The sequence below is a fragment of the Mesorhizobium sp. M0938 genome (assembly GCF_040319125.1).
Taxonomy (GTDB): domain Bacteria; phylum Pseudomonadota; class Alphaproteobacteria; order Rhizobiales; family Rhizobiaceae; genus Mesorhizobium; species Mesorhizobium robiniae.
The window spans coordinates 1-54,421 of the sequence record NZ_JAMYNS010000020.1; the positions used below are offsets into that span (position 1 = coordinate 1).

Consider the following 54,421-nt stretch of genomic DNA (forward strand, 5'->3'; position numbering starts at 1 on the left):
TTTATAACACACAGCAAAAAAATTGGGGCGTATTTCAATGGCGTGTGCTGGCCAACCGCTTCTGGTTTGCGCCCCCCCCCGCCCTCACACGGCTTGGGCCCCCCGCCCCCACTTTGGGGGGGGCGAGGAACCCAAGCTGGGATGAAGCTGCGATCCTTCCCCTCCCGCTGCCAGCATCTCTCCCGCAACGGGAGCTCGGCAGTGCCTGATGACGGGTGCCGCGACCTACAGCGCCATCTTGTAGCCGAGATGGCTGGCGGTGAAGCCGAGGCGCTCATAGAAGCCGTGCGCTTCCCGTCGGCTCTTGTCCGTGGTGAGCTGGACAAAGCTGCAATTGCGCGAACGGCACGTTTCAATCGCCCATTCGATCATCTGCTTGCCGACGCCGCCGGACCGCCGGTGGCGGGCGACGCGAACGCCTTCGATCTGGCCGCGCCAGACGCCTTTCCTCGAAATGCCTGGGATGAAGCTGAGCTGCAGGGTTGCGATCACTTGCCCGGCTTCGACAGCTACGGCCAGCAGCTGGTTGGGATCGGCTTCGATTGCGCTGAAGGCTTCGAGATAGGACGGCGCGAGCGGCGTTGACGGGTCTTCACGGCCGGCGCCAAGCGCATCGTCGGCAAGCAGTGCGACAATCGTCGGCAGATCGGGCGCTTGCGCGCGACGGAACTCAATCTCGCTCATCGGGGAGAGATTTACGGCGCGGCGTCGGCGACGGCAAGTGCGGTCCAGCCATCCGCGGTGGATGGCGTCGACGACCGCCGGCTTACGCCGCCTGCTGTGCCCAGAGGCGGTGACCAAAACGGCGGAAGAAGCGCGCCAGGAGCCGCTGCTGCCTGGCACGGGCGAGATCGGCGCCGCGTCTTTCCTGGCGCCAGCGCGGCATGTTGCGATAACAGGCGATGAAGCGGGCGGCGTCCTCGATCGCCTCCTCGGCCGATTGCGCCGGGCGGATCGCTGCCAGGAACAAGGCCTCGCCGTGCTTCAGCCGGTCAACCACCGCCTTACGCTGGCCATGGCCTAGCCGCGCCTTGCCTATGCCGTCGAGGCGGATGGCCGCCAAGGCCGCCAGCATGGCCGGGCTGTCGCCGGTATAGCCGCAATCGCGGGCGAATTGAGCGGAGAGGGCGTCCATTCCGTTTCCTTGGCTGGCAGCGGCCGCGACGGCATTATTCGTCGACATCGATATGTAAGCATAACTCAAAAATTGATACAAGCTAAACTTTTTCATCGGTTTGAGCGGAACCGACTCGACTCCTTGGGAAAAACCCCTAAGAATGTGAACAAAACAGGAACGGAGGCACTAGGGGCGATGGCATTGCCGGGCAAGGAAGCGACGATCGCCGAGGTTGTCTCGATCGCGGTCGAGTGTATGGATTGCGGCCGCAACAGATGGTGGAAGCCAGCTGAGCTCAAGCGTTACGGCGTGAGCGCGCAGACGCCGCTGGCAGCCCTTTCGGGGCGCCTCATTTGCAAGGCCTGTCGCGCCGATGGCCTGCCGGGCACGGCGATCGCGGTCCAGGCGGCGTTCATCGACGAGCAGCAGCAGCGCCGTGCCGAGGCGCGGATGCTCAACGAGCGCGAGGTTCCCCTGGAGAGATCCAGGCGGGCTTGAGGGGAAACGCCATCTCCCCCGCAAGGGGGAGATAACACCCGCGCCGCCGCCCTCAATACCCCAGCAGTTCCTTAAGCGGGATGACGCGGAAGACGGCCTTGATCGCGTAGCGGTTGAAGGTCAGCGTCTTAGGCGGATTGTACTGCTCGACGACCAGCTCGGCGGCGGTGCGCTTGACCAGCTTCTTGATGAACGCCTTGCCGTTGCGCTCGTTTTCCTCGGGAAACATCTCGATCACCACGTGGTCGCCGGGCACGGCGTCGCGGCCGCCGCAATAGAGCATCTCGCCGGGCTCGTAGCGCGGCACCATCGAGTCGGAGAGCACATGCAGCGCGAACACCTTACGCAAATGGGCGATGCCGGGCGGGCGCTGGACATAGCCGGCGACCTCGCCGTTGAAGGTGAAGTCGCCGTCGTCGCCGCCGACTGCGGCGCCCAGAAGCTCGATGTCCATCGGGCCGGCGGGCAGGGGAGCGGCGTCGGTGACGATCTCCGCATCGGCGACATTGTCGGCGTCGTCGAGGAAGACGACCTCGCCCTTGCCGAGCGCCACGGGGTCGACGCGCAGGAAGGCGGCGGTCTTCAAAAGGTTCTCGGTCTTGGGCAGGTTGCGGCCGGTTTCCCAATTGCCGACGGCGGCGACATCGGTGTCGTTGTGCTCGGCAATGTGGCGCATCACCAGGCCACGCTGCTTGCGCGCCTTGCGGATCGCTGCCCCGACTTTGATCGACAATGCGGTTTTCGCCATGGCGCCATCTGAAACATAAGAATCGGTTACGTCCATAAAAGAAGAGCTTGCATTATTTTTCGAGTTATGCTTATATACAGCCCATGCACAAGCCATGTCGCCTCATCTCGTTTTCCCATCCGTCCCGGCTGTCCTCCTCCCCGGCCGGGACGAAGCCCGAGGCTCACGCCTCGGATCCGGTCGCCTTGCCGACACCGGCGGCGACCGGAACGGCCGGAGCCGTTCCCCTCACGGTTCCGGCCACGAATGTCGGCGCGTGTCATGCGGGCCTTTCGTGCATCCGCACCGAGGACGGCACGGTCATCGTCTTCGACCGGCAAACGGGCAGGGCGGTTTCAGGCGCCACCCGCGAGGCGGCCGAGGCGAAGCTTTGTCGCCGGAGGTGACCTTTCTTCTCCCGGCGAACGGGAGAGGGACGAGCTTGGGCACAACCCTTTTAAACGGATCAACACCATGCCCGCCTATAACGACACAGAATTGCAAAGCATCGCCCGCTGGCTAAAGGACGGATTGTCCGCCGCCAGGATCGCCGACCGGCTGAGCGCACTGCGCGGTGGCCCGGCCTCGCGCAACGCGGTCATCGGCGTCGTCCACCGCAACGCCGACTTGCGCGCGATCGGCTTTGCCAATCCTCAGGGCAGGTCCGGCGGCCGGCCCAGAAAAAACCCAGCGAAGCTCGTCAGCCCGAGCAGATCCGCGAGGCCGGCCGAGCCGCCGGAACAAGCAAAGCTGCCGAGACAAGCAAAGCTGCCGGGGCAAGCGAAGCTGCCCGTGCAAGCGAAGCCGGTAAAGCAAAGCGGGTCTGCAAGGCATGTCACGCCGGCCAGGCTGGCGCCGCCGGTCTGGCTGCCGCAGCGCCAGTTCGTGCATGAGATCCACGGGCCCGACAGCGAGGCGCTCAAAGCGCCGGTGCCGCGCCCCGTTGCAGCCGTCGGGCCCCAGCCGCATGTGGCGGCCATGCGCTTCATCGACTGCCTGTTCAACCGCTGCCGCGCGCCGCTCGATCTGACGCTGGAGGAAGACCCCGAAAACGACGCGCCCGGCAGCCGGCCGGGACTGGACATGCTGTGCTGCGGCCTGCGCACGCGGCCGCTGAAAAGCTACTGCGCCTATCACGCGGCGCGCTTCTGCGATCATCACCGTACGGCTCTGGCGGATGCGGGGTGAGCTGATTGCCAAACGGACGGCAATCTTGGGTTCTGCAAAGACAGCAAATAAAACGAGGAGACTGCGCATGAGCAAGAATACCGCCAAGCCCAAGATGCCAAAGCCGTCCAAGCTGGCCCGGCCGCCGAAGGCGCCTAGACTGGCAAAGGGCGAGGCCGAGCAGGTGCGCATTCGCAGGGAGATCGGCCATGATTTCGCGCTGAAGGACGACGCCTTCGGCCGCAAACGGCTGGCGGCGGGCACGCTGGAGGCTCGGCGCGTCTACGAGGTTTCCAATGGTGGCCACACCGCGACCGGTGGCGTCGTGCGGGTGCGCAATGTCGACCCGCTGAGTGGCATCACCTCGCTGTCGCGCCAGCAGCGCGAGGCGGGCATGCGCTACCGCGAGGATTTTCGGGTCTCGCAGCAGGACGGCGTCAAGCCGACGGCGCTGACCGAGCGGGTCGACGGCGGGCGCATCGGCGGCGGCGTTGCCGACCGCATCCTGTCCGCCGGCCGCGCCTATACCGACGCCACCAGGGCGCTTTCGCATTGGGAGATATCGGGCGTGGTGCAAAAAGTCTGCTGCCACGGCGAGACGGTGAAGAGCCTGGCCGAACAGACCGGCGAGCCGCGCGATGCTGTGTCTAAATTGCTCAAGATCGGGCTGGATCTGTTGGCGGTGCATTACGGGATGATGCTGATGCGGCGGCCGCGGTGAGGGCGACCTGCCGCATCGATGGGTGATCAGGCTGAGAGGCGAGCCTCGATCGGCCCAGGTCCTCCGCACGTCCTCCAATTGAAGGGCGCAGGTTTCCCCATGGCCTGTTACGGTGCGCCATTGCTGGTAGATCGCAATGTTAAAGCCGCAGCTAGACCCTCATTTCGCAGACGACGCGCCGACGTCTTCGGTGCTGACCGGCTATGACGAGGACCACATGCTTACTTATATCCGGCTGCTCGATGCGTCGGCGGACGGGGCCGATTGGCGTGAGGTCGCCCAAACCGTTCTGCACATCGACCCGGAACAGGAGCCAGAACGCGCATTCCGGGCCTGGGCGACGCATCTGGCACGTGCCCGCTGGATAACTCGCAATGCGGCTTCGCGCCGGTCGCCACGATAGCTTGGATGATGCCCGGACATTTTCCGTGGAACTGCCGTCCCGGTTTGCCCGTTTAGATAGGAAATCAACATGGGAAAGCGCTCGATGAACTCTTGGCAAATCAACACTTTGGAGGCGTGCTGCCTGCTTGCCGTTCCGCTGTCGCTTATCCTTACGGTTCTGGTGGCGAGTCTCATCCTTGGCTGAATCCCAGTATCTTGCAGCTGTTTATCCGATTTATTCCGGCCATTCCGCCGAGCGTCCAGGCAGATTAGCCCAGCTGTTGCGAAATCTACCTAGCGCTCCAAATCACAATTAGCACCCGCACAAGCTCTGGCTTCGGCCGAGCGTCTTCGCAGTCGCGTTTACACCCGCCTTGAATTTTGGCGGACTGCATAGTGCTTGGCAAAAACCTCGGCGGACAGGTCGAAGGCGGCGCGTTCCTTTTTGAGCTGCGCCAAGGGCCAGTTCCACCACTGGATTTCCAGCAGCGCAGCAATGGTTTCGTCGGAGAACCGGCGCTTGATCACCTTGGCTGGATTGCCGCCGACAAGCGTGTATGGCGCGACGTCCCTGGTCACGACGCTGCCGGCGGCGATAACTGCTCCGTCGCCGACGGTCACGCCTGAAAGGATGATTGCACGGGCTCCGACCCAGACATCATTGCCGACAAGGATCGGGCCTTTCGAAACGAGATACTCTAGGTTCTTTTTCTGCCGGAAAATCCGCGACTGAAAAGGAAAAGTTGAAGCCGTATCCGTTCGGTGATCAGTCTGACACAGAAAGAGTGTCCCTGGTCCGATAGAACAAAATGCGCCTATCTCGACTGGTGATTCTGCCGTGCAGTTGAGGAATGTCCTACCGTGGACACCATAGGTTTCGCGTCCGATTTTAGCGTGACGCGAGATCGCTGCGGGATCGTCTCTCAGTCCCAGCCAAATCCGCAGTTTCTTGAAAGCCATCCCGGTTTACCGCCTGGATACGGTGAACTTGCAAGCGACGCCACCGTGTCGATCTGCGCGACTGCCTTAAATGTCGTTCCTCAAGCCCCTGCTAAGGGGTGGAGCATTGCTCAAGAGAGGGCATTTCGCAAGGGCGCTTTGGCCGCGCGGCGGATCGGCACGCCCGCCAACGCGAGGATTTCCGCGTCTCGTAGCAGCACGGCGCCAGGTCGATGGCGCTGACCGAGCGCGTCGAGTACGATCTGTCCTTCACTTGTTGAAGCCGATGTGGGGTGCTGAGTGCCCCTCAATCCTTCGCCCGCTCCACATAAGCGCCATCCGCCGTCATCACCACAACGCGGGTGCCGGCGCTGATATGCGGCGGCACTAGCGTGCGCACGCCGTTGGACAGCGTTGCCGGCTTGTAGGACGAGGATGCCGTCTGGCCCTTGGTCACCGGCTCGGTCTCGACCACCTCGAAAGTGGCGCGCTGCGGCAGCACCAGCGAGATGGCGATGCCATTGTACTGCGATACCTGCACCGCCATGCCTTCCGTGAGATAGGGCGCCATCTCGCCGACCACGCTTTCCGACACCGCGACCTGGTCGTAGCTTTCCGGGTTCATGAAATGGAAGCCTTCGCCGTCACGATAGAGGAAGGTGTGCTCGCGCTCCTCGACATAGGCGCGCTCGACCTGCTCGGTGGTGCGGTAGCGCTCCGAGACTTTCACTCCGTCGGAGATGCGGCGCATGTCGAGCTGGGTCACCGGCGTGCCCTTGCCCGGATGGATGTTTTCAGCAAAGAGGATCACATAGAGCTTGTCGTCCTTTTCGACGACATTGCCTTTGCGTAGGGAACTGGCGATGACCTTCACGGGCTTTATTCCTAAGAGCGTTGACTGGCCTGGGAGCGCCGACTGGCGCAAATCGGCTGCGGGAGCCGTCTGGTGCGGCCTAGCGCATCTTGGCTGCAATCGCCAGTCCCCGATGCAAATCCTGTCGTCATGATCGCCGCCTCGCCTTGGTGGACGCCCGATGTTCATGCCGACCGCCGGCCGCGGCTGATCCTGCGCAATGCCATCACTGCGGCCCTGCGCGACTGGTTCGCCCGCCGCGATTTTGTCGAGGTCGAGACGGCCGCGCTGCAGATCTCGCCCGGCAATGAGGCGCATCTGTCGGCCTTCGCCACCGAGGCGATCGCGCCGGACGGACAGCGCCAGCCGCTCTATTTGCACACTTCGCCGGAATTCGCCTGCAAGAAGCTGCTCGCCGCCGGCGAGAAGCGCATCTTCAGCCTGAGCGCCGTCTACCGCAACCGCGAGCACGGCCCCTTGCACCATCCGTCCTTCACCATGCTCGAGTGGTACCGGGCTGATGAGACCTATGAGAGCCTGATGGAGGATTGTGCCGGGCTCGTCGCGCTGGCCGCCGAGCGGGCGGGCACAAAACGCTTCTCCTTTCGCGGCCGCGAGGCCGATCCGTTCGCCGAGCCCGAACGGTTGAGCGTCGCCGAGGCTTTTGCGCGCTATGCCGGCATCGACCTGCTGGCCACCGTCGCCGCCGACGGCAGCACCGATCGCGAGGCGCTGCACGCGGCGCTGGTTGCGGCGGGCTTACGCACCGCGTCCGACGACAATTGGGCCGATCTGTTCAGCCGGGTGATGGTGGAAAAGATCGAGCCGGCGCTGGGGCAGGGGCGCGCCACCATCCTCCATGGCTATCCGATTTCAGAGGCGGCACTTGCCCGGCCGAGCGCCGATGACCCGCGGGTCGCCGAGCGCTTCGAGCTTTATTGCTGCGGCGTCGAGCTGGCCAACGCGTTCGGCGAACTGACCGACGCCGCCGAGCAGCGCCGGCGCTTCATCCTCGAGATGGACGAGAAAGAGCGCGTCTATGGCGAGCGCTATCCGATCGACGAGGATTTTCTCTCCGCACTCGCCATCATGCCGCAGGCAAGCGGTGCCGCACTCGGCTTCGACCGGCTGGTGATGCTGGCAACCGGGGCGCTACGGGTCGAGGATGTGATGTGGACGCCGGTGGCGGGGTGAAAATCAGCGCCTGTCCAGCCCGGCCTCGATGATTATGTGCTGGCAGACATTGTCGATGTCGCGAATGACGTCGTCGTTCCAGAAGCGCAGGACGGTCCAGCCGTCTTGTTCTAGACGCTTTGTCCTCGCCTCGTCGTCCTCATTGGCATCGGCATGCTGCGAACCATCGACTTCGACGACAAGTTTCTTTTCCGGGCAAGCAAAGTCGACGATGTAACCAGCGATCGGAAATTGTCTCCGGAACCCAAGCCCCATCAGCCGATGCGCGCGAAGCTCATTCCAGAGCTTCAATTCGGCGTCAGTCATGGCTTTGCGCATCGACTTGGCGTTGGCGCGATTTCGTGGAGGCAATGGCGTGTGAGGCATTGTCAATGCTCGGTTGCTATTGAGGTCGGCGCTCTACGGCGCCCCCTCTGTCCTGCCGGACATCTCCCCCACAAGTGGGGAGATTGGCAGTTGCGCCGGCAGCGCCTCTTTTTCGAGGTTGGCGATTGGCGAAATCAAAGATGACGGCCGATCTCCCCCCCCAAGTGGGGAGATGTCCGGCAGGACAGAGGGGGGCGCTGTCCCGCCCAACTTGCCATGATTTCCAGCTCCACCTCACTGCTTCTCCTCCCGGTGGGATCTCACCGCCCCATCAGCAAAGCGACGATGAGCTGCTGCAGATTGCCGCGCGGGGCGAATTCTACCCGGTCGAAATCGCGGCTTGCCTGGCGCTGCGCCTGGGAGAGTTCGGCAAGCCGCCTGGTCATTTCGGTCCTGATCTTTTTGCAGCCGGGATCGTCGGGGACGGACAAGCCGATGGTGGCCGTCTCGATCTTGCGGACCATGTCGACGATGATGTCGCCATGCACCTTTTCGTGGGCGGCGAGGCCGGCGGCAAAAACCTCCCAACTTTTCTGCACGGCGGCCGGCAGCGGCCCGGAGGTTTTGGGTAAGGTGTAGGTTATGATGAGCTTCGGCCGAGCCGACACCAGCACGCAGGCATTGCCTTGTCGCTGATAATCCCTGACCCAGGTCAGCTTGAAATTGGTGTAGGCCATGGCGCGGACCTTGCTCTTGCCGATCGTCGGCCCCCGTTCGCCCATCGAGGCATGGAGCTGGGGACCGGTCTGCCCTGAAACGGCGTAGGTCTCGACCTTTTCGATCGGCTTCCATCCTGCCTGCGCCGGCGACGCCAGCAAACAGGCCAGGAGCAGAGACGTCAGAACGGCTGTTTTCATGCGAATCCCCCGGGGCCGATGCCTTTGGTGCGCTTGATCATCAACGCGTGGCCAGAATGCGGTCAAGGCGTCCTTGCCCTAAACCTTGGCGTTCGTATTGCGCGTCGAATGAACCAATCAACGGCGATGTGCCGCAAACTCAATCCGCTTGGCGGGCTCGTTTTGAAATCTTCTCGCTCATTTAATTCTCAGTAGAGTTAATGCGCACAAGCGTTTTGCGAGGAGACCGAAATGTCGAAGAAACTGGTGGTGGGGCTGTCGGGCAACCTGACCCGTCCGTCGAAGACCAAGGCATTCATCAGCCACATCGTTGCGGACGTGGCGAGCAGCACCGGTGCAGCTTCGGCCGTTTTCGACATCGAGGATCTCGGCCAATCCTTCCCGCTGGCAAGGCGCGTCGGCGACCTGGATCCGCTGGCCAGGAGCATCGTCGAGCGATTGCTGGGTGCCGATGTCCTGGTGGTTGGCTCGCCGACCTTCAAAGGCAGCTACACCGGGCTTTTCAAGCATTTCTTCGACCTGCTCGACCCGTCATCCCTGAGGGGAAAGCCGGTCATCCTCGCAGCAACCGGCGGCGGCGATCGTCATTCGCTGGTTGTCGAACATTAGCTGCGGCCGCTGTTCGGTTTCTTCGAGGCACTGACCCTGCCGACCGCGATCTGCGCCTCCGACAAGGACTTCGCCGACGGCGTGCTGGTCTCCGAAGCCATCCATTCTCGCGTCAGGCAAGCGGTCGCCGAAGCATGCCGGGTGGCCGGAACGCCACGCAGCGTCGGTCTTGCCGCCTAAACACCGGTCAGCCGATTCCCTTTCCGCACAGCACAGAAGGAACCCAGGGAGAAAGGCGGCAAAGCACGGCTGGTCGACGTTGAACCGCCGCGCCCGCGCGATCGCAGCGAAGCCGTTTCGTGCGCTATCGCGAAGAACTGCTGCGTGAGTTCGGCTTGCACTGAGACACAGCGGGCAGCGGGTGAAAAGCGCGTCTTGCGCCGCCCTTACTTCTCCGCCGCCACGTTCGAGAACAGCGCGCGCTCGACCGGTAGCTCCAGCGTTTGCGCAAAGGGCGTGGCCATGTGGTGGCGGTCGCGGTAGGCCAGCTTGCCGTCGATGAAGACATGGCAAGTCTTGGCGTCGCAGAACCGGTCGGTCATATCGATATAGGTCGCGTTGGGGACGGCGCGCACGATGTCGCGCTCCACCGCGGCCACCGCGTCGTTGGCGGCGTCGGTTCGCGGCGCGTCACATACCGAGGGCGTCTGTCCCCGCCACAGCGCGCGGGCCACGCAGGTGTCGACGAACATCCCGTTGAACGGCACGTCGCGGATGAAGGCGACTTTCAGCCCGGCCTGGCTGAACGCTTCCAGCGTTGCGCGCAGGCCGGCCCGCCAATCCTGATCCAGGCTGTCGGATTCCTGCGCCTCGGGCGACAGTTTGCGCGAGCTGGTCAGCGAGATCTCCGAGATCACCACCAGGCTCGGGCGGAGCGCGATGATCTCCTTGATCGATTGCTCGCGCCATTGATCGCACTCGGTGTAGTTGCGCTTCAGCTTCGAGCTCCAGACCGTCAGCCGCGAGGCCCGGCAGGCGGATTTGAGCCAGGTGACGACCTTGTAGTTGTTCTTCGTCGCCGCCTCGATCAGCGGCGTCGACCAGTGGTCGGCATGCGAATCGCCGAACAACGCGATCGACTGCTCGGCATTCTTGGCGCCGAACACGCAGGGCTTCGGCGTGACGGTCTCGTAATCGAGAACGCAGCCCGCCTTGGCGCGCGCTGTGGAGGGCTGTGCGGCCGTTTCGGCAATGATGCGTTGTGAGGGATCGAGGTCGTGCACGGCAAGGCGCGCATTGGCATAGGTCGCTACCACGCTGGCGCCGGTCAGCATTGCGGCGGGGACAAGCGCACGCGCCGCATTGGCCATCAGCCAGCCATTGCGGCGGATCGGGTTCTCGATGAAATTATAGGTGAAGATCGACAGCGCCAGCGTCAATGCCGCGCAGGCAAGCCGCCCGGGCCAGGCGAGGTCGGGAACCATCATCGTCGCATAGACGATGACAGGCCAGTGCCAGAGATAGAGCGAGTAGGAAAGTTTCCCCACCCATTGCAACGGCGGCAGCGCCAGCACGGCGCTGGGTCCTCTTTGAGCATTGCCGGAACCGCTGAGCAGCAGGAGCACGGTGCCGGCCACCGGCACCACCGCCGCGACGCCGGGGAAGGGCGTGTCCTGTTCGCTGAAGGTGAGATAGGCCGCGGCGATCAGCGCCAGGCCAAGCCATGCCAGTGCTGCGCCCAGTTGTGGGCGCTCCCGCCAGAATTTTGCCGGCGCCATCGCTGCCAGGCCGCCGGCGGCGAATTCCCAGGCCCTGAGCGGCGAGAAATAGAAGGCCCAGGGCTGCGCCACGGTGGTGAGCCAGGCGCAGACGGCGAACGACACCAAGCCGGCGAGGCCAATCACCAGGATTGCCGCGCGCTTGCCTGGGCGCAGCCATGCGGCCAACAGAAGCAGTCCCGGCCATACGAGATAGAATTGCTCCTCGACCGAGAGCGACCAGAAGTGGATGAAGGGGTTGTTCGCCGCATCAGGGGCGAAATAGTCGAACGACCAGCGGATCAGCCAGAAATTGATCGCATAGGCCGAGGCGTACATGGCGCCTTTCGAATAGAGCGACTGTTCGTCCGGCGACAGAATGAAGTAACCCGTTACCAGCGTAACGAGAATGACGAACAGCGAGGCCGGCAGCAGGCGCCGGGCGCGTCTCGCGTAGAAACGCCATAGGTCCAGCTTGCCGTCCTCGGCGATTTCCCGCAGCAATTGCCCGGTGATCAGATAGCCGGAGATGACGAAGAAGATGTCGACGCCGGTGAAGCCGCCCGGCAGGTCCGACAGACCGAAATGGAACGCGACGACGCCCGACACCGCCAGCGCACGCAGCCCTTCGATATCAGGCCGAAACGATGCTGACACGGCGAAACCTCGTGTAGGTCGTTGAAAAAGCTCACCCGTTGCGAAGACTCGACGCGATGCGCTGATATTGCAATGCAACAAATCTAACGCAGTGCAACATAAGTGGAGGTTCGCCAGGCCGGTATGCCGGTGAAAGGCAGCCCAGCAGCCCCATCCAGGTTCTGCTGCACTGCGGAACCTGGATGACAGATATTTGGTTCGGAAGATGCCACAGCGGTGCAAACGGAGAGCGGCGGCCGATTTTTGTGCACAAAGGGACAGTTGGCCCGGCTAGCGGGCCTGCGTATCGATCTCAGGCTTTAGCGGAGCCCGCCGCTCGCGCGCCGGGCTCCTCCCCTTGGACGTCACCGATCACGCATGTGCTGGCGGATGGTGACGGTAGTCCCAGACTGCCCAGGCGGATGCCGCGACCACCAGCACGCCGAGGACCACATGGGTCCCCATCGCGTTGAAGTTCGCCATAAAGCCGAGCAGCCAGGGCGAAACGATCAGCCAGAGCCCGATAACAAGGTTCACCCACTCTTCCCACTCGGCGAACACCGAAAGCGCCGCGAGAGCCAGGGCACCGAGCACGATTGCGGCAATCCAGGCGTTCCACGCAGGAGCGGTTTCAGCAGCGAAGCCGATGATCCAGGGTGAGACGAACAGGCATGCCGCAAGGATCAGATTGATCCAATCCTGAGCCTTCTTTCCTTCCATCAGATTGTTTGCCATGACAACCTCCACAGATGAAGTTTGACCAAAGCACTAGATCGCGTGCAACGCACGCTTAGTCATTGATATATCGCAGTTCTGAGGACCTTCAAGGAGTGGCCCGGCGCGACCACGGCGTTCGTTCCGCACCGCGGCGATGCAGTGTCTGCCGTCATCCGCGTGCGCAATTCCGGGCAGCCACGTTGCCCATATCAGGTGCTTCGGCTATTGACCGATAGCCAATGCTGGCACAAGTCCAACGGAGCCCGACCATGACAGAGAAGACCATCCTCAAATTCGGCGTGGTCGAAAACGCCGAGGCGGGCGATCTCGCGGGCTGGGTCGTGGTCGACGGCAACCCAACCATGAAGACCGCCGTCCAGCACACTACCGAGGACGGCAAGGTCATGTCGGGAACATGGCAGGCTACTCCCGGCACCTATCACGCGACCTACAGCGACTATGAATTCGTGCACATGATATCAGGCCGCATCATCATCACGCCCGACGGCGGCGCGCCCGTCGAAGTCGGTCCCGGCGATGCCTTCGTGGTCGAGGCCGATTTCAAGGGAACTTGGAAGATCATCGAACCGGTGACGAAGCATTTCGTCGTCAGGATCGCCTGAGGTCGAGAGCGAACGGAGCAATCCCATCACGGACTAACGCGCCGCCGCCAAGCAGTTTACCCCCGGGATCTGTCGATCCCGGGGCACCGCAAGCGTGGGACGGTCGAATAAAAAGATAGAGACCCATCCGATGGATGAGACTCTAAAAATTGAAATAGATCGCCGGCGGATACGGACTGGACACATCCTTGCCGGCCGGCGCTGCTATCGCGCTGGGCCATGCGGTGATCCCGCCGGTGGACTTGTTGTCGAGCAGCGGCCGGACTTTCTCGGCTGTGGCCGCTTTCGCATCGGTGGCAACGACTTTCGTTTTAGCCTCCACGGTTTGCGACAGTGGGAGCACGGCGAGAAGTGCAATAAGGGCAAGTTTCATGACAAGTCCCTCCATGGTTAACGTAAGGTTAACCCCGGCCGCCGGCTCGAACACGGCCGCTGTGTGGAAGGGCGTGGAATTCTGTGGAATTCCTGGAATATCGGCTTGTCGAAAAGTGCGGGCCGTGGAGAACGCAGCAGGTGCCGGCGCGTGTTAGGCTCGCAGCTGCATCGGGCAGCCGAAGCCCGGAACGGCGCGGCCGAACACGGACATCCAGTCGCGCTTGGCCGCTCAATGTCGCGGCCAGCGCCGGTGTGAGATCAATTCTTGAAGCCGGTGGAGTCGAGCAGGGCGACCTGCTTGCCGTCAATGTAAAAGCGTATCACGTGCGCGCCACCGTCGACTTCGATGCGCGTCGGCTCGATGGCAGGCTTGGCCTGCTTGCCATATGTCGCTGCAGCGCGCGAGCCGGCAGCAGCTCGCGACGGTCCGTCCGGGCCCAAGATCAGCAGCAGCAGTGCGGCGGATCCAGCCGCAACCGCAGTGAAGGAGATTTTGGGAGATGCAGTCCAGGACATCGAATTATTCCTTCCTTGTTGAGGCGGCATCTTGTGCTGGTTGCGAGAACTCAGCTTCGCCGTCGTTCAAATGACTGAGGAAGGGGGTTGGTGTTCCAGCCTACATAGCGTGAGTTTCATATGATTTGCCCTTGCCCTCCGCGACCTTAGCGCCGCTTGCCGGGGCGAAAAGGGCAGGCGCGTGGAACGGCATGGAATTCTGCGGATTTCCTGGAATATCGACTTTAGGAGAGGTCCGGCCCGCGATGAATGCGGTGGGAGCAAGTGCTGGCACATGTTATGCCTTGCGGTGGCATAAAGGGGCACGTGGGATGGCACAGCATATCGCGCAGAAGTTACGGCTGACTGTGGCTCTGCTGGGAACCGTCAGCCGCAAGGACCTTGCGGCGGCGTTCCGGGATGTCAACCCGAACACGGCGTTCGATCTCGGCCGTGCCGACAAATGGCTGCAGGGCCGCGCCCAGCCACGCCAGCTCAGCGTCTACGACGATTGGTCGAAGCTTCTCAAGCTGGAGCAGCCCGGTGCCTGGATTGCCCAAAGCGATCTGCCAAGCTTTACCGCCGCGATCTGCGCCCGACACGGCATCGACAAGACGGAACTAGAACGTCGTGCCGGCGCGCAGTTCGAGGCATCATATGGGCATGAGGAGCGAAGCCTCGGATTGGCCCTTGCCGGAGTCTATGCGTGCTATTCGCATGCTTTGTCGCCTTATTATCGCGGCCAGCTGATCAGGGGCAGCCTGTCGATAGAGACCGGGCCGGGGGCGCACGGGCTGACCGCCACCTATCGCGAGGTGTTGCCGACCGGACAACTGCTGGTCGGCGGTCCGGTGAGCCCGGCAAAACGCGGCCTTTATGCGCTTCTGAAGGAAACCGGCGGCGATGCCCATTTCTTCCTTTGCCTGTTCCCGCACTCGCGGCCGGGAAGCGTGCTTGGCGGCTATATGTGCGGCGGCGCCATCATCGGTCCGGAGCCGCAACCATCCCTGACCAGGATCCTGATCGTCCGCTTGCGCGATCCGACGCCCGAGGCCTGGGGCGGATATCTGCCGCCCGGCGGGTCGATCGCCAGGGATTTGGCGTCGCTCGGCGTGACCGTCGAGCAGCCGGAAGCGGTCGACCGGCAGCTGGCGCAATTCCTCGTGGCAGACAGCAAGGACGGCGGTGCCAGCCAGATCCCACCGGCCGAATTCCGCGCCATTCTCGACGTGTTCGACCGTCATTGGCTGAGCCATTCGGACTAAGCCTGATCTCGTCTTCTGTCTCCGCGGAACCGATCACTGCGTCAGCTGTTGTGTCCGGCGACCAAAGCGCCCGTCCGGCTGTCCAGTTGGGCTGCCAAGCGCCCGCCTTGCCGGTCGCGTCTTCGAACTCGCCGGCGCGAAGAGGCGAAAGTTGCACGCCGGCTCAACATGCCCGATCATGGCTGTGGCAGGGCGGAGGTATCAAGTGGCGGCCAATCCTCGAAACGGCATTCAACCCGCCGAGCCCGTGCTGATAGGCATGGTTTCCTCTGCCAGAACCCTTCCGCGCATGTCATTGCCCACCGTCGCGACTGTCGTGGCTACGGTTGCCGCCCTGTATTTCGGGCGCGAGGTTTTCCTGCCGATCGCAATCGCTCTGCTGCTTACCTTCGCGCTCGCGCCCATGGTTTCCGGACTCAAGCGAGTCGGCCTTCCGCGCCTCCCGGCCGTCATCGCCAGTGTGCTGAGTGCATTCACGGTCCTTGCGCTGTTCTCCTTCATTGTCGCCACTCAGGTCAGCGAACTGGCGCAGAACATCCCGCTTTACCAGTCGAATATCCTGACCAAGGTCAGGTCCCTGAAGGAAACCGGCGTCGGCGGCGGCATCATCGCCAGGCTGGGCGGGGTGATCGAACGCGTAGGCCAGGAACTCGACAGGCAGGAAGCCTCACCGCCTACCGCAGATGAACCAGAGCGCGAGCCGGTGCCTGTCGAGATCATCGCGCGCGAAAGGCCGCTCCAGGTTCTTCAGAACCTGATCGGCCCGCTGATCAGCCCGCTAGCATCGGCCGGCCTGATCATCGTCGTCGTCATCTTCATGCTGCTCGAGCGCGAGGACCTGCGCGATCGTTTCATACGCCTCGTCGGGTACGGCGATCTTCATCGGACCACCGAGGCGCTCCAGGAAGCGGGCAAGCGGGTCGGCCGATATCTACTCATGCAATTGGTGGTGAACATCATCTATGCCGTGCCGATTGCATTCGGGCTTTGGGTTCTGGGCATACCGAATGCGATGCTGTGGGGCCTGCTGGCGTTGGCGCTGCGCTTTGTTCCTTATATCGGCCCGATCGTTGGTGCGTTGCTGCCTTTGTTCCTAGCGCTTGCCGTGGCTCCCGGTTGGTCGCTCGTGCTGTGGACCGCCGGTCTGTTCGTGGCCATGGAAATGATAACCGGCAACGTCGTCGAACCGTGGCTCTACGGTTCACGCACCGGGCTTTCACCATTGGCCATTATCGTTGCGGCTATCTTCTGGACCTGGCTCTGGGGGCCGCTGGGCCTGGTTCTGTCGACGCCGCTCACTGTCTGTCTCGTCGTGCTCGGCAGGCACGTGCCGCAGTTCGAATTCCTCGACGTCCTGTTCGGCAACGAACCTGTGCTCGAACCCCATGCCCGGCTCTACCAACGGCTGTTGGCCAGCGATCCAGAGGAAGCCACAGATCACGCCGAGGAGATCCTGGAGGAAAAATATCTGTTCGAATTCTATGACAAGGTCGCCATTCCCGCACTTCTGCTCGGCGAACAGGATCGCGTGCGGGGCGTCATGGGCGATGAGCAAAGACGGCAGGTGGCGGCCAGTGCGCAGACGCTGGTGGCGAACCTCGACGACAGCGCACAGGAAGAAGCAGAGGAGGAGGAAGACCCAGCCGCCGCCGAGGAAACCGGCTCGCGCAAGGACAAGGAGAGTCAGGGGGAAGGCGAGGACGACATCGAGTTGCCTGATGGAACGGACAGGTCCGTCCTGTGTGCCGGCGGACGCGGCGAACTCGACGATGCCGCCGCCGCCATGCTGGCGCAGGTGCTCGAAGTCCAGGGGGCGACGGTATCGAAGGCGAGCTTTGCCGACATGGAACCGGCGAGCATTCGCCGGCTTAAGCTCGACGCTGTCGACACCGTTGTGGTCGGCTTTCTGAACCGCGACTCAGTCAAGCACGCCCGTTTCCTGGTTCGTCGGCTGAAACGTGTCAAAAGGGCGTTACGGGTGGGCATCGTGTTCTGGTCGAACGCCGGCGACGCCAGCGAGACAGCCGTCAAACTGGCCAATGACATCAACGCCGATTTTGTGGCCCATGGCATGGTCGATGCCGTGTTGGGCGCGTTGTCGAGCGATCCGCCCATCGCCCTGAAGGCCGCTGCCAGGCGCCGCATGCGCCGTCGGCCGCCGGCCGCCAAGAAAGCGCCACGTGCGGCTGCAAAATGAACGCGGGCGCCGAGAGCGCGGGCCTGCAATCATCTTTGGCGCGCCAAGTTGGGCGGATCGCCCTCCCAACCAGAAATATTCCAGGCGAAGGGAACCTCACGGTCGCAGGCAAGTTCGGTACGCGATGGGGGGGATTGAGCCATGGCAGTGTTGTTGATTTCAATGGCCGATCGCCTACCGGGAGCGGTGGCGCGAGCCTTGGCCGACGGGTCGCACGTATGAGCAACGAGCCGGCGCGTCCGCCAGGCGAACGCCTGTCCGCATTTGCCAGCTTCTTCATGGCCGGTTTCGAGTGTTCATCGCATCGGCGCGGCGACGGAGTGCGCCTCGATTTGATTCGCGCGACCGCACACGACAAACACGCTCTCGCCGATTATCGCAGTTGTGCTGTCCTAGGGCTTCGTACGATCCGCGACGGCTTGCGCTGGCACCTGATTGAAACTGCGCCCGGAGTCTTCGACTGGTCGGGTTGGATCTCAATGATCGAAGCAGCCGACGCGGCGGGGGTGCAGGTCGTCTGGGATATCTTCCACTATGGCTCACCAGATCACGTAGACCAAGGCGCCCCAGACTTTACAGAGGCCTATGTTCGTTTCGCCGCTGAAGCTGTCAGGGTCCACCGCTCCGTCACGGGAGTAGCTCCCTTGGTGTGCCCGATCAATGAGATCTCATTTTTCGCATGGGCGATTGAGGTCGGCTATTTCCCGCGCGTGGGGCCAAAGAAGCGGGGATGGTTCAAGCGACAGTTGGTGAGGGCAGCGGTTGCGGGCGTCAAGGCGATGCGCGATGCCGAACCTGATTGCCGGTTCATATGGGCTGAACCGCTAATCCATGTTGCGCCCCGTGACCGTAGTCGTGCCGAGCAGCGGCGTGCGGAAAATGTTCGTCAGGGCCAGTTTGAAGCCTACGACATGCTGACGGGCCGTGCCGAGCCCGAATTGGGCGGCAGCGAGGACTGCGTCGACGTCATCGGGCTTAATTTTTATCCGCACAACCAATGGTACTTTCAGGGGCCAACGATACCGATGGGCCACCACGAATATCGGGCGCTTTCCGACATGTTGGTCGAAGTCGCAGAGCGCTACAGAAAGCCCATGCTCATCGCCGAGACAGGCGCTGAAGGATCAGGCCGGCCGGCATGGCTCCATTATGTTTGCGATGAGGTCCGTAACGCAATGAGCCGTGGTGCCCCGGTTCAGGGTATATGTCTGTACCCGGTGACCGCGTATCCCGGCTGGGACAATTCGCGCCACGCGGAAGTCGGCTTGTTCTCTACCATTCACGCCGACGGTTCGCGCAGTCTTCGCCAGCCGGTTGCCGATGAATTGGATCGCCAGCGCACATTATTTGCGGCAGCTGTTTCGTAGCGATCTAAGAAGGAGCGGGCCACGTTAGTAGGTGGGGAACTGCTCCGAATGTTGGCCGAGCGTCGTCCGCTGCGTAAGCATCTGCACGGTGCCGTTTGCCGGAAGGCTCTGTTGGATGCGCGCGAACGTCGCCAAAGCCTGACCGACAACCTGATCCATATTGTAGTAACGGTACGTGGCCAGGCGCCCGACGAACCACACGTCGGGGCACGCCGCTGCCAGTGCTTCATAGCGTTTGTACAGAGCCTCGTTTTCCGCCCGCGGCACCGGGTAATAGGGATCGCCGATATCGGTTGGATATTCATAAGTCAGGCTGGTCTTAGGGCTCTGCTGACCGGTCAGATGCTTGTACTCGGTAATGCGGGTATAGTTTTCCGTCTGCGGATAATTGACGACGGCGACCGGCTGAAACTGCTCGCAATCAAGCGTCACGTGCTCGAACCGCAGTGACCGATAAGGCAGACGACCAAGGCTCCAGTCGAAATATTCATCAATCGGCCCGGTGTAGATCATCCGCTGAAAGGGGATGGTGTCGCGAATTTCGCGATAGTCGGTTTGCAGCATGATCTTGATCCTCGGGTTGTCCAGCATGCGATGGAACATGCGTGTATACCCGCCAGCCGGCATATTCTGGAAAGTGTCGCCGAAGTAGCGATCATCGCGGTTGATCCGCGTAGGGACCCTCGCAGTCACGGACTTGCTTAGTTGGGCCGGATCGACGCCCCACTGCTTCCTGGTGTAGCCGCGAAAGAATTTTTCGTAGAGTTCCCTGCCAACGGTGCTCACAACCACGTCTTCGGCGGTCCGGACCTCCTCGACCGTTTCTCGCCTGGATGCGAAGAACTCCTCCAACTGCTCAGGCGTCAATTCCAGACCGTACAGGCGATTGATCGTGTCGAGGTTGATCGGTATCGGCAGCAGTTTTCCGTCGACCGAAGACAGTACGCGATGTTCGTAAGGTCTCCATTCGGTGAACTGCGAGAGGTAGTCGATGATCGATCGGGCGTTGGTGTGGAATATATGCGGCCCATAGCGGTGGACCAGAATCCCCGCTTCATCGTAGCAGTCATAGGCGTTGCCGCCGACATGATTTCGCCTATCGATAAGCAGAACGCTTTCATGCCGTTGCGATGCGATGCGTTCGGCGAGCACGCTGCCGGCGAAGCCGGCGCCGACAATCAACCAATCGAACATGGTCAGGCTCTCCTGCGCAACGGCACAATGCTTTTCATTGAATACGCACGCTGGATATGTGCAGCCATTGCGTCCCACGTTCGTTCCCACGACATGTTTGCAAGGTAGGCATCGACTTCCTTCAGCAGGAAATCGCGTGGGCGGGACAGAACAGACCGAAGTTTGGTTTCGAGATCTTCGGCGTCGACGATGTCGACCAGGCCTTGCGAACCATAGGTGCGCACGACGTCGACGATCGCGGTGGAGATCACCGGCAGTCCGGCGGCCAGGAACTCAGGAGTTTTGGTCGGGCTGATATAACGTGTCGCCTCATTGAGCGCGAAGGGCATCCAGCCGGCGTTCCAATGCCTGAGATAGCGAGGCAGGTCGGCGTAGGACTTGGCACCCAGCCAATGCAAGTTGCTTGCTTGCGGCAGGCTGAGCGGATCGATCTTGACCACTGGCCCGAGCACAACGAAATGCACGTCGGGCATTGCCGCAGCCGCTCGCGCGATCATATCAATGTCGAGCCGTTCGTCGATCACACCGAAGAAGCCCACTCTCGGGTGAGGTATGCCTGCCTGGTCTACAGGGTCATCGCCGGGCTGTCTTGCCTTATGGAAATGCGCAACGTCGATGCTGCTGGGGAAGGGAAAAATTGACTTATGGAGGCATCGTTTGGCCTCGTACAAGCTCTGTCCGCCCGTGAAGACGACATCGGCGCGCTGCAACAGCGCCTTCTCCATCTGCGCCAACTCTGCCGGCGCGTTCTTGAAGGCGGAGAGTTCATCCATGCAGTCGTAGACGCACACGTCGCAGAGGAGATGGTCGCTGAAACGCAGCGCCATCGGCGTGTAGTACCATAAAGTCAGCCGGTCATGCGGGGTGGAGGTGATGATCTGGTCGACGAACCTGCGCTGGATCGCGTCCGCCTTTGTTGCTGAAATGCCGACCGGTAGAACCGGGGTGACGATTCTGATCGTCGGCGACTCATCTTTTATCCTGATAGAGGGGTAGTGTGTTTCTTCGAAGACCGGTTCCTCAAAGTAAATTAGCTGTTGCTGTTTTGACGCGAGCGTCAGAATGTGTTGTGGGCGTTGATGTACGAAATTCCATCTTAGGTGGGAAAAGCAAAGTATAATTGACAATTTTACGGGAGTGTCATGTGATATTTTCTTGCCACCCGCCATTTCCATCTAAGTTTTCCCTTAGCTACAGTTCAATATACTCTCGAAATAACATATGTTAATCGAGACGCGTTCGACTTTAGACCCGTAGGCATACATCTAACTTTCATTTAAGTAAGTTGTTCCACAGAGTTGAACTGCATGTGTGTCTAGCTCGCGGCGCCACACTTGCCCCAATCGATCTGCCAATAAACGACGGGCAGCCGAGGCGTCCGACCCCAGCCGGTCCACGCGAGCGCTTCGGCTGTCGGCAAGGTCCTGCGCCACGCGTGATCTCAACGAATGTGGCGCATTGCCACAGAACGGTTGAGAACGATCGATCATTCAACAAGCGTTAATCGGGGGAGCTATAAGTTAACGGTCTGTGAATCGATTCGGCCGAGTGGCACACGGGCCCGCGATCGTCGACGAACAACGCCGTGAGAGAAACTAAGAAATGAAATTCAACTTCGAAACCAATGTCTTTCCGTTGTTTCACCCGCAGGCCGTGGATGATCTGAAGGATCCCTGTCCGGTGTTCGACGGCACGCTTTGGCACGTCTTCGGCTCGAGCGGCACTGTCACGACCGAGAGCTGGAAAATACTACATGCCACGGCTCCGGACCTTTTGGGTCCCTGGACTGAGCATGAGGCGCTCGACTTGGCGGTAACCGGATCGGGCATTGCGGCGCCCGGCGTTATTCATGAATGCGGCGTCTTCCATATGTTTATTCAGACCGAGTTCATGAAGTCGGGCGGACGTTGCGAGCATGCTGTGTCCAATGATGGCTTTCATTGGGTGGTGCTGAATCCGGCGATATTGTCCCTGCCGGATACCGATGAGGACGGGATCTATGATCCCCATCCGGCGATTATCGGCGGCAAGCGCTACATCGTCTATTCAGGCATGCCTAAATTCACCAGAGTGCCGCAGCCTGACGTCTATCTGGCGCGCAGCCAATCCGATTCCTGGTTCGGGCCATGGAAACGTCTGGGCAAGATATTGGATCATCTTGACGTTCCCCATCACAATGCGCGTGAGCATCCCGACTACGAATGGGGAATCGAGGGCGCTCAACTGGTCGAATTGCCTGACGGTCGCGTGCTTCTCAACGCCACCTGCTTCCTTCCCGACGGTCCGCGCGGAAGTCGTCAGCGTGTATTCTTTGCCGTCGCCGACGACGTCAAGGGTCCTTACGTGTCGGTCGGCCCGGTGCTTGACCCTGGTGAGCCTGGGGAAAACGGCCATTCGACGGTGATGATCGAGGGCGGGAAACTGACCCTGTTCTACCAGAGCAGACGTGAGGCAACGAACCATCGCTGGCGTTTTGGACTGGCTAGGTGCGACCTGGATCAGCAAGTCCTTTCACGAGTCGCCTAACAGGGACGACCAGCACGAGCATCATGGCAGTGCCATGACTATTTTATCGGGTTCCTGCAATGGCTGCGACAGGGCCAACGGCCGCTCTGCATTACCAAGGGCCGCAAGCCAGAGCGCGACAACATCTCGCCTTATCCAGTTGCGCCCACTGCTTGAGAGGTTCAGGCGTCGTTCGCTGTTTGCAAGGGCCGAGCACCATCAGCTTCTCCCTACACCGACGTCCAGGCAGCCTTGTTGTTTTCGAGCTACATTCTTACCGATATGTGGGAACGCTCACGGGCGGCTCGCTGTTTCCGCTCGAAAGTTCTCATGGCCCGATGGATGTTGCGGAGAGCTTGGCTGGAATCGTGCCACCCTTCGAATTCGATCTGCTTGTCAGTGCCGGATACCGACGCGAGGAAAAACTGCTCGATCTCGGATCGCAAGCGATCCGGAACATTCTCGCCAAGGAGAGACTCACTATGAGCGTCTTGCTTGTGCGGGCAAAATACAAAGCGGTCGTTTCTCACGGTCTCGCCGTTCTCCGTTTGCAGGACACGAAGGGCCGCAAGCAAATCGCACTTGATGACAACGCCGGGAGCGCAGGTTGCCTCATGGATTACTAGACCGTCGAGGGCATCGCCATCGTCGCCCAGTGTAGATGGCAGAAAGCCCCAGTCATACGGGTAGGCCAGGCCGGCTGGAAGCGGCCGCGTATACTCGAAAAGCTTCTTCTTGGGCTTGTAAGTCAACTTTGCTTCGGCGCCACGCGGCGTTTCCACGACCACCCTGATCCGACCCTTCGATGTAGTCGTAGGCAGTGTCAGATAATTCGCCACGTTTTGGTCCTCGCCAGTCCATGCCCAATGGCACTAGGCTTTTCTAAGCGGCGGATGACGGATTTGTTCCGAACGTGCCTACGCTCGACGTCGAGCAGCATCTCGTCGAAACGGCGTCGGGCAAAGCTTCGTGCAGGCGGTTCCAAGCAACTGGTGGCGTTGTGTCGTCATGGACGCAAGGTCGCAGCAAACTACGGACCATGCTCGCGTCCTGGCTTGATCACCCCGGAGAGCGATACCGCGTAGTTGGGTAGACCAGACTGCGCCGGGCGGTCTCCTCTTCACTATCGCTATTATCGCGCCAGTTTCCCTGGCGAAGCATGCCTACGCCACAAAAATCGGCGTTGATGTCATTGGCCAGCCTGATGCACCCCTGCGCTCCTCGTCAGGATAGAGCGACCTGGATTACCTGGGGATCAACCCTGCCGAGGGAGCCGTTGAGCAATTCATGGCTTTCCAAGAAGAGCCTGAGTGGAAAGAAAGAGAAGGTCCATTGGCCTGCAAAGCCCGGCGAAACATTTTGCCACCATGACAGTTATAGCGCTCCGGGAACCAAATTCGGGGCATGCCTTTGAACGATATTAGATTGGCGATACCGCTGGTCGGGGGAGTGGAGGACTCTGCGCCGAGATCGGCTGCCGGCCTGCCTTGGATCAAGGTAGCCGGTTCCTATTTCGCCACCGAGGACGGCGAGGCATGGACGCCGATCGGGCAGAACGATGCGGTAAGCTGGCCCGAACTCAATGGCCTGTTCCGGCGCGCCGATATGGCCGGCGTGGAAAATCATCTCCGTTGGCTGAAGGAAAGCGGTGTCACCTGCCTCAGGCTGATGCTGGAATATGCCCAGGTTCGCCACCGCTACTTCGAGAAGCCGCAGGGCCGCGTCGTGCCGGCTATGGTTCAATTGTGGGACGACCTCTTTCGTCTTTGCGAAAGACAGGGCTTAAGAATCCTGCTCACCCCCTTTGATACGTTCTGGCAGTGGCTCCACTGGCGCCACCACCCTTACAACCGCGATAACGGAGGCGTGCTGGACCACCCGTCGCGATTCCTCGTCTGCGCCGAGACGCGCCGCGCAATCAAGGCAAGGCTGGAATTCGTGGTTCGCAGATGGAGCGGCAGCGGAGCCCTCTTCGCATGGGACCTCTGGAACGAGATCCATCCCGAGCAGGCTCAGGGCTCCGCAGATGGCTTCGGCGCCTTCATCCATGATCTCAGCGAATTTGTGCGTCGGCTGGAAACGTCACTTTACGGCCGCTCTCACCCGCAGACCGTCTCGCTGTTCGGACCTGAGCTTCGCTGGCGGCCCCACATGCCGTTGCCGGGGCCGATCTTCCGCCACTCAGACCTCGACTTCGCCTCCCTCCATCTCTACGAGGAGGGCACGATCGACGACCCGAGCGACACGGTAGCGCCGGCGCTCGGCATGGCGCGGATCGTCGGAGAGGCGCTCGGCGAAATCCATGATGGCCGCCCTTTTCTCGATTCCGAGCACGGCCCGATCCACTCGTTCAAGGACAGGAAGATCACGCTTCCGGAACCTTTCGATGATGAATATTTCCGCCATTTGCAATGGGCTCACCTGGCAGCGGGGGGCGCGGGTGGCGGCATGCGGTGGCCAAACCGCACCCCGCATGCGCTCACCCCCGGCATGCGGCGGGCGCAGCGTTCGCTGGCCGATTTCCTCCCTCTGATCGACTGGGCTTCGTTCCGGCGTGCCCATCTCGGCAACAAGATGCGGGTTTCCGGTCCCGACGCCGCGGCTGTTGCCTGCGGTGACGATTCCCAGGCAGTGGTCTGGCTGGTTCGCCGCGACACGATCGGGCGAAACGGCATGCTTCGCGCCGGCGCCGAGCCGGTGCCGGCCGCCTTGGAGCTGCCCGGGTTGGCTCGCGGCAGCTATCGTGTCATCGCCTGGGATACCGCGGCCGGCAGGCAAATGGCGGAATGGCAAGCAAATTCGGACGGCTGGCTGAAGCTTGATGTGCCGCCGTTCTCCGCCGATGTCGCCCTTGCCATCCGCCGGGGCGTTCTGGCCGCGCCATAATTATTTCATCCGCGGTCCTGTTGATCCAAGCAGAGCCACGGGAGACATCTCTCACGACCTGCGGCAAGACTCGGAAGGCGTAGGGTCAGCGGTCCGCCGTTGCGCTCAAGGTTGCTGCCGGCGCCGCATGCGCCGCCAGCGCCGGCCGCCAAGAAAGCGCCGCTTGCGGCTGCAAAATAAGGCTGCAGTTCGCTGTCACGTCCAGAAATAGCGCACAGTATGGAAGAACACCGGGGCGGCGAAGACCAGGCTGTCGGCGCGGTCCATCATGCCGCCATGACCCTCGATCAGATGGCCCCAATCCTTCACCCCCTGATCGCGCTTGATGGCGGAGGCGACCAGCCCGCCAAGGAATCCCATCAGGCAAGCGATGAAGGCGACGGCCGCTGCTTCAAGCGGCGAGAACGGCGTCAGGAACGACAGCAAAGCGCCAAGCAGGCTAGACGTCGCCAGCCCGCCGACCAGGCCCTCCCAGGTTTTCGACGGCGACACCTTCGGCGACATCAGATGCCTGCCGAACAGCTTGCCGAAGATGTATTGCAGCACGTCGCTGCCTTGCACGGTGATGATCAGGAATGCGATCAGCAACAGATTGCGGCCCTCGAAACCGGCCACCTCGAGTGTCAGCAGCGCCGGCACGTGGCTGACGCAGTAGACCGAGATCATGACGGCCCATTGCTGCGCCGAGACGCGCTCGAGAAAGCGTTCGGTGTCGCCGTGCAGCGCAGTGATCGCCGGCATCAGCAGAAAGCAGTAAACCGGGATGAAGATGGTGAAGAGGCCGTACCAGGCGGTCCATACCAGCCAGTACTGGAACGGGATGATGATGCCGAACATGCCGAGCAGCACCCAGTGGTCGCTGCGGCGGCTGTGCGTCAAAGTCACGAATTCGCGCAGCGCCGCAAACGAGATCAGCGCGAACAGGATGGTCATGCCGGAGCGGCCGAAGAAGAAGGCGACGGTGATCGCCACCACCATCACCCACCAGGCATTGATGCGCTGGTTGAGGTTGATCAGCGTCGGGGACAGCGGCTTCGCCGCGCGCCACGACAGAATGCCGGCGACCAGGCTTGCCGTGGTCAGCACCGCAGCGAGGCCCACAACCAGAATAAGGGTTTCGTGCATTGGCATGTTGTTCTAGTCGTCTCTTAGGGGTCGCATGATGGTTTTCGGAAAACCGGATTCCACTTTTCCGCATCATGCGCTGGCGGGCGGGGGTTCAGCGCAAGCAGTGTTTGGCGGGCGCGGTCGAGAAACGCGCGGCGTTCCTCGCCGGGCGCAATCGCGATCGGCGCGCCGAAGACGACGCGGCAAAGCAGCGGCACCGGCACGAACTGACCCTTGGGCAGCACACGCGACATGTTCTCGATCCAGCACGGGATGAGTTCGACGTCGGGCCGCGCCATCGACAGATTGTAGAGGCCGGAACGGAACGGCAGCAGCGGCTGGTCGGTCATGTTGCGCGTGCCTTCGGGAAAGACGATCAGCGAATGACCCTCGTCGAGCACCGACAGCATGATCGAAATCGGATTCTGCGCCTCATCGGTCCACTGCCGGTGAATGAGCACGGAGGACAGCATGTCCTGCGCGATGAAACGGCGCAGCCGCGATTTTCCCCAATAGTCGGCGGCCGCGACCGCGTGGGTGCGGGCGCGCTCCTTCTCACTGAGGCAGGCCGACAGCAGGATGAAGTCGCCGTGGCTGGCATGGTTGGCGAAGTAGATGCGCTGCCGGTCAGACGGCTGGCTGCCGTTCCAGATCGGCCGCACGCCGGTCACCGCCCAAGCCAGCGCCGACAGGCCTACCGAGGTCACGGTCTGCAGCAAGGTGAAGGTGCGAGTGCCGAGCTTGCTCATCGGCTGGCTCAGATAAAGGCCGCGACGAGGGACGCCGCCCCGAACAGGCCGATCGCGATGCGCTGCCTGGCCAGCAGGCGCTGGGTGCCCGCCATGCGCCGGTCGAGCGAGCGGCCGCCGGCAGAGGGAGGTTTCAGCCGCATGCGCGCCAGCACCTCGTCGACCGCGGCTCCGGCTGCGGCCTCGCTGGCGTGGCTCGCCATCAGCCGGAACAGCAATGCGTCGAAGACAAGCAAAGCAGAGTAGGCGAGGGTGGCCGCCGCGCTCGCCGCCGCGATCAGCCAGGCCGCGGCCGCTATGGGCGCTGCCTGCGGCCCGGCCACCGCGCCAATGATCGGCGCTGCCATCAAGGCGGCCGCCAGCAGCAGAATCGGCCACGCCGCCTGCACCATCAGCCCGGCTGCGAACGCCTCGGCCCTGTCCTGATAGGCGTCGCTTTTCATGCCGGCTCGTCCACCCCGATGTGAAGATGCACCGGCCGGCCCGATGCCGCGAGCCGCTTGTGCGCCTGCGCCGGCGTCGGCGAGCGGCCGGTGGCAACCAGCCATTCGGCGACGGTGCCGGCGCTGCGCTGGAAACCGAGCGCGCAGCAGACCAGCACGGTGCCGTGGCTGCGAGCGGCTTCGATCGCCGCCACCGCTTGCGCTTGCGCCTCCGGCGGCGGCGGCAAGAGATCGACCATGGCGACACTCGTCCAGCGACAGGTCACGCCGCGCGGCCTTTCCAGTTCGCCGGCAAGGTCGACCACCGTGCCGAAAGTGTCGGCCTCAGCAGCTGTCGGAAAGCGGCCGAGGAAGACGCCGTCGGCAACCGCGATCTGCGCCGGCAGCTTGCGCGTCCATATCGATACATTGATCCTGGCGCCAAGCCGGTAAGGCAGCAGCAAAATCCGGCTGGCCAGCGAGACGCGGCCGTCGGCCGCTTTCTGAAACACTTTGGCGCCGGCCCCGGCATAGGCGAAGGCGACGATGGCCAGCGCCAGCGCGGGCCACAAAAGGATGAGCCACAGCGCCGAGACGAAGGTGCCGGCAACGGCGCCGGCCAGTGCCAAGGCTGCGCCAAGCGTGTAGAACCGAGCCAACCGCCTGGCCCTGGCGTCGGTCGCCAGGTGAAAGCCGGCGAACGGCAATTCGCCGTTGCGCGGGAACAGCCACAGCGCGAAAAAGCCAAGCAGCGCGCCGGTCGGGATATCGATGACATGATGCTGCCATGTCGTCAGCACCGAGGCGCCGATCAGCAAACACCAGGCATGCCAGATAATGCTGGCCATACCTTTGAGCCGATGGCGCCAGTGATCCCAGATGATGACCACCAGCGCAATGTGCAGCGACGGCGCCTGGTTGAACGGCTTGTCGAAGCCGCCGAGCACCGCGAACATGAAGCCCGGCAGGCCCGATGTTTGCGGCCGCACGAAGGTCGCCGTCAGCGGGAACAAGATGAAGCAGGCGACGGCGATGATCTGCGCGGTGAGATAGCGGCCGGCGAGACGGTCGACACCGCTCTTGGAACCATTCAACAGCAGCGACAGGCCGTAGAACAGGTTGATCGACCAGTAGGGCACGATGGTCCAGGCGATGAACGGGAGGGAGCGCTCCCAGGCGAAGACGATGCTGCCGACATCGTCCCGCTGCGACGCCAGCCAGTTGGCGAAGCCATAGGTCGCGTAAAAGAACGGCGCCAGAAACGCCAGCCACAATGCCGCCCGCAACACGATTCCGGCGTACGGCTCGCGTGCGGGGGCAGAAGTGGCAGCGGCGGCGCCAAAGATAGGCACGACCATGCTCAGACGCGCCGCGCGACGGAAACGGTGAAGATGCCCCATTGGTCGATGCGCTGGTCTAGTTTTTCGAAGCCGGCTGCCGTCACCAACTGGTCCATCTCGCCTTGCGTGCGACGCCGCATCACCCAGGCCTGGCCGCCGCGATGCGAGGTCAGGCTGCGGGCGATCATTTCGAGCTGCGGATGCCAGGGCTGGTTGGTGTAGAGAAGCAGGCTGCCGGGCTGCATCGCCTTGGCCAGCCCACCGAGCGAGCGGGCGATCATGGTGTTGTCGGCAAACAATTCGTACAGCCCGGAGACAATGGCGAGGTCCGGCGCGGGATCAAGCCCGGCAAGCATTTTGGCGTCGAAGGCGTCGGCCTGGTGGAACGAGATGGTTCCCGGCAGCTTGCGGTCGGCGATCAGCTTTTGGCCGAGCGACACGTTGAGGTCGGAGAAATCCTGCAGCCGCACGCTGGCCGGCGGTTCAGGACATTTGGCGACAGCGTCGAGCACGTAGCGGCCATGGCCGGCGGCGATATCGACGATATTGACCGGCCGGCCGGTAGCTTTCAGTTCGGCGACGGCGCCGCCGATCAGCTCTTCGAGATGCAGCTTGCGCTGGCGGATGCCGCGCCAGCCGATGGCCTCGAGAAAGGTGCGGTCGATCATGCGGCCAAGCGGAGTGTGACCCCGCGCCTCGTTCTCGTAGACATAGTCGAGCGTCGAGCCGGAATCGAAGCCGGTGGCGATCCCCGTCTTCATGCCCGACGACAGCCAGGCGCCCATGCGGATCGAGGCGCGGCTCATGCCCCAGTACAGGTGCTTCGGTGACAACAGGGACAACGGCGAAGCCAGCCGGTCGGCCTCGTCGCGCGTGTAGCCGGCGCGATCGGCCGCGGTCAGGTCGAGTTGCTTCTCCGGCGTCGCGACCTGCTTTTCGAGGAACGGCCGGATCAGGTCGAGGGCCTGCTTTCGGTCGCGTTCGCCCAGCGTGTCGTGGAAGAAGCCGGGCAGCACATGCCGTTCCTTGGCCGGGCTGGCGAGATTGACGAAGAATTCGTGCTGCGGTGCGTGCCGCACCACCCAGTCGCTGCCCGAGATCAGCAATTGCGTCGGCACGGTGATGGCGCGGGCATCCGAGACGATACGCGCGGCGTGGTCGTAGAGCTCGACCAGGATGTTGGAAGCGATCGGCCGCGTGATCAGCGGATCGGCCTCGAAGGAGGCAATGCGCTCGGGATCATGCGTCAGGAACTTGGCCTTGACGTAGGAATTGACGAAGAAGCGCCCCTTGATCTTCTGCCACAGCGCAATCCCTTGCTTGGCGAAGGGCACGTAGAGCTTGACCGAGAAGGCCGGCGAGGCCAGCACCAAAGCGCGAATCTGCGGCGCATAATCATGCACCCAGGCGGCGGCGAGCACGGCGCCGAAGGATTGCGCGATCAGCGCGATGTCACGCTGGCCAAAACCATCCTTGCCGATCTCCCGCACGAAGCAATCGATGTCGCGCACAAGTGCGGCAAAGGACGGCGCGTAACCGCGCTCGCCGGCCGAGCGGCCATTGCCGCGCGCGTCCCAGGCGTAGAAGGCATGGTCGGGCATGTCGAGTTCGTCGACCAGATGCGCCATGCGGCCGCCATGCTCGTGGCCGCGGTGGAACAGCAGAACCGCGCCCTTGGCGGATTGCCCGACAGCCGGCCAGTAGCGGTAGAATATCTCGGTGCCGTCATGGCTCTTGAAGGCGCGCTCCTGCCCCACCCGCTTGAGGTTTGACAAAGCCGCGGCGGCGGCGATCGTCTGTTCGTGAAGCATGGTTTCCCCTGGCGGACGCGACCGGAATTTCAGTCGCCGCTCCCGTTAAGGCCGCTGCGTATCCGGTTGATGGCGGTCACCAGCGAGAGTGTAGCCATTGCCGGAAACACAAACGGCGCGATCGCCGCGATCCACAGTCCGCAGGCAATGAGGGAGGCGATGATGCCGAGCGCCAGCGCCCGGTCGCTCTTGCCGAACGGCCCGGCATAATTGCGCCCCGTGCCCGCCGCTATGCCGAGCACGCCGGTGAACTCCACGATGATCGCCGCGATGGCGAAAGCGACGACGCCCCAGGTTGGGAAGATGGCGGCAAAGGCCAGGATCAGCGCGAGGTCCGAAATGACGTCGCAGAGTTCGTTGAGGTACATGCCGAGCTTCGAGGCCTGACCATGCTCCCGCGCCAGCATGCCGTCGATGGCGTTCAGCGCCATGCGCGCAAACAGCACTACCGGCATCAGCAGAAAGACCATGCGATGGCCGGCAAGGGCCGCGACCAGAATGCCGGTGGCGACCGATAACGCGGCGGCCAGCAAGGTTATCTGGTTGGCGGTGACGCCGGCCACGGCCAGCCGGTCGGCGAGCGGCCGCAGCTTGGCCTGGAACGCCGGTTTCAGCGCATAAAGTGTTGGCATGTGCGGAACCCCCCGGCCACAACATAGTGCCAACGACGATGATCAATTGACGCCCGAGACGCAAGGGCTGCGAGCGGTTGTACATGGTTACGATCGGTGGCGCCGAACTGATCATTTGAGAGCTAAGCCCTAAAGTTCCGGCGTGGCCACCGCTTCGAGGCCGAGCGCGTCTACGGCCGCTATCATGCCGGATCGAAACAGCGTTCGCCGCTTGGTCGCAGCGGATGGTTCATTTCTCGAATAAGAACTTTACAGATATTTGTAAATATGTGAAGTTATGTTCACCAAAGGGTCATCCATGACAGCCAATCGTTTCGCCACGCGCCTGAATTCCTTTGCCTCGCGGCCACAGGCCGAGTGGCCGGATCTTGTCGGCAAGCCGTCGATGCTGCAGATGGCGGCGCGTGCGGCGAAGGTTGCCGGGTTGACCGACCTCGACCTCAATTTTCCCGATCATGTCGATGAAAAACCTGCGGAAATGGCACGGAAGCTGAGCAATGTCGGGCTTTCGATCAATGGCTTCGCCATGCGCTACTACTCCAATCCGGCCTTCAAGCTCGGCGCGTTCACCAATCCCGATCCCGCTGTTCGCCGCGAAGCCATCGACCTGACCAAGGCCGGCATCGACGCAGCGCGTCAGGCCGGCGCCAATCTGATGACGCTGTGGCTCGGGCAGGATGGCTTCGACTATGCCTTCCAGGCCGATTACGCGACACTGTGGCAACGCGAAATCGATGGAATTCGTGAAGTTGCATCGCATGATCCCGATTGCCAGATCAGCCTGGAATACAAGCCCAACGAGCCACGCTCCTATAGCCTGATGCCCGACGCGGCGACAACATTGCTGGCGATCCGCGAGATCGGGCTGCCCAATCTCGGCGTGACGCTCGATTTCGCCCATGTGCTCTATGCCGACGAGCAGCCGGCCTTTGCCGCAGCACTCGTGACGCGCCATAGCAAGCTGCTCGGCGTGCATCTCAACGATGGCTACGCCAAGCGCGACGACGGCCTGATGGTCGGCGCAGTGCACACGCTGCAGACGATCGAGCTGCTCAGGCAGATCCGCCGCGACGGCTACGCCGGCGCCATCTACTTCGACACGTTCCCCGACATGACCGGACTCGATCCGGTCCACGAATGCGAAGTCAACATCGCAACCGTCAAGCGCATGCTGCGCGTCGTCGATCGGCTGGAAAAGGACAACCGCCTGTCCACCGCCATCGACCGTCAGGACGCGGTCGCGTCGCAGGCCATCATCCAGGAAGCCATGCTCGGACCGGACAGCTGAGGCTCCGGCGGCATAGACCATTTTTCAACAAGGGAGGAAAGACCATGAAATTTCTGCTTGCCACCGCCACCGCTGCCCTGATGGCGCTGTCCATCGGCTCCGCTTTTTCCGCGGATCTCGCGCCGCTCAATTCCGACACCGAGAAGGATCGCATCGACTGGTCGCAGCTCGAGGCCAAGTTCGGTGCGTTTCCCAAGCTACCCGACGGTACCAAGGCCGGCGCTGTCTCCAAGACGCTGACCAACGAATACTGGCGCTCGCTGGGTGAGGGCTACAAGTCGTTCGGCGACCGTGTCGCTGTTCCGGTCGTCTACCAGGCGGCGCAGAGCGAGGGCGACCAGCTCGGCCAGCTCACCATCGCCGAAGGCCTGGTCACACAGGGCTACAACGTGCTGCTCGTCTCGCCGCAGACCGACTCCAATCTGCAGCCGATCATAGAACAGGCCAAGGCCGCCAACGTGCCGGTGGTCAACGTCAATGACGCGGTCATCCCGCAGGCCGAGCACTATGTCGGCAATGTCCAGCGCGACAATGGTGTGCGCGTCGCCAAATGGTTCATCAAGAACCGGCCGGACGGCGGCAAGGTCGCCATCGTCGAAGGCCAGGCCGGCGTCTATGCCGCCGTCCAGCGCACCGACGGCTTCAAAAGCACGATCACCGAAGCTGGCAAATTCGAGGTCGTCGCCAGCGTCCCCGGCAACTGGGATCGCCAGACCTCCTACGACGCGGCCACCAACATCCTGCAGCAGCATCCCGACCTGATCGGCTTCTATGCCAACAATGACGGTATGGCACTGGGCATCGTCGAGGCGGTCAAGGCCGCCGGCTTGCAGGACAAGGTCGCCGTCTTCGGCACCGACGGCATCTCCGACGCTTACGCCTCGATCCGCGCCGGCGAGCTGACCGGCACCGTCGACAGCTTCCCGGTTTTGACCGGCGAGGTGGCGCTGGAATCGGCGCTGCGACTGGTGGCCGGGCAAAAGCTGCCGCGGGTCGTCGCCACACCGCAGGCGCTGATCACCAAGGACAACGCCGACCGTTATTCCGGTGCCGGCGAGGCCGTGCGCAAGGCGCTGCTCGAGGATGCGGCAGCGGGCAACTAAGGGCACAAGGACAGGTGCCGGCCAGAGCATTATTGCTCACGGCTGGCACCCCTGCCCGGAGAATAGAACCCATGTCACCCCGGCTGCAATTCGAGGGCATTTCCAAGGTATTTCCGGCTGTGCGGGCACTCTCTGGTGTGTCCTTTTCGGTCGGCGGCGGCGAAATTCATGGCCTGCTCGGTGAGAACGGCGCCGGCAAGTCGACGCTGCTGCGCATCCTGTCGGGGGTCTACAGGCCGACGGCGGGAAGCGTGCTGATCGACAGCAAGCCGGTGACGCTGAACAATCCGGTCGCCGCACGCGCCGCGGGCGTCGCCATGATCCATCAGGAATTGCAGCAGGTGCCGCACCTCAGCGTCGCCCAGAACATGTTCCTCGGCCATCCGCTGACGCGCGGCGGCATCTTCGTCGCACGGCGCGAGCAGGAACGCCGCGCTGCGGAAGCCCTTGCGGCCATCGACCCAACGATCGATCCGGCAGCGCCGCTCGGCAGCCTGAAGGTCGCGCAGCGGCAGATCGTCGAGATCGCCCGGGCGCTGCTCGATCGTGCGCGCATCGTGGCGATGGACGAGCCGACATCGAGCCTGACGCCGAAAGAATTCGAGCGCCTGGCCGAAGTCATTGCCGGCCTGGCCCGCGACGGTGTCGCGGTCGTCTATGTCTCGCACAAGCTAAACGAGGTGTTCGGTATCTGCCAACGAGCCACCATCATGCGCGACGGCGTCGTGGTCGGGTCCGTGGATCTTGCGCAGGTGTCGGAAAAGGCCGTCGTTTCGATGATGGTCGGCCGCGAGCTTGCCCAGGAACAGCACCGCTCGCACACCTCCAGCGAGGTCAGGTTGAGCGTTCGCGGCCTCGCCTCGCCGACCAAGGTCCATGACGTCTCGTTCGACCTGCATCGCGGCGAGGTGCTGGGCATTGCCGGCCTGGTCGGCTCGGGCCGCACCGAACTGCTGCGGCTGCTGGCCGGCGCCGACCGCGCCTCATCAGGTGCGGTCGAGATCGACGGCAAGGCGGTAAAACTTTCCAGTCCGCGCGATGCCATCGCCGCCGGTATCGGCCTGGTGCCGGAGGAGCGCAAACGCGAAGGCATCGTGCCGCTGCGCTCGATCTCCAGCAATATGGCGCTGGCATCGATGGGCGTGTTCGCGCCGCGCGGCGTCATCGATCACACCAGGCTGAAACGGGTCGCGGCCGAGAAGATGAAGCGGGTCAATCTCAGGCCGTTCCTGCTCGACCGGCCGATCCGGCTGTTCAGCGGCGGCAACCAGCAGAAGGCGATTATCGGGCGCTGGCTGGCGGCGGGAACGCGCATTCTGCTGTTCGACGAGCCGACGCGCGGCATCGATGTCGGTGCCAAGGCGGAGATCTATCACTTGATCGAGGAGCTCGCCGCCGAAGGCCATTCGGTAATCGTCGTGTCGTCCGAGCTTCCCGAGGTGATCCGGCTCGCCGACCGCGTGCTGGTCATGCGCGATGGCACGGTCGCGGCCGAACTCGGCCGGGCTGATCTCAGCGAACAGGCGATCGCGGCACACGCAATACCCCAATCGGAGATTCAGGCCGGCAAGGCGCAAGGCCATCGAGCCGATGCATAACGGACAGGACCAGCGGATGACTGATATAACTGAACACACAGCAGCGCCCCCACGGGCGGATTTCCTGCACCGGTTTTCCGTGCGCGACGCCGGCACGCTGATCGGCCTGGTGGTGATCCTCGCCGTCTTCGGTGCGCTGGTCCCTGGCTTCTTTGCCGAGCGCAACCTGATCAACATCCTTCAGCAATCGAGCATCAACGCCTGCCTGGCGCTGGGCATGACGCTGGTGATTATCTCGGGCGGCATCGATCTGTCCGTCGGGCCGACGGCAGCCCTTTCGGCCGTCATCTCTGCCTCGATGCTGGTCGCCGGCGTGCCGTTTCCGCTGGCCATCGCCGCCGGCTTCGCCATCGGCCTCGTCTGCGGCCTGCTCAACGGCGTGCTGGTCGCCTATGTCGGGCTGCAGCCTTTCATCGTCACGCTGGGAACGCTGAGCACTTACCGGGCGCTGGCGCTGATCTACACCGGCGGCAATCCCGTGCTCGGCCTGCCTGCCGGCTTCCGCGCCATCTTCAACGGCTCGCTGTTTGGATTGCCATTGGCGGTCATCATCGTGGCCGTGGTCGCGCTGATCGCCTGGATCATCCTCAAGAAGACGCCGTTCGGCGAATATCTGCTCGCCGTCGGCGGCAATGAGGAGGCGGCCTACATAGCCGGCGTGCCGATCGCCCGCACCAAGATCGCCGCCTATATGATCTCGGGCCTGCTTGCAGCCCTTGCCGCGCAGATCCTGATCGGCCGGCTGGGTGCTGCCGAGCCCATTCTCGGCAACCTCTGGGAGCTCGATGCGATTGCCGCGGCTGCCATCGGCGGCGCCTCGCTGATGGGCGGCAAGGGCAGCGTGGTCGGCACCATCCTGGGCGCCGTCATCCTCGGCACCATGCGCAACGGCCTGACGCTGATGAATGTCCAGTCCTTCTATCAGCTGCTGGCAACTGGTCTTATAATCCTCGCCGCGATGCTTATCGATCGCGTGACGAGGGGACGTGGATGACCTTGACCAGCCTGGATCTGAAAGCAGTAGGACCGCGGATCCGCATGATGATGCCGCATCTGACGCCGCTCGAGGCCAAGGTGGTGGAAACCGTCTTCGGACGGCGCGGCTTCGACGAGACCATTCCGCTCAAGCAGATCGCCGAAGAGGCCGGCGTGTCGGAGGCGATGGTGGTCAAGATAGCCAAGAAGCTCGGCTTTTCCGGCTATCGCGATTTCCGCACCGCCGTCTACGAATACAGCCGCCTGCCGACCGCCGAAATGCATCAGGAGCTGTCGGTCGACGACAGTTCGGCCGAGATCGTCCAAAAAGTGTTCCGCACCTCGATCCAGGCACTGGAGGAGACGCTCGCCATCCTCGACATGGACGATTTCGATCGCGCGGCCGATCTTCTCTACCGCGCCAAAAACCGGGATTTCTATGGCGTCGGCGGCTCGGCGCAGATCGCGCGCGACGTCTCGCACAAATTCCTGCGCATCGGCATCCGCGCATCGGTCTATGACGATTCGCACATGATGCTGATGTCGGCCTCGCTGCTCGGCGCCGACGACATCGCCGTCGGCTTCTCCCACTCCGGCAACACCAGCGCCGTCATCGACGCCATCCATCTCGCCCGCAAGAGTGGCGCGCGGACGCTGGCGATCACCAACTATGACAACTCACCGCTGGCCGCAGTCGCCGACATCGTGCTGTGCTCGACAGCGCAAGGCTCGCCGCTGATGGGCGAGAACGCGGCGGCGCGCATCGCCCAGCTCAACATTCTCGACGCGCTGTTCGTGGCAGTGGCGCAGCGTGACTACCAGGCGGCAGAGCGCAATCTCGGCCGCACCATGTCGGCGGTGACGTCGAAGCGGCGGGACAGGGGCACATGACGCCGCCGAGACCGCTGGTCACCGTGTTCGGCAGTCTGCATTACGACATCATGGTCGAAGCCCCCGACCGCCCGCGCAAGGGCGAAACCGTCACTGGCCATGCCTGGCAGCCGAAATGCGGCGGCAAGGGCGGCAACCAGGCAGTGTCTGCCGCACGGGCCGGCGTGCGCTCGGTGATGATCGGATCGGTCGGCGACGACGATTTCGGCCGCGCGCTCCTTGACAATCTCGACCGCAACGGCGTCGACCGGCATTTCGTACGGGTCGCGCCTGGCGCCGGCTCGGGCATGAGCGTGGCGATCTTCGACGACGGCGGCGACTATGGCGCCGTGATCGTCTCAGGCAGTAATCTCACCTTGGGTGCGAAGGACATCGCAGAGGCGGCAGAAATGATCGCGCACACTTCGGTGCTGCTGCTGCAGAACGAGGTGCCGGAAGCCGCCAACGTTGCTGTAGCGCGGGCGGTGAAGGCGCATGGCGGCCGCGTCGTGCTCAATGCGGCACCCGCCCGGAAACTGTCGGACGAATTGGTCGCGTTGGTTGATGTCGTGATCGTTAACGCTATCGAGGCGGAATTTCTGGCCGGCGTTCCGGTCGTCGACACGCTCGAGGGTGCTGCCGAGGCGGCACGCATGCTGATCGATTTCTACCCGGCCGCGATCGTCACTGCCGGCGGGGAGGGCGTCGCCTATTGCGACCGTGACGGTCAGGCGTTCGCGCTGGCGGCCATTCCGGTGAAGGTCGTCAGCACTCATGGCGCCGGCGACGAGTTCGTTGGCGCGTTCGCGGCGGGCCTTGCCCGCGGGCTTCAGGTCGAGGCTGCCATCACTGCCGCCAACGCCGCCGCGGCCTTGCTGGTCGCTACGCCGGAACGGGAGCGCGAGGCGATCTGAGGCAAGGGTGCTGAGAGGGGGGCGCGCGCCTTCCCGCCTGGCCCCGGCGGCTTCGACATCGCCGGGGAGCTCTTTGCGGTGCTTCGTCGGCACGCGGCAGATGCGTAACAGCCCATGGAGAGCCATCTAATTGGAGGACGCGGGGTAGGGGTTCGCGGCCTAGGATTGTTGCCGCCCGGTTTACGTGACGACCGGGTCGGTCGTAAACATGGGTATTTTAGTGGAACCTAATTTAAATGACGCGGTTAAGCGTGCATGAGAGAGCATGAAGTCCAGACTGTTACTGAATACCGGATAGCGGGCAATCAGCTGGCCGATGATCCGGTGATCGCTCTCGACATCGCGGAACGGATATTACAGGCGGCCGAGAACGACAGGATTGGCTATGTCGTCGTCCGAGCGGCCCACCCTGCAGTCGACCTCATCGAGAAAAGAGAGCCGCAACAGATCAGCGCTACCACAGGCGTTTTCCGCGATTTTGAAGTTTTGCTGCTTGTTCTCTATGCGGCCTATGCCCTCGTCGTGCTGGGTGTCACCGCTTTCGTGGTGCTGGAATTGGGCCCTGTTCTGTAGGCGTGCCTCGGCACCGATAGAGTTCGACAAAGCCCGCCGCCTTTCGGACGGCGGGCTCCGTTGCCTGGGCGTCAGGGACGCCACGGTAGCGATGTCTCTACCGGTGCTTCCGCAGGCCTTTCAATATGCGGCCGGCGCGCGGCCCGGCGCATCGGCTGAACCGTGCCTCTGGCGAGAGTGCGGGCCAATCTCGCGGCGGTGCAGCAGGCTTCGCCCTTCGACGAAGCGGCGGTGAGGGACGCGATGGCGGCAGTGCGCACTGCCACGACAAACCTTCAGGCGACGATGCAGGATTACCTGCTGACCGCGCTGAAGAACGTCAAGGCCAAGCCGGCCGCCGGCGGCTGATGATATCTGGCGCAGCCGGGCGCGTGCGCGTCCGGCTGCTGATGTCGTTAGTGTTTGCTCTTGCCGGGACCGGCGGCGCTGCTGATGGCGATGCGCTTGGCCTTTGCCTGCGCGCGCTCTGTCTTCGGCAGCGTCACGCTGAGCACGCCATTGTGGAAGGCGGCGTTCACCTTGTCCTCGTCGACCTCGTAGCCGAGCGGGATGCGGCGCTCGAAGCGGCCATAGAACCGCTCGGAGAACTGCCTGTCCTTGTCTTCGGTCTCGGAGCGCTTCTCGCCACGCAGCGTCAGCACGCCGTCATCGAGCATCACCTCGACGTCCTTCTCGTCCATGCCGGGAATTTCGGCGGTCACGCGGATTTCCTTCTCGCCGTCGGAGATTTCAACGCTCGGCCAGCTGCCGCGCGCCGAAAATCCGCTAAGCGACGGCATGCGCGTTTCGAAACCGCGGAAAGCGTCGTCGATCAGGCGGTTCATCTCGCGATGCAACGCCATGAACGGGTCCCGGTCATCGTCGCGATAGAGACTGGGCACCGGACTGTTCTCCCGGCCCCAGGGAATGAGATCACGAATAGCCATTGATGTTCTCCTTTCTCAACTGGTTGTGCCAGGCGGCGCCAGAGATCACCCTCGCTCAGGCGGCCTGCTTCGGCTTCTCAACCTGTCCGGCCTTCGGCGCGCCGTTTTCCCCGGTGATCGTGATGCGACGCGGCTTCATCTCCTCGGGCACTTCGCGCACAAGGTCGATCGTCAGCAGGCCGGTGTTGAGCGAGGCGCCGGTGACCGTTACGTGATCGGCAAGTTCGAAGCGCCGTGTGAACGGTCGCACCGGAAGGGCGCGATGCAGATATTCCACCTCGCCCTGTTCCTTGCGCTCGCCCGAGACGATGAGAAGGTTGGGCTCGTGGCTGATGTCGAGATCGTCTTCGGAAAAGCCGGCGACGGCGATCGTCACGCGATAGGTGTTCTCGTCGCTTCGCTCGATGTCATAAGGCGGCCAGCTGTCGACTGCCTGAGGCGCGTTTTCCAGCAGGTTGAAGACGCGGTCGAAACCAATGCTCGACCGATAGAGCGGGGAAAAGTCGAATGCGGTTCTCATAGCTACATCCTCCATTGAGCAACATAGTACGAGGAACGCCAAAGAGCTTTGGCGCTCCCTGGGTTCTGCCGGCCCCATTCGGCAACCGGCAATTTCGATTTGGTTATTGCCAGCTCGAAATCAAGACCCAGATTCTGTCCCGCTGCCAGATTTTTTGTTGCCAGATTGTAGCTGGTAATGCCGGTTTCAACCTTCATTTGTGGGTCGCGCCGGCACGCCGCATGGAGGATATCATGACCATGACACGCGACGACATCATTTCGGTGCTGGGACCGGTGGACGACGCCGTCATCGCCGACATCGCCTCGACCGGCGCGACGATCGAGGAGTTGCGCGAGGCCTTTGCGTGGGTCGGTGCCGATGAGGCGCTGGTGAATGAGGGCCGCCCTCTGCCGTCGGCAAGGGTGGCGACGCTGATCGGGCTTCTCGAACCGCCTGATGACGACATATAGCCGGCCGTTGCGTCGGGGCAGGGAGGCAAGGATTTGGGCAGGGAGCTCTTGAAGCGCGCGAGCAGACGAACCATCTCGTCCACCGGCGCCGATCGGACATCGGCCGCCTCCTGCTTATTCGAGCATGTTGCTTGCTCTAAACAGAAAGAAGGAGGAAGTGATGAACGACGTCCCATTTTCCGAGCCGATCACGCTCAAGCTGCAATCCGTCGGAGAGCGCAAGGTCGCCAGCAGCTGGGAAGCCATCGAATGTATGCAGCAATGGCCGGAACGGGCGCGCGGCCGGAGCTGGCGCGCAGCCTATCGCGCCTGCCGCGACGCGCTCGACGGTTGGCGCACCGCCCGCGAAGCCCGTACCGCCTTCGTCAAGGCGGCTCGCACGGCTGGACTGCTTGTCAGGGGACGCAAATCCACCTGAACGGCCGTTGCGCGACGGCGCGGATAACGCCCTCTCTCAGCCCCACCGATATCAATGAAGCGTAATGACGCCGTCCACCGCCCGCCATTCGGAGGGCTGGATCAGACGGTGATGGGCGACGCGCACGGAATGCAGCGGGCCTTCGATCTCACGATCCCAATAGTCGAGGAAATCCTTCAGCGTCGGGAAGTCTGGGGCGAGGTCGTATTCCTGCCAGACGTAGAGTTGCAGCAGGCTTGGATGATCGGGCAGGTGGTAGTGGATCTCGGCCGTGGTGAGGCCAAAGCCCTGCATCTGAAGCTGAAAATCCCTGCCGGTCATGTGATGCTTTCCTTTCGAATGAGATCTAGGTCCGAAAAAACGCTACGACTCCACATAGGTTCCGGCCGGCATGCCGGAAAGGCGCGGATGTGCCAGCAATTACAGGACGTTGGCACTCTCATCAGGTGAGTGTTAAAATTTTTTCTCGATGCTCTTGAAACGCTAAAACGGCAAAACTAGTTCGTATGCGCGCGATGCCTGAGCAAGGGTCGCGCACCCTACACCGGACCGTATTGCCGGTCTGGCCGGGGGGGCCTTCGAAAACCTGTTTGTCCAAGAGGAGAACAACATGACGTTCCGTCCGTTGCATGACCGTATCGTGGTCCGCCGCATCGAGGTCGACGAGAAGACCGCCGGCGGCATCATCATTCCTGACACTGCCAAGGAGAAGCCGCAGGAAGGCGAAGTCATCGCTGCTGGTCCCGGCGCGCGCGACGATAGCGGCCAGTTGCAGCCGCTCGACGTCAAGGTCGGTGATCGTATCCTGTTCGGTAAGTGGTCGGGCACTGAGATCAAGCTCAATGGCGAGGACCTGCTCATCATGAAGGAAAGCGACGTGCTGGGCGTGATCGAAGCTGCCGGCGAATTGAAGAAGGCCGCCTGAGCGGGGCCATAATCAGTCAAAGAAGAGCTGCCTATTTGAAGGAGTTATCCAATGGCTGCCAAGGACGTGAAATTCCATACCGAAGCTCGCGAAAAGATGTTGCGCGGCGTCGATATCCTTGCCAACGCGGTGAAGGTGACGCTCGGCCCCAAGGGCCGCAACGTCGTCATCGACAAGTCGTTCGGCGCCCCGCGCATCACCAAGGACGGCGTTACCGTCGCCAAGGAAATCGAGCTGGAGGACAAGTTCGAGAATATGGGCGCACAGATGGTGCGCGAAGTGGCTTCGAAGACCAACGATCTCGCCGGCGACGGCACCACGACCGCGACCGTACTTGCCCAGGCGATCGTTAGGGAAGGCGCGAAGGCCGTGGCCTCGGGCATGAACCCGATGGACCTGAAGCGCGGCATCGACAAGGCGGTCGACGCCGTCGTCGCCGAGCTCAAGGCCAATGCCCGCAAAGTGACCAGGAACGATGAGATTGCCCAGGTGGGCACTATCTCAGCCAATGGCGACGCCGAGATCGGCCGCTTCCTGGCCGAGGCGATGGAAAAGGTCGGCAACGAGGGCGTCATAACCGTCGAGGAGGCCAAGACCGCCGAGACCGAGCTCGAAGTGGTCGAGGGCATGCAGTTCGACCGCGGCTATCTCTCGCCTTACTTCATCACCAACCAGGACAAGATGCGCGTCGAGCTCGATGAGCCCTATGTGCTGATCCACGAGAAGAAGCTGTCCAACCTGCAGGCGCTGCTTCCCGTGCTGGAGGCGGTTGTCCAGTCCTCCAAGCCGCTGCTGATCATCGCCGAGGATGTCGAAGGCGAGGCGCTGGCGACGCTGGTGGTCAACAAGCTGCGCGGCGGCCTGAAGGTTGCAGCCGTCAAGGCGCCGGGATTCGGCGACCGCCGCAAGGCGATGCTGGAGGACATCGCCATCCTCACCGGCGGCACCGCCATCTCGGAAGACCTCGGCATCAAGCTGGAAAACGTGACGCTGCAGATGCTCGGCCGCGCCAAGAAGGTGGTGATCGAGAAAGAGAATACCACGATCGTTGACGGCGCCGGGCGCAAGGACGAGATCCAGGGGCGGATCACCCAGATCAAGGCGCAGATCGAGGAGACCACCTCCGACTATGACCGCGAAAAGCTGCAGGAGCGGTTGGCCAAGCTCGCCGGCGGCGTGGCCGTCATCCGGGTCGGCGGCTCGACCGAGGTCGAGGTCAAGGAGCGCAAGGACCGCGTCGATGATGCCATGCACGCCACCCGCGCCGCGGTCGAGGAAGGCATACTGCCGGGCGGCGGCGTAGCGTTGCTCAGGGCGGCGAAGGCGCTCGATAACGTCCCCGTCGACAATCCCGACCAGAAGACCGGCGTCGAGATCGTGCGTCGTGCAATCGAGCAGCCGGTGCGCCAGATCGCCGAGAATGCCGGTGCGGAAGGCTCGATCATCGTTGGCAAACTGCGCGAGAAAACCGAATTCGGCTATGGCTGGAACGCTCAGACCAACGAGTTCGGCGACCTCTACGGGCAGGGCGTCATCGACCCGGCCAAGGTGGTGCGCGCCGCTCTGCAGGACGCCGCGTCGGTAGCCGGCCTGCTGGTGACCACGGAGGCGATGGTGGCTGAGAAGCCGAAGAAGGAAGCGGCTGCTCCGGCGATGCCCGCCGGCGCCGGCATGGATTTCTGACGCGGGCTTCTGAGGACAATGGCCGTGCCCGCCGACGCGAGGGCGGGCACGGCCGTGCCTGGACTATATGCAGGTGTTGCCATGGACATGATGAACAGTTTTGGAAAGATCGCCGCGCCGACCCTTCCCAGGACCGATTTCAACTATGAAGCGGAGTGCAAGACGGCGCTGGCGCCGATTGTCGACGGATTGCTGGACGCGGTCGAGTCGGCCGGCTGGGATCGCCGCAAGGCGGCCTACACGCTCATGTTCCTGTCGGCTCAGCGATTGGGAGCCGGCAAGGAGGAGCGCAAATGATTGCTGCGCGGATGCGTGAGTGTCTGCGCCTGCTGAGGTGGTCGGAAACAGATTTCGCCGAAGAGGCGGGCTATCCGGTCGCCAAGGCAAAGGCCTGGCTCTACGGGCGTGAACATCCGCCGCTTGGCGTGGTGGCCTGGCTGGAGGCGTTGGCCAAGGTGCACCGGCTGCTGCCGCGGCCGAGCATGCCGCCGCAGCCGGCCCTGTTGCATTCGCTGATCGGCGCTGTCATCCCGCAGGCCGCCCTTAAGGGTCGCAGCGGCCGGACAGTGGAGCCGGGAAAGGCACCAGTTGAGCTTCCAGAGGAGAGTGTCATGGATCGTTCTTCTTTTGAAAAGCCGGTCACCATCCTTACCGGCCTCGGCACACCGACCAAGATAGAAAGCGCGGCTGAAGCCTATGCGCTGCTTGCCGACTGGCCGTCGGCGAGCCGGACGGCCGCGCATGACATCGCAGCAAAGGCCTGCCGGGCCGCAATGAACGGACAGATCGATGCCGAGACGGCGCGGGCGACCTTCGTGGCGTTTGCCCGCCGCAACGATCTTCTCGCGCCGCAGACGAGTTCTACGGTTGCGGGCGGGACGGTCGTCGATTGGGCGGCGCGTTCGCGGCGCGTCAACGCACCGGCGTGAGTGGAAGACCGGTCGCCAACCGCGGGGAAGCATGAACTAAGCCCGTGGCAGCAGCCTGCGCATGATGAACGATGCATGGCCTTCCGCGTCGTGGGACGCGGGCCTGCGCTCGACCACTTCGAACCCGTGCTTGCGATAGAAGGCCAGTGCCCGGTCGTTTCCCTCGATCACTTCTAGGGCGATGCTGGGGATGCCCGAATGGGCGGCAAAGACAGCGTGCAGCATATCGGCGGCCAGCCCCGTGCCGAACTCGCTGTTGTCGATGTGCAGCCGGTCGAGCATGACATCGCCGTTTTCATCCATCTCGGCCATCGCGTAGCCGGCGATCGAGCCGTCCGGCCGTTCCGCAACGAATGACATCTTGTTGTCGTCTGCCAGTTCCGCCGCGATCTTCTGCGGCGTGTGATAGTCGTCCGAAATGCGAGCCGTGGTCTCGGCACCCATGATTGGCGAGTAGGTCCGGCGCCAGGACTCTCCAAGGAGCCGTGACACCGACGGCACGTCCTGTTCGGTCATGGCTCTGATTTTAGTTATCGCTACCTCCGGCAGTTCATTCCATCGCAGCCTTCCCCCCTCGGATCACCGCCTCACCCGTGATTTCAGCCAGCGGTCGAAGGCTACCGCGAGGATGAGGATCAGGCCGATGACGATGCTTTGGGTGTAGGACGAGACGTTGTTGAACTGCAGCCCGTTCTGCAGCACGCCGATCAGTGCCGCACCCACCACCGTGCCGCCGACCGAGCCGATGCCGCCGAACAGCGAGGTGCCGCCGATGACGACGGCCGAGATCACCGTCAGCTCGTAGCCGATGCCGGCGACGGCTTCCGAGGAATTGAGCCTGGCCGACAGAACGAAGGCGGCAAGGCCGGCGAAGAAGCCGACGATGACATAGACCGAGATCAGGATGCGGTCGACGCGCAGTCCCGACAGCCTTGCTGCCTCGGCATTGCCGCCGACGGCGTAGACGGCGCGGCCGTAGCGCGTGTAGCGCAGCACGATGTGGCAGAGGATCGCGGCAATCGCGAAAATGATCGCCGGCACCGGAACCGGGCCGATCAGGCCGGTGCCGAACCAGCGCATCGAGGCATCGAAGCCCGAGATCGGGCCGCCATTGGAGATCGTCAGCGTCAGGCCGCGAAACACGGTGAGACCGCCGAGCGTGACGACGAAGGGCGGCACCTTCAGCCTGGTGATGGCAAAGCCCTGGACGCCGCCGGCCAGCGCGCCGACGACAACAGCGGCCAGAAGTGCGGCGGACCAGCCATAGCCTTGCGCGCCTGATGTCGACAGCGACAGCGTGTTGGCGGTGCCGCCTTTGGCCACCACCGCTGCGACCATGCCGCAGAAGGCCAGCAGCGAGCCGACCGACAGGTCGATGCCGGCGGTGAGGATGACGAAGGTCATGCCGAGCGCGATCAGCCCGGTGATCGAGATCTGCCGCATGATGTTGAAGATGTTGATCGGGTCGATGAAGCTCGGCTTCAGCACGGTGAAAACGACGATCAGCAGCGCCAGGAACATCAGCGGGCCGAAGCTCATCAGCAGGCGCGCGACATTGACGCCGCCGCGCTGGCTCGGTTCGATGGTGCTGGTCATTGCATTGCTTCCTGATTCCGGGCTTCCTGCGTTTGGTCGAGCGCCATCAGTTCCATCAGTTTTTCCTCTGTCGCCTCGATGCCAGGCATCTCGCCGGTGATGCGTCCGCGCCGCATGGTGACGATCCTGTCCGACACTGCAAGCACCTCGGGCAATTCGGAGGAGATCATCATGATGGCGATGCCGCGCGCTGCGAGCTGCACCAGGATTTGATGTACCTCGGCCTTGGCCCCGACATCGACGCCGCGCGTTGGTTCGTCCACAATCAGCACCTTGGGATCGCGCGCCAGCCAGCGGGCAAGGATGACCTTCTGCTGGTTGCCGCCGGACAGTCCCTCTATCGGCTGCTCGGGCGAGGCCATGCGGATCGACAGGGTCTTCCTGTAGCTTGCCAGCGCTTCGCGCTCGCGCCGCTCGGCCATGAATCCGGCGGCGTTGGAGTAGCGGCCGAGTGCGGCGATCGAAAAATTGGTCAGGATGCCAAGCGCGGCGAAGATCGCCTGATGCTTGCGGTCTTCCGGCACCAGGCCGATGCCGAGCGCGATGGCGTCGGCGGGCGATGCTGGCGCGATCGGCTTGCCGTCGAGCGTGATGGTGCCGGCGGCAATGCGGTCGGCGCCGAAGATGGCGCGGGCGAGCTCAGTGCGGCCGGAGCCGACGAGGCCGGCGACACCGAGGATCTCGCCTGCCTTGAGATCGAGGTCGACGCCTTCGAGCACAATGGCGTGCGGCGCCTGCGGATCGCGCACCGTGCGCAGGCCGCGCACGGAAAGCCTGACGTCGCCGGCAACGTCGCGCTGCGTCGGCCTGGCATAAAGCTCGGATGCGGCGCGGCCGACCATTTTCTCGATGATTTTCGGCAGCTTGATCGGCCCGCCATCGCGGTCGAGATGGCCGGCCAGCCTGCCGTCGCGCAGCACCGTCATGCGGTCGCAGATCGCAGACGCCTCTTCCAGCCGGTGGGTGACGAACATGATGGCGACGCCGTCCTTGCGCAGCCGATCCATGATCGACATCAGCTTCTGCACTTCGGTTTCGGTCAACGCCGAGGTCGGCTCGTCCATGATGATAAGACGGCTTTTCAGCGACAGCGCGCGGGCGATCTCGACCAGTTGCTGCTCGGCGACAGACAGTGCCGACACCGGCGTCGCCGGATCGAGGTCCAGACCGACCCGGGCGATGATGCCGCGGGAGTCGTCCTCCATCTTGCGCCAACTGACCAGGCCGAGCGGCCCGAGCGGCGCACGGCCGATGAAGATGTTCTCCGCCACCGTCAGCGTCGGGATCAGGCTCAGTTCCTGGTAGATGGTGACGATGCCGAGCCGCTTGGCATCCTGCGGGTTGTGCGGATTGAATTCGACGCTGTCGAAAACGATGCGGCCGCTGCTAGGCGGCATCACGCCGGACAGTATCTTCAGCAGCGTCGACTTGCCGGCGCCGTTCTCGCCGAGCAGGCCGAGGATTTCGCCGGCCCGGACCTCGAGCGAGACGTCGCTGAGTGCGGTCACGCCGGCGAAACGCTTGGTTACGCCCTCGACGGCGAGGAGGGCGGGAGGTGGCGATGGCGCAGTGGCTTCGGCTGGAGACAAAGGTCGCTCCTTGAATTCCGATTCATACGCAGGCTGGCGGGACAGCGCCCCCCTCTGTCCTGCCGGACATCTCCCCCACAAGGGGGGAGATTGGATGTCACCTTGGCTTTCGCCAATCTCCTGCGTTGCAAAAAGGCGCTATCGGCGAAGCTGCCGATCTCCCCCCAAGTGGGGGAGATGCCCGGCAGGGCAGAGGGGGGCGCGACAGAACGCTACTTTTGCTGCTGCGCGCACTTTGTGTTCCCTACTTCGTCTCGCCGAGCCTTTCAGCCTTGTCGAGATTGTCCTTGCCGATGACGATCGGCGTCAGCAGCACGAGCTTTTCCTTGGGCTCGGTCTTGTCCTTGGCATAGGCGACGGCGATCTGCACCGCGGTGCGCGACTGCTCGCCGGGGAACTGTTCGACCGTGCCGGCCAGCTTGCCGTCGCGCACGGCGACCAGCGCTTCGGGAAGCGCATCGAAGCCGTAGATCTTGACGTCGGTGAAGTTGCGCGCCGCGCAGGCTTCAACGGCGCCAAGCGCCATGTCGTCGTTGGCGCAGATGATCGCGTCGGGCTTGCCGTTGGCGGCAAGGCCGGCTTCGGTGACGGACAGCGCCTCGGCGCGGGCGAAGTTGGCGGTCTGCTCGAAGACGATCTGGTATTTGTCCTTCAGAGGATCGAGAACGTTGTGCACGCCCTTGTTACGGTCGATCGCCGGGCCGGCACCTGGCTGGCCTTGGAGATGGAAGATTTTGGCGCCGTTCGGGAACGCCGCCACCATGGCCTGCGCCTCGGCCTCGCCGCCCTTGACATTGTCGGCACCGACATGGGCCAGGATGCCTTCGACGCCGTCGACGCGGCGGTCGATGGTGACGACGGGAATGCCGGCCTGCACCGCCTGCTCGATGGCCGGGGCCAGCGCGTTGACGTCGAGCGGCGAGATGACGATGGCGTTGACCTTCTGCACAAGCGCCGCCTCGATATCGGCAGTCTGCTTGGGCGCCGAATTCTGGCCGTCGCTCTCGGTCAGGTTGACGCCTTGCGCCTGCGCCTCCGCCTTGATCTGGTTCAGCATGTGAACGAAGAACGGAAAGCCGAGGCTGGGTACCGAACCCAGGATGGTCAGCTTGTCCTGGGCAAAAGCCAGTTGCGGAGCGGTCAGCGCCAATGTGCTCATCGCCACGGACGACAGCAAGAATTCACGTCTGTTCATCAATTTAGTCTCCTCCACCATGAGCGCACGACCCCGAAAACCGGAATGGGTCTCCGGCAGGTTCATGCGTCGATCTCGAAATGGAGTGTCTTTGAGCGCCCAAGGGGACGCAACGGCGCTCCAGCCGGTCCACCGCGACGTTCTCCTCCGCTCGGTGCCTGCGGGCGGATGCTAGCCAAGGCCGGAGGTTTGCGCAAGAACGGGAAATCGAATGGAGCCGCGTCCGAAGGGCGACGGCACAATCGGTCAGATGCGGTGTTTTGGGTTCTCCATTTGTAGTATCCTGCGTCGGCAGCCAGTTGAATTCATTTCTCCGTCCGGTGGCAGGAAATTTGCCGTGAACCGCATCGCGACGTCTTCGCCAGCTCTCTCCGACCGCGAGCGCGCGGTCGCGGAGAAATTTGCCGCCGGCCTGACCTATCGCGAGATCGGCGAGGCGTTGTTCATCGCTCCGTCGACCGTGCGCACCCATCTTGCCTCGATCTACGATAAGCTTGGCGTTCGCAACAAGGTCGCCCTCGCAGCGCATTTTGCCGGTGCCTCCGGCACCCGGCCAGAGGGGCAGCCACCCTTTTCGGACGCTCCGCCGGTGCTCGCCATGTTTCCGATCGAATGCTTGAATTCGGAAGAGCGTTGGCGCCGCTTCGCCGACGGCCTGTCGTCGGACATCACCATAGATCTGGCGCGATACGCGGATTTGCCTGTCATCGCCTTCCACACGATGAAATCACTGGGCAGCAAGCCAGCCGATTTCGCGGCGGACGGCAAGGCGATTGGGGCTACCTACATCGTTTCGGGCCAGTTGCGCGCCGACGATCAGAGGGTTCGCCTGACGATCGAGCTTGCCGACGCGGGCAATGGCGTCAGTCTCTGGAACGAGCGCTACGACCGCCCGGTCGAGGATATTTTTGCGCTGCAGGACAGCCTGACCGAGAACGTCATCAATGTGCTGGCCGGCAGTTTCGGCACGCTCGGTACCGTCGGCCGCAATGCGGTTCGCCGCAAGCCGCCAGCCAGCCTGCGGGCTTACGACTTTTATCTGCTTGGCGTCGAGCAGCACAACATGTTCAGTCGCGCCGGAAATGCGGGGGCAATCCGCCTGCTTTCACGAGCGCTTGAACTTGACCCAACTCTGGTCAGAGCCTGGACCGAGCTTGCCTATGCCTATTCCATCGAGGCCTGCAACGGCTTTGGCGACGATGTGCCGGGCTCAATCGAGAACTGGCGGGCGGCGGTCGAAAACGCCTTGCGCCTCGACCCGACGGACAGCGCCGCCCACACCTGCCTTGGTGATCTCAAGGGATGTCTCGGCGACTTTGAGGGGGCAGAGCGCGCGTATCAGCGTGGCTTCGAATACGGCTCCAATCATGCCGACACACTGGCGCTGCTGGCCGGCAGCAGGGCCCTTGTCGCCGGCGATCCGGCCGAGGCGATCCCGCTCATCGAGCGCGCCATGCGCCTCAATCCGCTGGCCCCGCCCTGGTATTTCGGCATGCAAGGCCGCATCCTGTTCGTCGCCGGCAGGCATCGTGAGGCCATCGCAGCGCTCCGCAGGAGTTCGCCGGATTCTCCGAACGTGCTGATGTTTTTGGCGTTGGCGCAAGCAGCCGTGAGCGAGACCGGCGAGGCGGCCAGGATTGCAGCCCGCCTGAAAGCAGAATTCCCGGACTTTTCGGTCGAACGCTTCATCGCAGCCTATCCCGTGACAAACCCGCATGCGGTGCAAGCCATACGCGACGCCGCAAAGCTGGCAAGGCTCGGTTGAGGCCTTGATCTTGAGCCGAGGAGGCCGCGACCACGCATGGCCCCGATAATCTCTCAGTCCGCCATCGCCGGCTTGCTGATTTCGGATTTGTCGGTCGTCATCGACAGCAAGGTGATTGATCCAAATACAAATGCAGCGCCGACTGCTCCGACCGGCGACAGCCGCTCGCCCAGAAATATTGCCGCGCCAATCGCTCCGAACACGCTTTCCGCGCTGACGATCACCGCGGCATGGCTGGCAGACGTAAAGCGTTGGGCAATCGTCTGGTTTTCTCGACAAAGCTTGCGCCGCAAAGGGCGGATCGCTGGGTCTAGCGGGCGGCGAACTTATCCGACCGTTTGCAATACGGGCGGACGCCGACGGGGACGATCTCATAGCCGGCGTGGTTCAACTGGAGCTTCATCTCCTCGAAATGCCGCTTTGAGCCGCTGACGATCGATTCAGGCGTGTAGTCCCAGCCATTGCGGGCGGCATTGGCCAGGATGTCGGCATAGAGGCGCATGCTCGTGATTTTCACATCCGATTCCAGCACCTGCCTGCATCCTCTTGCGAACGACGGCGACTGGGCGGCTGAAAGACTCAAGATCGTGCATGCCAGCACTATGGAAACAGGACGCATGGAAACCTCCCCTGATTGCAGCTTGTTGCGGAAACGATCTTGCAACGCGTGCGCCTGCGGCGGGATCGGGCAGATGCAGTATTCGGCCTCCCGCATTTGTAGTATTCTGTCCTGGGGCGGTTTTCATCATGACGGTCAATGACGCTTCGAAAGCGCAGACGCTCGATGCTTTGTCGGGCCGTGAGCGCGCGGTCGCGGAAAAATTCGCAGCCGGCATGACCTATCGCGAAATCGGCAAGGCACTTTTCATTGCCCCGACCACTGTTCGTACCCATCTTGCGGCCATCTACGATAAACTTGGCGTGCGCACCAAGATCGGGCTTGCGGCGTACTTTGCCGGCCCTTTCGGCGCCCGCTCGGACGGGCCGTCATCGGATGCTCCGCCGGTGCTCGCGATATTTCCGATCGAATGCCTCAATTCCGAAGAGCGTTGGCGCCGCTTTGCCGACGGCCTGTCGTCGGACATCACCATAGACCTGGCACGTTACGCGGGCTTGCCTGTCATCGCCTTCCACACGATGAAATCGCTGGGCAGCAAGCCGGCCGATTTCGCGGCGGACGGCAAGGCGCTCGGCGTCACCTATATCGTATCGGGCCAGTTGCGCGCCGACGACCAGAGGGTTCGCTTGACCATAGAGCTTGCCGATGCCAGTAGCGGCGTCAGCCTGTGGAGGGAGCGCTACGACCGCCCGTTCGAGGACATTTTCGTGCTGCAGGACAGCCTGACCGAAAGCATCATCAATGTGTTCGCCGGCAGTTACGGAACGCTCGCCACCGTCGGTCGCAACGCGGTTCGCCGCAAGCCGCCGGCCAGCTTGAGGGCCTATGACTGTTATCTGCTTGCTCTCGAACAGCACACTACGTTCAGCCGCGCCGGAAATTCCGAGGCGATCCACCTGTTTTCACGCGCGCTGGAGCTTGATCCTACCTTCGCCAACTGCTGGGCCGAACTCGCCTATGCCTATTCGGTCGAGGCTTGCAACGGCTTTGGCGACGACGTGCTGACGTCGATCGAGAACTGGCGGACGGCGGCCGAAAACGCCTTGCGCCTCGACCCGACGGACAGCTGCGCTCACGCATGCCTTGGCAATGCCAGGGCATGCCTTGGTGATCTGGAAGGAGCGGAGCGCGCACACCGGCGCGCACTCGAATACGGCTCCAACCACGCCGGCATACTGCTGCTGCTGGCCGGCAGCAAGGCGCTTGTCGCCGGCGACCCGGCCGAGGCGATCCCGCTCATCGAGCGTGCCATGCGCCTCAATCCACTGGCCCCGCCCTGGTATTTCGGCATGCAAGGCCGCATCCTGTTCGCCGCCGGCAGGCATCGCGAAGCCATTGCGGCGCTCCGCAGGAGTTCGCCGGAGTCGCCGGACGTGCTGATGTTCCTGGCGCTCTCGCACGCGGCCGTGGGCGAGGCCGGCGAAGCGGCGCGCGCCGCGGCCCGCTTGAGAGCCGAATTTCCAGGCTTTTCGGTCGAACGCTTCATCTCAGGCTATCCCGTGACCAACCGGGACGCGTTGCTTGCCATCCGCCACGCTGCCGGACTGGCGAAGCTTTCGTAGACCTTACCGATCGATCATCGCCATGACTCGTTCGTTGTAGCGCGGTCCGGCGACCTTGCCCGGCGCCAGCGCGTCATCGAGCGCCTGCATTGCGGCGCTGTCGAGCTTGACCGCCGCAGCGGCGACGTTCTCTTCGAGATATTTTCTGCGCTTGGTGCCGGGGATCGGCACGATGCCCAACCCGAAGTCGCTGCCCTTGTGCAGCAGCCAGGCCAGTGCGATCTGGCCCGGCCTGGCGCCTTGGGCCGTGGCGATGTCACGGACAATTCCGGCCGCCTTCACATTGGCTTCGTAGTTAGTGCCCTGGTAGCGCGGATCGCCGCGGCGAAAGTCGCCCTCGGGATAGTCCTCGGCGCGCTTGACCTCGCCGGTGAGAAAACCGCGGCCTAGCGGCGCAAACGGCACCAGGCCGATGCCGAGTTCGCTGAGCAGCGGGATGATCTCCGGTTCCAGATTGCGTTCCCACAGCGAATATTCGCTCTGCACCGCCGACACCGGATGCACGGCGTGCGCGCGGCGGATGTTGGCCGCACCGGCCTCCGACAGGCCGAAGAAGCGCACCTTGCCCTCGGCGATCAGCTCGCCGACAGCACCCGCCACGTCCTCGATCGGCACCGCCGGGTCGATACGGTGCTGGTAAAGCAGGTCTATATGGTCGATGGCGAGCCGGCTGAGCGAGCCTTCCACCGCCTCCCGGATATGCTCGGGCCGGCTGTTGCGGTCGGTGCCGATTTGCTTGCCGTTTTCGATGCGGAAGCCGAACTTGGTGGCGATCGTCACCTCGTGGCGCTGTCCTTTTAGCGCACGGCCGAGCAGTTCCTCATTGGTGTGAGGGCCATAGACCTCCGCCGTATCGAGGAAGGTGCAGCCGAGCTCGATGGCACGATGCAGCGTGGCGATCGACTCCGCCTCGTCGGCGGGTCCGTAGGACTGGCTCATGCCCATGCAGCCGAGGCCGATCACCGATACCTGCAGCCCCTGGCTGCCCAGCTTGCGTGTACCCAAGGTCATGGATGAGATCTCCGGATAATGTCGGGGTTCGTGTGCGTCAGGACGATATAGAGCGTTCGCTCAGTTTCTACAGGCGCCAAGCTGTGGGCCAATCGCACGATCGCGTGAGCCGAGGAGGATCACCGTCAGCCTTTCCTGGCAACCAGCAGCAAAGGCTCGCGCTCCGGCGTCGTCACCGAAAAGCCGGACGGGCCGACCGTGTCGAAGAAGCGGTGGAATATGTCGATGAAGACCCGCACGAAGAGCGGCTTTGCCGAACCGTACATGTCGGCCACGATCAGCGTCGGTGGCGGCAATTCGTCGAAGATCGGTTTTCGAACGATCTCGTCGCCATCGGCGGTGGCCCGGCCGATCGGCCGCATGTTGAGGATGGCCATGCCGAAGCCCGAGGCGACGGCTGAGCGGACCGTTTCATAGGAGCGCGTGCGAAAGCGCACCTCCGGTCGTTTGGCCAGCACGT

The 54,421-nt window shown here is 62.9% G+C and carries 59 protein-coding genes and 2 pseudogenes (1 of these 61 cut by a window edge); 29 read left to right on the forward strand and 32 right to left on the reverse strand.

Features of this window, described 5'->3' with window-relative positions; translation table 11 throughout:
* Positions 1-225: 225 nt before the first annotated feature.
* Both NKH73_RS27180 and NKH73_RS27185 read right to left on the reverse strand, forming a co-directional pair.
* A complete protein-coding gene (locus NKH73_RS27180) occupies positions 226-684 on the reverse strand; it encodes a GNAT family N-acetyltransferase (protein WP_352937528.1) in 459 nt (152 codons plus the stop codon).
* 82 nt (positions 685-766) lie between these two features.
* Positions 767-1,135: a hypothetical protein gene (locus tag NKH73_RS27185; RefSeq protein ID WP_352937530.1), complete on the reverse strand. Its 369-nt coding sequence runs from the start codon at positions 1,133-1,135 to the stop codon at positions 767-769.
* 177 nt (positions 1,136-1,312) lie between these two features.
* On the opposite strand from NKH73_RS27185, the gene NKH73_RS27190 reads away from it, so the two are divergent.
* On the forward strand, positions 1,313-1,615 hold the full coding sequence (locus tag NKH73_RS27190; protein WP_352937531.1) for a hypothetical protein: 303 nt from the start codon (positions 1,313-1,315) through the stop codon (positions 1,613-1,615).
* A 52-nt stretch (positions 1,616-1,667) separates the two neighbouring features.
* Here NKH73_RS27190 and NKH73_RS27195 read toward each other — a convergent pair whose 3' ends face one another.
* A complete protein-coding gene (locus tag NKH73_RS27195) occupies positions 1,668-2,363 on the reverse strand; it encodes an XRE family transcriptional regulator (RefSeq protein WP_352937533.1) in 696 nt (231 codons plus the stop codon).
* Between the two features lie 453 nt (positions 2,364-2,816).
* Between NKH73_RS27195 and NKH73_RS27200 the strand changes: the two genes are divergently transcribed.
* The 3 genes from NKH73_RS27200 (at position 2,817) to NKH73_RS27210 (ending at position 4,633) form a co-directional block, all read left to right on the forward strand.
* The gene (locus tag NKH73_RS27200; RefSeq protein ID WP_352937534.1) at positions 2,817-3,530 is read left to right on the forward strand and encodes a GcrA cell cycle regulator; all 714 of its coding nucleotides are present in this window, start codon (positions 2,817-2,819) and stop codon (positions 3,528-3,530) included.
* A gap of 67 nt (positions 3,531-3,597) precedes the next feature.
* Positions 3,598-4,230 carry a DUF6456 domain-containing protein gene (locus tag NKH73_RS27205; RefSeq protein WP_502894005.1) on the forward strand — a complete coding sequence of 211 codons (633 nt, stop codon included), beginning with the start codon at positions 3,598-3,600 and terminating at the stop codon, positions 4,228-4,230.
* 136 nt (positions 4,231-4,366) lie between these two features.
* Positions 4,367-4,633, forward strand: a complete 267-nt coding sequence (locus NKH73_RS27210; RefSeq protein ID WP_352937535.1) for a hypothetical protein — start codon at positions 4,367-4,369, stop codon at positions 4,631-4,633.
* A gap of 344 nt (positions 4,634-4,977) precedes the next feature.
* On the opposite strand, the gene NKH73_RS27215 is transcribed toward NKH73_RS27210, so the two are convergent.
* Together NKH73_RS27215 and efp are read right to left on the reverse strand one after the other, a co-directional pair.
* Positions 4,978-5,574 carry a CatB-related O-acetyltransferase gene (locus NKH73_RS27215; RefSeq protein ID WP_352937536.1) on the reverse strand — a complete coding sequence of 199 codons (597 nt, stop codon included), beginning with the start codon at positions 5,572-5,574 and terminating at the stop codon, positions 4,978-4,980.
* Positions 5,575-5,860: 286 nt separating this feature from the next.
* Entirely contained in the window at positions 5,861-6,427 is a 567-nt protein-coding gene (efp, locus tag NKH73_RS27220) for an elongation factor P (protein ID WP_292404989.1), read from the reverse strand.
* Positions 6,428-6,556: 129 nt separating this feature from the next.
* On the opposite strand from efp, the gene epmA reads away from it, so the two are divergent.
* Positions 6,557-7,600 carry an EF-P lysine aminoacylase EpmA gene (gene epmA / locus NKH73_RS27225; RefSeq protein WP_352937704.1) on the forward strand — a complete coding sequence of 348 codons (1,044 nt, stop codon included), beginning with the start codon at positions 6,557-6,559 and terminating at the stop codon, positions 7,598-7,600.
* Positions 7,601-7,603: 3 nt separating this feature from the next.
* Here the strand turns inward: epmA and NKH73_RS27230 are convergent, their stop codons facing one another.
* Both NKH73_RS27230 and NKH73_RS27235 read right to left on the reverse strand, forming a co-directional pair.
* Positions 7,604-7,966 (reverse strand): endonuclease domain-containing protein, encoded by a 363-nt coding sequence (locus NKH73_RS27230; protein ID WP_352937538.1) that lies wholly within the window; start codon positions 7,964-7,966, stop codon positions 7,604-7,606.
* Between the two features lie 260 nt (positions 7,967-8,226).
* Complete coding sequence (locus NKH73_RS27235; protein WP_352937539.1) at positions 8,227-8,823, reverse strand: DUF922 domain-containing Zn-dependent protease; 597 nt, start codon at positions 8,821-8,823, stop codon at positions 8,227-8,229.
* Positions 8,824-9,054: 231 nt separating this feature from the next.
* On the opposite strand from NKH73_RS27235, the pseudogene msuE reads away from it, so the two are divergent.
* Positions 9,055-9,612 (forward strand): annotated as a pseudogene (msuE, locus tag NKH73_RS27240) (FMN reductase).
* An 81-nt stretch (positions 9,613-9,693) separates the two neighbouring features.
* A pseudogene (locus NKH73_RS27245) lies at positions 9,694-9,776 on the forward strand (ABC transporter ATP-binding protein); the annotation flags it as partial.
* 42 nt (positions 9,777-9,818) lie between these two features.
* Here NKH73_RS27245 and NKH73_RS27250 read toward each other — a convergent pair.
* Positions 9,819-11,786: an acyltransferase family protein gene (locus NKH73_RS27250; protein WP_352937540.1), complete on the reverse strand. Its 1,968-nt coding sequence runs from the start codon at positions 11,784-11,786 to the stop codon at positions 9,819-9,821.
* 351 nt (positions 11,787-12,137) lie between these two features.
* Positions 12,138-12,500 carry an SPW repeat protein gene (locus tag NKH73_RS27255; RefSeq protein WP_352937541.1) on the reverse strand — a complete coding sequence of 121 codons (363 nt, stop codon included), beginning with the start codon at positions 12,498-12,500 and terminating at the stop codon, positions 12,138-12,140.
* 251 nt (positions 12,501-12,751) lie between these two features.
* Here NKH73_RS27255 and NKH73_RS27260 point away from each other — a divergent pair, with 251 nt between their 5' ends.
* On the forward strand, positions 12,752-13,105 hold the full coding sequence (locus NKH73_RS27260; RefSeq protein ID WP_352937542.1) for a cupin domain-containing protein: 354 nt from the start codon (positions 12,752-12,754) through the stop codon (positions 13,103-13,105).
* 142 nt (positions 13,106-13,247) lie between these two features.
* Here the strand turns inward: NKH73_RS27260 and NKH73_RS27265 are convergent, their stop codons facing one another.
* Positions 13,248-13,478, reverse strand: a complete 231-nt coding sequence (locus tag NKH73_RS27265) for a hypothetical protein (protein ID WP_352937544.1) — start codon at positions 13,476-13,478, stop codon at positions 13,248-13,250.
* A 260-nt stretch (positions 13,479-13,738) separates the two neighbouring features.
* Positions 13,739-13,996 (reverse strand): hypothetical protein, encoded by a 258-nt coding sequence (locus tag NKH73_RS27270; RefSeq protein ID WP_352937545.1) that lies wholly within the window; start codon positions 13,994-13,996, stop codon positions 13,739-13,741.
* 311 nt (positions 13,997-14,307) lie between these two features.
* Here NKH73_RS27270 and NKH73_RS27275 point away from each other — a divergent pair, with 311 nt between their 5' ends.
* The 3 genes from NKH73_RS27275 to NKH73_RS27285 all read left to right on the forward strand — a co-directional run bounded on the left by NKH73_RS27275 (position 14,308) and on the right by NKH73_RS27285 (position 18,804).
* Positions 14,308-15,240: a hypothetical protein gene (locus tag NKH73_RS27275; RefSeq protein ID WP_352937546.1), complete on the forward strand. Its 933-nt coding sequence runs from the start codon at positions 14,308-14,310 to the stop codon at positions 15,238-15,240.
* 205 nt (positions 15,241-15,445) lie between these two features.
* Complete coding sequence (locus NKH73_RS27280; protein WP_502894010.1) at positions 15,446-17,437, forward strand: AI-2E family transporter; 1,992 nt, start codon at positions 15,446-15,448, stop codon at positions 17,435-17,437.
* Positions 17,438-17,655: 218 nt separating this feature from the next.
* Positions 17,656-18,804, forward strand: coding sequence for a glycoside hydrolase family 1 protein (locus tag NKH73_RS27285; RefSeq protein ID WP_352937550.1), 1,149 nt, complete (start codon positions 17,656-17,658; stop codon positions 18,802-18,804).
* Positions 18,805-18,828: 24 nt separating this feature from the next.
* Here the strand turns inward: NKH73_RS27285 and glf are convergent, their stop codons facing one another.
* A complete protein-coding gene (gene glf, locus NKH73_RS27290) occupies positions 18,829-19,998 on the reverse strand; it encodes a UDP-galactopyranose mutase (RefSeq protein WP_352937551.1) in 1,170 nt (389 codons plus the stop codon).
* 2 nt (positions 19,999-20,000) lie between these two features.
* Entirely contained in the window at positions 20,001-21,173 is a 1,173-nt protein-coding gene (locus tag NKH73_RS27295; RefSeq protein WP_352937552.1) for a glycosyltransferase, read from the reverse strand.
* Positions 21,174-21,600: 427 nt separating this feature from the next.
* Here NKH73_RS27295 and NKH73_RS27300 point away from each other — a divergent pair, with 427 nt between their 5' ends.
* Positions 21,601-22,524: a glycoside hydrolase family protein gene (locus tag NKH73_RS27300; protein WP_352937553.1), complete on the forward strand. Its 924-nt coding sequence runs from the start codon at positions 21,601-21,603 to the stop codon at positions 22,522-22,524.
* A 245-nt stretch (positions 22,525-22,769) separates the two neighbouring features.
* On the opposite strand, the gene NKH73_RS27305 is transcribed toward NKH73_RS27300, so the two are convergent.
* The gene (locus NKH73_RS27305; RefSeq protein WP_352937554.1) at positions 22,770-23,342 is read right to left on the reverse strand and encodes an inorganic diphosphatase; all 573 of its coding nucleotides are present in this window, start codon (positions 23,340-23,342) and stop codon (positions 22,770-22,772) included.
* A 571-nt stretch (positions 23,343-23,913) separates the two neighbouring features.
* On the opposite strand from NKH73_RS27305, the gene NKH73_RS27310 reads away from it, so the two are divergent.
* The gene (locus tag NKH73_RS27310) at positions 23,914-25,389 is read left to right on the forward strand and encodes a glycoside hydrolase 5 family protein (RefSeq protein ID WP_352937556.1); all 1,476 of its coding nucleotides are present in this window, start codon (positions 23,914-23,916) and stop codon (positions 25,387-25,389) included.
* 195 nt (positions 25,390-25,584) lie between these two features.
* Here the strand turns inward: NKH73_RS27310 and NKH73_RS27315 are convergent, their stop codons facing one another.
* From NKH73_RS27315 to NKH73_RS27340, 6 genes are read right to left on the reverse strand one after another with little or no spacing between them, the layout of a single operon-like run.
* Complete coding sequence (locus tag NKH73_RS27315; RefSeq protein WP_352937558.1) at positions 25,585-26,514, reverse strand: phosphatidate cytidylyltransferase; 930 nt, start codon at positions 26,512-26,514, stop codon at positions 25,585-25,587.
* 23 nt (positions 26,515-26,537) lie between these two features.
* Positions 26,538-27,245, reverse strand: coding sequence for a lysophospholipid acyltransferase family protein (locus tag NKH73_RS27320; RefSeq protein WP_352937560.1), 708 nt, complete (start codon positions 27,243-27,245; stop codon positions 26,538-26,540).
* An 8-nt stretch (positions 27,246-27,253) separates the two neighbouring features.
* Positions 27,254-27,688 (reverse strand): hypothetical protein, encoded by a 435-nt coding sequence (locus NKH73_RS27325; RefSeq protein WP_352937562.1) that lies wholly within the window; start codon positions 27,686-27,688, stop codon positions 27,254-27,256.
* Entirely contained in the window at positions 27,685-29,025 is a 1,341-nt protein-coding gene (locus NKH73_RS27330) for a phosphatase PAP2/dual specificity phosphatase family protein (protein WP_352937564.1), read from the reverse strand. The genes NKH73_RS27325 and NKH73_RS27330 overlap by 4 nt, the downstream gene beginning before the upstream one ends.
* A 2-nt stretch (positions 29,026-29,027) precedes the next feature.
* A complete protein-coding gene (locus NKH73_RS27335; RefSeq protein WP_352937566.1) occupies positions 29,028-30,818 on the reverse strand; it encodes a bifunctional alpha/beta hydrolase/class I SAM-dependent methyltransferase in 1,791 nt (596 codons plus the stop codon).
* A 29-nt stretch (positions 30,819-30,847) separates the two neighbouring features.
* Positions 30,848-31,450: a CDP-alcohol phosphatidyltransferase family protein gene (locus NKH73_RS27340; RefSeq protein WP_352937568.1), complete on the reverse strand. Its 603-nt coding sequence runs from the start codon at positions 31,448-31,450 to the stop codon at positions 30,848-30,850.
* 298 nt (positions 31,451-31,748) lie between these two features.
* Between NKH73_RS27340 and NKH73_RS27345 the strand changes: the two genes are divergently transcribed.
* From NKH73_RS27345 to NKH73_RS27380, 8 genes are all read left to right on the forward strand, one after another.
* Positions 31,749-32,738, forward strand: a complete 990-nt coding sequence (locus NKH73_RS27345) for a TIM barrel protein (protein WP_352937570.1) — start codon at positions 31,749-31,751, stop codon at positions 32,736-32,738.
* Positions 32,739-32,782: 44 nt separating this feature from the next.
* Positions 32,783-33,841, forward strand: a complete 1,059-nt coding sequence (locus tag NKH73_RS27350; RefSeq protein ID WP_352937572.1) for a sugar ABC transporter substrate-binding protein — start codon at positions 32,783-32,785, stop codon at positions 33,839-33,841.
* 71 nt (positions 33,842-33,912) lie between these two features.
* Positions 33,913-35,439: a sugar ABC transporter ATP-binding protein gene (locus NKH73_RS27355; RefSeq protein WP_352937574.1), complete on the forward strand. Its 1,527-nt coding sequence runs from the start codon at positions 33,913-33,915 to the stop codon at positions 35,437-35,439.
* Positions 35,440-35,455: 16 nt separating this feature from the next.
* Positions 35,456-36,433, forward strand: coding sequence for an ABC transporter permease (locus tag NKH73_RS27360; protein WP_352937576.1), 978 nt, complete (start codon positions 35,456-35,458; stop codon positions 36,431-36,433).
* Positions 36,430-37,305, forward strand: coding sequence for a MurR/RpiR family transcriptional regulator (locus NKH73_RS27365; RefSeq protein ID WP_258123232.1), 876 nt, complete (start codon positions 36,430-36,432; stop codon positions 37,303-37,305). The genes NKH73_RS27360 and NKH73_RS27365 overlap by 4 nt, the downstream gene beginning before the upstream one ends.
* Positions 37,302-38,198 (forward strand): ribokinase, encoded by an 897-nt coding sequence (locus NKH73_RS27370; RefSeq protein WP_352937577.1) that lies wholly within the window; start codon positions 37,302-37,304, stop codon positions 38,196-38,198. The genes NKH73_RS27365 and NKH73_RS27370 overlap by 4 nt, the downstream gene beginning before the upstream one ends.
* A 255-nt stretch (positions 38,199-38,453) precedes the next feature.
* Positions 38,454-38,771, forward strand: a complete 318-nt coding sequence (locus NKH73_RS27375; RefSeq protein WP_352937578.1) for a hypothetical protein — start codon at positions 38,454-38,456, stop codon at positions 38,769-38,771.
* Positions 38,772-38,933: 162 nt separating this feature from the next.
* Complete coding sequence (locus NKH73_RS27380; protein ID WP_352937579.1) at positions 38,934-39,119, forward strand: periplasmic heavy metal sensor; 186 nt, start codon at positions 38,934-38,936, stop codon at positions 39,117-39,119.
* A 47-nt stretch (positions 39,120-39,166) separates the two neighbouring features.
* Here the strand turns inward: NKH73_RS27380 and NKH73_RS27385 are convergent, their stop codons facing one another.
* From NKH73_RS27385 to NKH73_RS27395, 3 genes are read right to left on the reverse strand one after another with little or no spacing between them, the layout of a single operon-like run.
* Entirely contained in the window at positions 39,167-39,697 is a 531-nt protein-coding gene (locus NKH73_RS27385; RefSeq protein WP_352937581.1) for an Hsp20/alpha crystallin family protein, read from the reverse strand.
* Between the two features lie 55 nt (positions 39,698-39,752).
* Positions 39,753-40,217 carry an Hsp20 family protein gene (locus tag NKH73_RS27390; RefSeq protein ID WP_352937582.1) on the reverse strand — a complete coding sequence of 155 codons (465 nt, stop codon included), beginning with the start codon at positions 40,215-40,217 and terminating at the stop codon, positions 39,753-39,755.
* Positions 40,218-40,219: 2 nt separating this feature from the next.
* Entirely contained in the window at positions 40,220-40,414 is a 195-nt protein-coding gene (locus NKH73_RS27395; protein WP_352937583.1) for a hypothetical protein, read from the reverse strand.
* 36 nt (positions 40,415-40,450) lie between these two features.
* Between NKH73_RS27395 and NKH73_RS27400 the strand changes: the two genes are divergently transcribed.
* Entirely contained in the window at positions 40,451-40,669 is a 219-nt protein-coding gene (locus NKH73_RS27400) for a hypothetical protein (protein WP_023799042.1), read from the forward strand.
* 160 nt (positions 40,670-40,829) lie between these two features.
* On the forward strand, positions 40,830-41,087 hold the full coding sequence (locus NKH73_RS27405; RefSeq protein ID WP_352937584.1) for a DUF982 domain-containing protein: 258 nt from the start codon (positions 40,830-40,832) through the stop codon (positions 41,085-41,087).
* A 51-nt stretch (positions 41,088-41,138) separates the two neighbouring features.
* Here the strand turns inward: NKH73_RS27405 and NKH73_RS27410 are convergent, their stop codons facing one another.
* Entirely contained in the window at positions 41,139-41,408 is a 270-nt protein-coding gene (locus NKH73_RS27410) for an usg protein (protein WP_352937585.1), read from the reverse strand.
* Between the two features lie 289 nt (positions 41,409-41,697).
* Between NKH73_RS27410 and NKH73_RS27415 the strand changes: the two genes are divergently transcribed.
* From NKH73_RS27415 to NKH73_RS27430, 4 genes are read left to right on the forward strand one after another with little or no spacing between them, the layout of a single operon-like run.
* Positions 41,698-42,012 carry a co-chaperone GroES gene (locus NKH73_RS27415; RefSeq protein WP_352937587.1) on the forward strand — a complete coding sequence of 105 codons (315 nt, stop codon included), beginning with the start codon at positions 41,698-41,700 and terminating at the stop codon, positions 42,010-42,012.
* A gap of 51 nt (positions 42,013-42,063) precedes the next feature.
* Positions 42,064-43,695: a chaperonin GroEL gene (gene groL / locus NKH73_RS27420; RefSeq protein WP_352937588.1), complete on the forward strand. Its 1,632-nt coding sequence runs from the start codon at positions 42,064-42,066 to the stop codon at positions 43,693-43,695.
* 18 nt (positions 43,696-43,713) lie between these two features.
* Positions 43,714-43,992, forward strand: coding sequence for a hypothetical protein (locus NKH73_RS27425; RefSeq protein ID WP_352937589.1), 279 nt, complete (start codon positions 43,714-43,716; stop codon positions 43,990-43,992).
* A complete protein-coding gene (locus NKH73_RS27430; RefSeq protein ID WP_352937591.1) occupies positions 43,989-44,624 on the forward strand; it encodes a DUF982 domain-containing protein in 636 nt (211 codons plus the stop codon). The genes NKH73_RS27425 and NKH73_RS27430 overlap by 4 nt, the downstream gene beginning before the upstream one ends.
* A gap of 36 nt (positions 44,625-44,660) precedes the next feature.
* Here NKH73_RS27430 and NKH73_RS27435 read toward each other — a convergent pair whose 3' ends face one another.
* The 4 genes from NKH73_RS27435 to NKH73_RS27450 form a co-directional block, all read right to left on the reverse strand.
* On the reverse strand, positions 44,661-45,140 hold the full coding sequence (locus NKH73_RS27435; protein ID WP_352937593.1) for a GNAT family N-acetyltransferase: 480 nt from the start codon (positions 45,138-45,140) through the stop codon (positions 44,661-44,663).
* A gap of 63 nt (positions 45,141-45,203) precedes the next feature.
* The gene (locus tag NKH73_RS27440; protein WP_352937595.1) at positions 45,204-46,220 is read right to left on the reverse strand and encodes an ABC transporter permease; all 1,017 of its coding nucleotides are present in this window, start codon (positions 46,218-46,220) and stop codon (positions 45,204-45,206) included.
* A complete protein-coding gene (locus NKH73_RS27445) occupies positions 46,217-47,809 on the reverse strand; it encodes a sugar ABC transporter ATP-binding protein (protein ID WP_352937597.1) in 1,593 nt (530 codons plus the stop codon). Before NKH73_RS27445 ends, NKH73_RS27440 begins: the two co-directional genes overlap by 4 nt.
* Before the next feature lie 244 nt (positions 47,810-48,053).
* Complete coding sequence (locus NKH73_RS27450) at positions 48,054-49,004, reverse strand: substrate-binding domain-containing protein (RefSeq protein WP_352937598.1); 951 nt, start codon at positions 49,002-49,004, stop codon at positions 48,054-48,056.
* Between the two features lie 337 nt (positions 49,005-49,341).
* Between NKH73_RS27450 and NKH73_RS27455 the strand changes: the two genes are divergently transcribed.
* Positions 49,342-50,769 (forward strand): LuxR C-terminal-related transcriptional regulator, encoded by a 1,428-nt coding sequence (locus tag NKH73_RS27455; protein WP_352937600.1) that lies wholly within the window; start codon positions 49,342-49,344, stop codon positions 50,767-50,769.
* A gap of 53 nt (positions 50,770-50,822) precedes the next feature.
* Here NKH73_RS27455 and NKH73_RS27460 read toward each other — a convergent pair whose 3' ends face one another.
* Together NKH73_RS27460 and NKH73_RS27465 are read right to left on the reverse strand one after the other, a co-directional pair.
* A complete protein-coding gene (locus tag NKH73_RS27460; RefSeq protein ID WP_352937602.1) occupies positions 50,823-51,062 on the reverse strand; it encodes an EamA family transporter in 240 nt (79 codons plus the stop codon).
* Positions 51,063-51,079: 17 nt separating this feature from the next.
* Entirely contained in the window at positions 51,080-51,484 is a 405-nt protein-coding gene (locus NKH73_RS27465) for a hypothetical protein (RefSeq protein WP_352937604.1), read from the reverse strand.
* A gap of 32 nt (positions 51,485-51,516) precedes the next feature.
* Between NKH73_RS27465 and NKH73_RS27470 the strand changes: the two genes are divergently transcribed.
* Entirely contained in the window at positions 51,517-52,950 is a 1,434-nt protein-coding gene (locus tag NKH73_RS27470) for a LuxR C-terminal-related transcriptional regulator (RefSeq protein ID WP_352937606.1), read from the forward strand.
* Between the two features lie 3 nt (positions 52,951-52,953).
* On the opposite strand, the gene NKH73_RS27475 is transcribed toward NKH73_RS27470, so the two are convergent.
* Together NKH73_RS27475 and NKH73_RS27480 are read right to left on the reverse strand one after the other, a co-directional pair.
* Positions 52,954-53,961, reverse strand: coding sequence for an aldo/keto reductase (locus NKH73_RS27475; RefSeq protein ID WP_352937608.1), 1,008 nt, complete (start codon positions 53,959-53,961; stop codon positions 52,954-52,956).
* A gap of 125 nt (positions 53,962-54,086) precedes the next feature.
* On the reverse strand, positions 54,087-54,421 hold the 3' portion of the coding sequence (locus NKH73_RS27480) for a LysR family transcriptional regulator (RefSeq protein WP_352937610.1). It continues 631 nt past the right edge of the window; 335 of the gene's 966 nt are visible here — the last part of the coding sequence; its start codon lies off the right edge, out of view; the stop codon is at positions 54,087-54,089.

What these genes read in the sequence shown, in the direction of transcription:
- NKH73_RS27180 (WP_352937528.1), bottom strand. Translation starts at nt 684, where the DNA reads ATGAGCGAGATTGAGTTCCGTCGCGCGCAAGCGCCCGATCTGCCGACG.
- NKH73_RS27185 (WP_352937530.1), bottom strand. Translation starts at nt 1,135, where the DNA reads ATGGACGCCCTCTCCGCTCAATTCGCCCGCGATTGCGGCTATACCGGC.
- NKH73_RS27190 (WP_352937531.1), top strand. Translation starts at nt 1,313, where the DNA reads ATGGCATTGCCGGGCAAGGAAGCGACGATCGCCGAGGTTGTCTCGATC.
- NKH73_RS27195 (WP_352937533.1), bottom strand. Translation starts at nt 2,363, where the DNA reads ATGGCGAAAACCGCATTGTCGATCAAAGTCGGGGCAGCGATCCGCAAG.
- NKH73_RS27200 (WP_352937534.1), top strand. Translation starts at nt 2,817, where the DNA reads ATGCCCGCCTATAACGACACAGAATTGCAAAGCATCGCCCGCTGGCTA.
- NKH73_RS27205 (WP_502894005.1), top strand. Translation starts at nt 3,598, where the DNA reads ATGAGCAAGAATACCGCCAAGCCCAAGATGCCAAAGCCGTCCAAGCTG.
- NKH73_RS27210 (WP_352937535.1), top strand. Translation starts at nt 4,367, where the DNA reads ATGTTAAAGCCGCAGCTAGACCCTCATTTCGCAGACGACGCGCCGACG.
- NKH73_RS27215 (WP_352937536.1), bottom strand. Translation starts at nt 5,574, where the DNA reads ATGGCTTTCAAGAAACTGCGGATTTGGCTGGGACTGAGAGACGATCCC.
- epmA (WP_352937704.1), top strand. Translation starts at nt 6,557, where the DNA reads ATGATCGCCGCCTCGCCTTGGTGGACGCCCGATGTTCATGCCGACCGC.
- NKH73_RS27230 (WP_352937538.1), bottom strand. Translation starts at nt 7,966, where the DNA reads ATGCCTCACACGCCATTGCCTCCACGAAATCGCGCCAACGCCAAGTCG.
- NKH73_RS27235 (WP_352937539.1), bottom strand. Translation starts at nt 8,823, where the DNA reads ATGAAAACAGCCGTTCTGACGTCTCTGCTCCTGGCCTGTTTGCTGGCG.
- NKH73_RS27255 (WP_352937541.1), bottom strand. Translation starts at nt 12,500, where the DNA reads ATGGCAAACAATCTGATGGAAGGAAAGAAGGCTCAGGATTGGATCAAT.
- NKH73_RS27260 (WP_352937542.1), top strand. Translation starts at nt 12,752, where the DNA reads ATGACAGAGAAGACCATCCTCAAATTCGGCGTGGTCGAAAACGCCGAG.
- NKH73_RS27265 (WP_352937544.1), bottom strand. Translation starts at nt 13,478, where the DNA reads ATGAAACTTGCCCTTATTGCACTTCTCGCCGTGCTCCCACTGTCGCAA.
- NKH73_RS27270 (WP_352937545.1), bottom strand. Translation starts at nt 13,996, where the DNA reads ATGTCCTGGACTGCATCTCCCAAAATCTCCTTCACTGCGGTTGCGGCT.
- NKH73_RS27275 (WP_352937546.1), top strand. Translation starts at nt 14,308, where the DNA reads ATGGCACAGCATATCGCGCAGAAGTTACGGCTGACTGTGGCTCTGCTG.
- NKH73_RS27285 (WP_352937550.1), top strand. Translation starts at nt 17,656, where the DNA reads ATGAGCAACGAGCCGGCGCGTCCGCCAGGCGAACGCCTGTCCGCATTT.
- glf (WP_352937551.1), bottom strand. Translation starts at nt 19,998, where the DNA reads ATGTTCGATTGGTTGATTGTCGGCGCCGGCTTCGCCGGCAGCGTGCTC.
- NKH73_RS27295 (WP_352937552.1), bottom strand. Translation starts at nt 21,173, where the DNA reads ATGGAAATGGCGGGTGGCAAGAAAATATCACATGACACTCCCGTAAAA.
- NKH73_RS27300 (WP_352937553.1), top strand. Translation starts at nt 21,601, where the DNA reads ATGAAATTCAACTTCGAAACCAATGTCTTTCCGTTGTTTCACCCGCAG.
- NKH73_RS27315 (WP_352937558.1), bottom strand. Translation starts at nt 26,514, where the DNA reads ATGCACGAAACCCTTATTCTGGTTGTGGGCCTCGCTGCGGTGCTGACC.
- NKH73_RS27320 (WP_352937560.1), bottom strand. Translation starts at nt 27,245, where the DNA reads ATGAGCAAGCTCGGCACTCGCACCTTCACCTTGCTGCAGACCGTGACC.
- NKH73_RS27325 (WP_352937562.1), bottom strand. Translation starts at nt 27,688, where the DNA reads ATGAAAAGCGACGCCTATCAGGACAGGGCCGAGGCGTTCGCAGCCGGG.
- NKH73_RS27330 (WP_352937564.1), bottom strand. Translation starts at nt 29,025, where the DNA reads ATGGTCGTGCCTATCTTTGGCGCCGCCGCTGCCACTTCTGCCCCCGCA.
- NKH73_RS27335 (WP_352937566.1), bottom strand. Translation starts at nt 30,818, where the DNA reads ATGCTTCACGAACAGACGATCGCCGCCGCCGCGGCTTTGTCAAACCTC.
- NKH73_RS27340 (WP_352937568.1), bottom strand. Translation starts at nt 31,450, where the DNA reads ATGCCAACACTTTATGCGCTGAAACCGGCGTTCCAGGCCAAGCTGCGG.
- NKH73_RS27345 (WP_352937570.1), top strand. Translation starts at nt 31,749, where the DNA reads ATGACAGCCAATCGTTTCGCCACGCGCCTGAATTCCTTTGCCTCGCGG.
- NKH73_RS27350 (WP_352937572.1), top strand. Translation starts at nt 32,783, where the DNA reads ATGAAATTTCTGCTTGCCACCGCCACCGCTGCCCTGATGGCGCTGTCC.
- NKH73_RS27355 (WP_352937574.1), top strand. Translation starts at nt 33,913, where the DNA reads ATGTCACCCCGGCTGCAATTCGAGGGCATTTCCAAGGTATTTCCGGCT.
- NKH73_RS27360 (WP_352937576.1), top strand. Translation starts at nt 35,456, where the DNA reads ATGACTGATATAACTGAACACACAGCAGCGCCCCCACGGGCGGATTTC.
- NKH73_RS27365 (WP_258123232.1), top strand. Translation starts at nt 36,430, where the DNA reads ATGACCTTGACCAGCCTGGATCTGAAAGCAGTAGGACCGCGGATCCGC.
- NKH73_RS27370 (WP_352937577.1), top strand. Translation starts at nt 37,302, where the DNA reads ATGACGCCGCCGAGACCGCTGGTCACCGTGTTCGGCAGTCTGCATTAC.
- NKH73_RS27375 (WP_352937578.1), top strand. Translation starts at nt 38,454, where the DNA reads ATGAGAGAGCATGAAGTCCAGACTGTTACTGAATACCGGATAGCGGGC.
- NKH73_RS27385 (WP_352937581.1), bottom strand. Translation starts at nt 39,697, where the DNA reads ATGGCTATTCGTGATCTCATTCCCTGGGGCCGGGAGAACAGTCCGGTG.
- NKH73_RS27390 (WP_352937582.1), bottom strand. Translation starts at nt 40,217, where the DNA reads ATGAGAACCGCATTCGACTTTTCCCCGCTCTATCGGTCGAGCATTGGT.
- NKH73_RS27395 (WP_352937583.1), bottom strand. Translation starts at nt 40,414, where the DNA reads ATGAAGGTTGAAACCGGCATTACCAGCTACAATCTGGCAACAAAAAAT.
- NKH73_RS27400 (WP_023799042.1), top strand. Translation starts at nt 40,451, where the DNA reads ATGACCATGACACGCGACGACATCATTTCGGTGCTGGGACCGGTGGAC.
- NKH73_RS27405 (WP_352937584.1), top strand. Translation starts at nt 40,830, where the DNA reads ATGAACGACGTCCCATTTTCCGAGCCGATCACGCTCAAGCTGCAATCC.
- NKH73_RS27410 (WP_352937585.1), bottom strand. Translation starts at nt 41,408, where the DNA reads ATGACCGGCAGGGATTTTCAGCTTCAGATGCAGGGCTTTGGCCTCACC.
- NKH73_RS27415 (WP_352937587.1), top strand. Translation starts at nt 41,698, where the DNA reads ATGACGTTCCGTCCGTTGCATGACCGTATCGTGGTCCGCCGCATCGAG.
- groL (WP_352937588.1), top strand. Translation starts at nt 42,064, where the DNA reads ATGGCTGCCAAGGACGTGAAATTCCATACCGAAGCTCGCGAAAAGATG.
- NKH73_RS27425 (WP_352937589.1), top strand. Translation starts at nt 43,714, where the DNA reads ATGGCCGTGCCCGCCGACGCGAGGGCGGGCACGGCCGTGCCTGGACTA.
- NKH73_RS27430 (WP_352937591.1), top strand. Translation starts at nt 43,989, where the DNA reads ATGATTGCTGCGCGGATGCGTGAGTGTCTGCGCCTGCTGAGGTGGTCG.
- NKH73_RS27435 (WP_352937593.1), bottom strand. Translation starts at nt 45,140, where the DNA reads ATGACCGAACAGGACGTGCCGTCGGTGTCACGGCTCCTTGGAGAGTCC.
- NKH73_RS27440 (WP_352937595.1), bottom strand. Translation starts at nt 46,220, where the DNA reads ATGACCAGCACCATCGAACCGAGCCAGCGCGGCGGCGTCAATGTCGCG.
- NKH73_RS27450 (WP_352937598.1), bottom strand. Translation starts at nt 49,004, where the DNA reads ATGAACAGACGTGAATTCTTGCTGTCGTCCGTGGCGATGAGCACATTG.
- NKH73_RS27465 (WP_352937604.1), bottom strand. Translation starts at nt 51,484, where the DNA reads ATGCGGGAGGCCGAATACTGCATCTGCCCGATCCCGCCGCAGGCGCAC.
- NKH73_RS27470 (WP_352937606.1), top strand. Translation starts at nt 51,517, where the DNA reads ATGACGGTCAATGACGCTTCGAAAGCGCAGACGCTCGATGCTTTGTCG.
- NKH73_RS27475 (WP_352937608.1), bottom strand. Translation starts at nt 53,961, where the DNA reads ATGACCTTGGGTACACGCAAGCTGGGCAGCCAGGGGCTGCAGGTATCG.